Origin of the sequence: Rhizobium giardinii bv. giardinii H152 (genome assembly GCF_000379605.1) — a bacterium.
In the GTDB taxonomy this organism is placed as follows: domain Bacteria; phylum Pseudomonadota; class Alphaproteobacteria; order Rhizobiales; family Rhizobiaceae; genus Pararhizobium; species Pararhizobium giardinii.
On record NZ_KB902580.1, the window covers coordinates 1 to 56,974 of the forward strand.

Sequence of the window (56,974 nt, forward strand, 5' to 3'; positions counted from 1 at the left end):
GTCCCAGCACGGAGAATTTGCCGGAAAGGAGCAAGCCGATGAGCACCGGTTCGGACTGAAATGGCAAAATCGTCGCCGCGCCGAAGGCGACCAGGAAAAGCCCGATATAGGCCGTTAAGCTACTCACTGAATATAACCCGCATATCTCCCATAAATTCCACACTCCCTCTTAGGACCCTGTTGACCNTGCCATCGTTGGAAGCTCTACAAGGTTTCTTCATGATCCATCGGTGGCATGGTTCCTTGTGCAGCGCCACATAAACGACGCGAATCATCGGCTAGATGAAGCTCGCAATTGACAACTTCCGGGCTGATGGTAGTCCTCGGGACATGGGTATGTATCGAATCACATTGGCAAAAATGCTGGTTCTGCTTCGGTTGGTGATCATCGCATCACTGGCTGGATACTCATTGCCCGCTGCTTCGGCAGCAATGCATGGGCCGATGTCGACATCAACGACCGTCCAATCTGACGGCCACCACGAAATGACAAACGGCGAGCACGTCCATGGCGACGAAAGCGTCTCGCCGGATGACATGCAGAAAAATGCGAAGCAGGAGTGCTGTAAGGACTTCTGCGTGAGTTTTGCGATTATCGCCGCGGCCGGTGTGGTCGGCGGACCCGTCGTGTCCTCCATCCGCGAATTCATCGACGACAACCATGTCGTCGGCGAACTCGTGCCGCTGCATCGCCCCCCGAATATCTGAACAGGACACGCCCGTCCTTGCGGGTCTGAACGTGCGTAGGGGGGTGTCATTGCCCACTGCGCCGCTGCCTTCTCCTATTCGGATTACACCATGAAACCTTTATTTCTGGTGGTTGCCCTGCCGCTTTTCGCAAGCGGTTGCGCTGCCACGTTGCCTCCTGAAGTCATTGCTTCCGGCGATCTTGCCGACCTGCCGGTCGATGTTCGCCCCGTCCGCTACCAAAGCCCCGTTTCGGGCTACACGCACCGCGTCCCGGTCGATCCCAAGCCGTGGCGAAACCAGAACGACGCGCAGGCGCCAGACGGAGGCGCGTCATGACGATCAGTAAAATGAAAGTCGTGGCGACTGTTGCGCTCCCGCTTATTCTCGGTGGATGCGTCTCGGCGGCGGAGTATTCCCAGAAGAACTCCGGATTCTCGTCCGTATCCAGCAAAACCGCAGAAGCGACCGGAAAAGACGCGATCTGGATTCAGAACCGCCGCGATGCCCAGGCCGTCTCGGGCAGGGTCAAGACGTTGCTGGCGAGGAAGAGCGTCGACGTCGAGACAGCGGTGCAGGTCGCCCTCCTCAACAACAAGGGCCTCCAGGCAGCCTATGCCGACCTTGGCGACTCGGCTGCAAATGCCTGGCAGTCCACCATGTTGGTGAACCCGACGGTCGAGGTGGGGTTGATCGGCATTGGTACGCCAGGGCTTGAAGCATTCAAGACCGTCGAAGGCGTGATCGCCACCAACCTCCTGGCGCTGGCCACCCATGAACGGAACGTCGAGATCGCCGATACCGAGTTTCGCAAGGCCCAGCTCAACGCGACCCTGGGCACCTTGCAACTGGCCGCTGACACCCGGCGTGCGTGGATCAACGCCGTGGCCGCATGGGAGACGGTTTCCCAACTCAACCAGGCGCAGGCGGCGGCAGACGCGGCCTCGGACCTTGCACAAAAACTCGGCGAAACGGGTGCGCTGACCAAGGGCGGCCAGGCCCGTGAGCACGTCTTCTATGCCGAATTGGCGGGTCAGACGGCAAAGGCCCGGCTAGAGGCCCGCCTCGCGAAAGAAGAGCTGACACGGCTCATGGGACTTTGGGGATCGGACATCGATTACCAGATTCCCAATCGCCTGGCACAGCTTCCGAAGGGTTTGATCAAGCGAGACCTAATCGAGGCGGAGGCCCTGCAACGGCGCGTTGACCTGCAGATGGCCAAGCTCGATCTCGAAGCCAAGGCCAAGTCCTACAACCTAACGGAAGCGACGCGGTATGTGACCGACCTCGAAATCCTGACGGGGTTCGAGACTGAACGTGAATTGGAGGACGGCGAGAAGAACGTCGACACGACCGGCAACGTCGCGCTGGAGTTCGTCATCCCGATCTTCGACAGCGGCAAGGCCCGAATGCGGAAAGGCGAGCTGGCCTACATGCGCGCTGCCAATCTGCTCGCAGAGAAAGCGGTGAACGTCCGCTCGGAGGCGCGGTCCGCCTACCAGGCCTATCGCTCGAACTACGATATCGCCCGACACTACCGTAACAGCGTTGTACCGCTGCGGACGAAGATCGAGGAAGAGTCCCTCCTCACCTACAATGGCATGATCACCAACACGTTCGAACTGCTCGCCGACAGCCGAGAGAAGGTCAACTCGATCCTCCTCGCCGTCAATGCAAAACGCGATTTCTGGCTGGCCGAAGCCAATCTCGCGCCTGCCATTTATGGCGGCGGCGCGGGAGCAGCCGGTGGCGAAACGGAAGTCGCGGCGGCTGCCGAAAGCGGCGGCGGTGGTCACTAGGAAAGGACACAGACATGTTCAACAGAAGACAGATACTCGGTGCGAGCGCTGCCCTGGTTTCGACCGCCGCCTGGGCGAAGACCTCCAACATGGGTCTGCCTGAGGCTGCCATCATGGAAACCGCCGAGACGCAGACACCTGTCCGGCCCTCATCGGGGCCGGATTACACCCCGGTCGTAACTCTGAACGGCTGGACGCTACCGCATCGGATGAACAACGGCGTCAAGGAATTCCACCTTGTTGCGGAGCCCGTTGAGCGTGAAATGGCTGAAGGCATGACAGCCCACCTCTGGGGCTACAACGGCCAGTCGCCGGGACCGACCATCGAGGCGGTCGAAGGCGACCGGGTCCGCATCTTCGTCACCAACAAGCTGCCGGAACACACCACCATCCACTGGCACGGCATGATCCTGCCGTCCGGGATGGATGGCGTCGGGGGGCTGTCGCAACCGCACATCCCCGTCGGCAAGACCTTCGTCTACGAGTTCGATCTCGTGAAATCGGGCACCTTCATGTACCACCCGCATTCGGACGAAATGGTTCAGATGGCCATGGGCATGATGGGGATGTTCATCATCCACCCGAAGGACGAGAAGTTCATGCCGGTCGACCGGGACTTCGTATTCCTGCTGAGCGCCTACGACATCGATCCCGGCACATACGTTCCGCGCATCATGGAAATGACGGACTTCAACCTCTGGGCCTGGAACAGCCGCATCTTCCCAGACATCAGCCCGCTTGTGGTCTCCAAGGATGACAGGGTGAGGGTCCGGGTGGGCAATCTCACCATGACCAACCATCCGATCCACATGCACGGCTACGACTTCGAGGTCACCTGCACGGACGGCGGCTGGGTGCGGCCGGAAGCCCGCTGGCCGGAAGTCAGCATCGACATTCCGGTCGGCGCGATGCGGGCCTACGAGTTCGACGCCAAATACGTCGGTGACTGGGCGATCCATTGCCACAAGTCGCACCATACGATGAACGCCATGGGGCACGACATCCCGACATTTATCGGCGTCGACAAGAAACAGGTCACGGAAAAGATCAGGAAACTACGGCCTGAATACATGCCGATGGGGACCGCCGGTATGGCCGACATGGGCGAGATGGAAATGGAAATTCCGGAGAACACCGTTGCGATGATGACTGGATGGGGACCGCATGGTCCCATCGAGATGGGCGGCATGTTCTCTGTCGTCAAGGTCCGAGAGGGGATCGCGGCCGACGACTACACCGATCCCGGCTGGTACGAAAACCCACCCGGCACGCAAGCCTGGGAGTGGACGGGTGAACTTCCCGACACGACCAAGGCCAAGGATGCCAAAACCCAGATCACGCCCAAGCCCATGAAGCACGGCTGATCTCATCTTCCAACCAACCAAAGGACTGAATCATGAAGACTGCAATTATCGCATTATTCCTCGCGGCGCTCGCTTCCCCTGCCCTTGCCTCCGGTTCACACGCTGGTGGTCACGGCGAGGCCATGGCTGTCGGTGAGCCCGGCAAGAAGGCTCAGGCCACCCAGACCGTCCGCGTGTCCATGAAGGAGACGGACGACGGCAAGATGATCTTCACGCCGAACACCTTCAAGGTCCGCAAAGGTCAGACCATCGTCTTCTCCATCAAGAACGCGGGCGAACTGGACCACGAGTTCGTGCTCGACCAGGAAGACAAGATCATGGAGCACAAGGCCGTGATGGAGAAGTTCCCGGAAATGGAACACGACGATCCGAACGCGATCCGTCTGGCTGCCGGAAAGTCGGGCGAGATAGTCTGGAAGTTCACCAACGACGGGACGTTCAAGATCGCCTGCCTCGTTCCCGGCCACTACGACGCCGGAATGCATGGCGACGTCACCGTGGCCAAGAAGTGATCCCAACAAGGAGATAAGACAATGAGATCAGTTTTCGCACTTGCAGCGACCACCTTGGTTGCAACCGCCCTCGCCTCCGGCGCTTTCGCGGCGGAATTCACCAAGGGCACCGTCAAGAAAGTCGACGCCAAGGCAAAGAAAGTCACACTCATTCATGAGGAACTGAAGGACCTTGAAATGCCTGCCATGACGATGGTGTTCCGCGTTAAAGACGACGCGATGCTTCAAAAGCTCAAGGAAGGCGCGAGCATCGAGTTCGTCGCAGAGCGCGTCGAGGGCAAGCTGACCGTCACGGAAATCAAGTAGTCCGATATCGTCGGATAATGCACGCGGCGTCTAACGGCCGCGTGCGACACCCCCATTTACCGAGAGAAAGCGGCCTCGGTCGACCGCCAGATCTCGGAACCCAACTCCCCTTTAAGCGACGAGCATGACATCTTCACTCAGCGCCCATTGGACGCCGCGCGGGAAATCCGTTCAGTTCTTTCGCGATTTGTCGCTTTCGCATCCACTCGCCAATCTCCTGTTTGGTGGCAGCGGGGGGCAAAAATCGGACTACAGACTGCTATCATACGAAGATTAAGCATCCCACAGGGTGACGAAATTCACCTGAGAATCGGTCTTTCATCGACTTAAACAGCTTCGAACTAGCGGCCCGTTGGTGGTCAATGGAGCCTGTTGAAAAGCAGGCCCGTTGGGCGCAGGAATATCCCTTTTCAAAACAAGTCTTTCATTCGATTTCCGAGATAAATACTAGGATCTGTTGCCCGGAGAATTTCGAAAACGAGGCGGATTCTTGGCGGCAGCGCTTGATACGGAGGGCAATACAATGTCAACCATAAATCCGGCGTTATCCAGGACATGCTTAGTGTAGCGTGGCTCGCGGTCGGTCGGATAGCTCCTTCGATATCAGGCCGCTAAGGGCAACTAGAATTTCTTCAGTTGACCAGCCACAGCTGACTGCTTGGTCGACGATCTGGTGAAACGTGTCTTCCAGAGACTCCTGGCATTCCGCCAGGCGCTCTGCCGAGAGTACAATTTGGCGCGGTTCGGATCTCATCACGTCAGTTCCTCGCGTTCCCAGCCTAACCCCTTCGGTCAGCAATTGTTCCTATGCTCAAACCACGAATAACATGGATAATCGTCGGGCTTTATTGGCGATGCTGAGCTGGAGCATTTCCCGATCAATTTCGAAAGTATCACCGGCAGCGATCATGCCGACAGACTGACGGGCGACAGCGGTAACAGCATGCTCTTCGGCGGGGCCGGCAGCGACTTGATCCAGGGAGGCACGGGTGCCGACACGCTGATCGGTGGTGAGGGCACGGACCGACTACAGCGGGTCTTTGGCTGCGGTCCAGCTTGTTCTTGGTGGCGCGTCTTCCGGTGGAGACGCTGCAGGCGACCAACTGTCGCAGTTCGAGAACCCGAACGGCTCCGCGTTCGACGACATCTTGCTCGGTGACGCCGCCGTCAACGCGTTGAACGGTGGGAGGGGCAACGACATCTTGGTCGGCGGTGCCGGCGCCGACGTTGTCGACGGCGGCACAGGCTTGGATGTCGCCTCCTACTCCAACGCCACTGCCGGGCCAAGCGTCCATCTGACCAATACGGCAGCCAACACAGGTGATGCCCGAGGCGACGCCTTTATCTCGATTGACCAGTTGAGGGGCTCCGCCTTCGCCGACGCCTTGACCGCGGATGCCGAACGGCGGCGAGGGCATGGGGCGGCTGCAATGCACGAACGAATACAAGCTCAAGCCGATCGACAGCGGCGGCAACGCCATCTCGGGCTAGTGCGGGCGACGACCTACTTCTGGGTGGCGCGGGTGCTAACGCGCTGAACGGTAGGGTATTCCCCAGCTTCAGTGGCGGTAGGGAGGGACTGCTAGAAATCCTTGTACCCGTTTAGCGCCCGCCCTGGAAGACTTGGCGAACGCCGTCAACCAGTGGGTTGACCGATGGTCCCTCGCTGGTGAGTATGGCCGCGACGTTATGCTCGCACACTTCAGGAGAACTCATGTTTGACCACGTCGCATTCGGAGTTAGCGACTATGCAGCGAGCAAAACGTTTTTTCTCAAGGCACTCGAACCGCTCGGCGTAGCTGTTGTTCTGGAGGGGCCTCTCGGTGTCGAGCTTAGCCCAAAGGGTGGTGAGGCGTCATTGTGCATGTGCCAGACCGAGGAGAAGCCGGCGCATCTTCACTTAGCGTTCACCGCGCAGAACCGCCAGCAAGTCGAAGCTTTCTATCGCGCGGCTCTGGAGGCGGGTGGCAGAGACAATGGAGCGCCTGGTCTGCGCCCGCACTACCATGCGAACTACTATGCGGCTTTCGTTATTGGTCCGGACGGGCACAACATCGAAGTGGTTTGCCACAAACCCGAGGCCTAACTCTTCCAAAAAGGCTCATAAAATGGTTCGCCACTACAGCGAGCGTCAGGCGTGCCCTAATCAAAGCCAGCGCATGCGGGGCGGCATTTTTCTCGCGTTCCGTCGCGAGGCAAGGATCGTCATCGACCTGTCACAAACAAGGTTCACGTGCGAGATTTAGGAATAAAGTCGCTAGGCACGTGTTAGGCCTCGAATTTGGCTGGGTCCGCTGCTTGGTAAGCGCCGTCAGCGCGCTCACGTTTGCATCGGAAGACGTAGACCCTGATCGGGTCACTCAAAAGCTCAGAGATTTCGCGTGGCGCCAGATTTCCCCATGCGTCTTCGGGCGCCCCGCCCGATGAACCGGGCGCGGTGCATGGAACATTCGACAGCATTGGAAGTTCAACATTCGAAGGAGAATGCTGCGATGATTGAAGGGGTCGAACATTCCGCCAGTGGGCCGGATCGGGAAGTCGAGTGCCAAGCAGACATGGAGCGGCTGATGCGGCAAATCATCACCGAGGCGAACATGCAGGGATGGGGTTCGATTGAAGCATTGAACGCCATGGAGGTTGTGCTGAGAAAGCTCCATTTAACCTACGCCGAGGATCCAGGGCCAGGAAGCGCACCGCTCGTAAGCGAGCTGGATCCCTCCAGTGACGCGAACAATGGAGCTCCCTAGCGCTCCTTTCCTCCAACAGGGCTGCTGCGGTCTCTGCGCCGTTAAAGGGCCTGCGGAAATTCGAGACGTCGACGAGAACCATCCGACCGAACCGCCAATACGCGACCATCCCCGATTTCCAACGGTTTCCGGCTAACCTCGGCTAGAAAGTACGGATACCAAGCACTTCCGAAGTCGGCCGACGCGCCCGAAACTCCGTTGGAAGGCGCGCACTGCGGGCGTTGCTAACTAGGATCAGCAGTTCTATAGCTGGGATTTAGCCGGCCAACATGAATACGGCCGCCCAGAATAGGCAGGACAGTTCACCTGCGACCAAAAATCCAATGATGGGGTCGTTCATGAGATCCTCCTCGGGCAACCTCCATTGCCCTGTGGCGACTTTAAGGCACGTCAGCAGTCTGCGCTACCCCTGATTTTAAGCGCCGACCGCCTTCGACGGACACTCGAAGCCTGTCACGTTGCGCACACGAGCATTTCCACTCCATTTGATTTTTGACAGTTCACAACGGTTCCGGCCCGCGTCTCCCAGTCCGATCACGGTAGCCAAGCGCCCTGGACAGCGGCGTGAAGCCGGAAACCATCAAATGCTGGGACTGAACACCTAGCCCCAGACTGTTGTGCGCAGGAATTTGCAACTGAGCCTTCGGGCAAATGAGTGGGGTGAGAGTGAAGTCCATCACGGCGCTTTTCACGCGCCAGACGATGGTGAATGGACTTTTGTATAAGCACACACTAAATTTTGATCCGCTGTTACCTAGGCTGAAACCGGAACGGCACTCATAGCGATTGTATTTTTGCATCCATTATTGAGCGGATTTTTAGGCTTCTTGCTTAGAGGCTGAGCTGAACCCGTCACTCTACTGTGACGGGTTTTCTTTCCTTCGTTGTTTCCGGATGCGCCTGCTCGAGATTATTGCGGCCAAGAAGGAGACATTGAAGCCGCAGAAGGGCAAGGGCAAGACAGTGTTTTCGTCGTCGCCGAGCAATGTCGTCAACATCATGGATACCTTGTGCTCGAGCGCATTGAGCCGTGCCTGGCGCTTCTGAAGCCGGTCTCGCCAAACGGCCCGGAATGGGCGTAAGAACGGAAATGGTTCTCAGTATGACGCTACCGTGTTTTGTAAAAACCCGGCCCGATAAAGGAACAGGGCGCTCGACCCTTGCGGGGAGCGCCCTGTCTGGACCCGGACGACCGCGCGGCAGACAAGCTGCTCGGCAGGCGATCATCGATACGGGTGATGACCGATAGATGATGACCGGCTGCTCGGATTTCAAGGACTCTCGACGTGCTCGAGTTCGAAGAAATAAATCCGCCCGTCGCCTTGATGGTCATCGCACCCATGATTCACTCCTCATCAATCCGTCGGAATGATCGACAATGGATTGATCGTCATATCCAGGGCCGCGCTCTCGACGCCGCCGAACACGGTTGTCTACACGGACGCGACCGAACTCTCGCGCAAAGACGACGCTGGAGAAAACAGGTTTCGGGCGACTCGCATCCTGCCGCCTTCGTGAAAACGCAACGCAAGCCGAAGCGGGATCCCGACGGCAGCCAACCTCCGGTCTCCCGATCGAAACAGTAAGACACCGGCGCGTATGTCCGACGTGAACCGTTTGCCGAACGAGCCGAGATTTTCCAGCACACGGTCGAATGGATGCCCCGCCGGGATGCCGCGTCCGTTCCAAAGTCCGACCACCTCGCGCGGCGCGACGGGCGGCAGGCTTCGGAACTCCTCAAGCGCTGCCTGCTGGTCTTTCACCGGAAGCATCTTTCTTGTCCCTACGCTCTCTGGCCCGTTGCCTGGATTTGGCAACGCGCCGCGCGATCCGCAGTTCCTCCAGCGTCGGCATCCACCAGCCCCTTTTGAGCTCGCGCTCGTTCGGCGACGTTCGTGCGGGCCAGGTCGTTACCAGTTCTTCGAGTGAACCAGATCGCCAGGAGGCCCAGACATATTCCTCACCATATGCGGTAGGGAAGTAGAACGCGCTGACTGTCGCTGGGTCGGCCAGCTCACCATCCGTGCCCATGAAGAAGACGATGCCGACATGCGTGCCGACCGCGCGCTCGAAGGGCGGAGCATCATCGGCAGGGACAGGATATCGCTTCCGCCGGCGCTCCCTTATCCTCGCCTTGGATGCGTCGTCTTCTTGCGTTCCCTTGATCGCTTCGCGCCGGGCCTGCCGTGCTTCCGGCTCACTACGGCCCGCCGCCGCCTCGATCGTTGGCCATCGCTTCCGGAGTTCATCGAACGAGCGGTAAGGGACGGTCCATAGCCGGCGATCGGCGTCCCAGCGTGCATACGGAATTTCCCGGACCTCGTTGACGACCGTGCGTGAATAGGGTGTCTGGATCTGCAACGTGGCGGGCGTCGCCTCGAGATAGCGACTTTCAATCGGATCAAAGGCGAACGCGTCCCTGCCCTTCTCATCAGCGAATCTATCGGCTTCTGCCTCCACCTCGGCCAGCCAACGGCTGATGCGCTTCTCGGCAGTGCGGCCCGGCACGAACCACGCATTCAGCCGGTCGCTCCAGCGGGCACGCGGGAACGCCTCCCGAAACCGTGCGACTGTTGTTCGGTCATGCGGCAGGTCGGTCGTGGCGCCGATACGCGCGGGTGAGCCAGACTCGTGTTTCGCTTCTTCATCCATCGGTCATGGTCCGGGCAAGTACCCCCGGTTCTCACGCGGCCCGTTTTGATTTCCCGAGGCGCTTGATCGCCTGTTCGAGGGGACGCTCGCCGTCCCAATAGTCCTGCCAGGCAGTGATTTTTGCAAGCAGCGCCGGCACGGTCCGGACGGTGAACCGCCTCGGGTCGAGATCGGACTTTACCTGCGTCCAGTTGAGCGGCATCGACACTGTGGCGCCGGGCCGCGCCCGCGGCGAGAGCGGCGCCACGGCGGTTGCCATACGGTCATTGCGCAGATAGTCGAGGAAGATTCTGCCGCTGCGAAGGCTCTTGCTCATCTTGATGAGATAGCGGTCGGGATTGTCGCGTGCCATCTCAAGGCAGACATCATGCGCGAATCCCTTGGCCTCCGCCCATGACAGAGGCTTGCGCTTGTTGAGGGCGAACGGCGTGACAACATGCAGCCCTTTGCCACCCGTGGTCTTGCAGAAGCTGACGAGGCCGAGTGCGTCGAGGCGATCGCGCATCTCGCGCGCGGCCGCGACTACAGCAACAAACGGCACGTCGGGACCAGGATCGAGATCGAACACCAGACGGCCGGGCACTTCCGGCTTGCCTGGTTCGCAGTTCCACGGATGCAATTCGATACCGCCGATCTGGGCGATCGCAGCCAGTCCCTCGATCCGGTCGATCTGAAGGTAGGGCTTCTTGTCACCGAAGACTTTTACCAGTTCGAGCAGGTTGGACGTGCCGGGCATCGCATGCCGCTGGAAAAACTGCTCGCCGCCAATACCATCAGGCGCTCGAATGATCGAGCATGGGCGCCCTCTGATGTGATCGATGAGCCAGGTGCCAACGGCCTCATGATAGCGGGCAAGGTCTTCCTTTGTGACCGGTTCGCCATCACCGGCGTCCGGCCAGAGTGGCTTGTCGGGACTGGAGATGAGGACGCCCATGACCTCTGCCTTGCCCCCTTTGCGGCGGGCAGCTTTGTGTTTGGCGGTCGCGACCGGTTCAGCGGTATCGGTCTTGGCGGGCGACGCCGGTTTCCCGGCTTCAACCTCTTTCGCCAGTTTGTCCCCACGCAGTCCTTTGAAGGACGCCTGACGGACAAGGCCGTCAGCGGTCCAACCTTCGAATTCGATCTCGGCGACAAGCTCGGGCTTCACCCAGGCCACTTCCGCCTGCTTCTTCGGAGCACCTATGCCAGTGAAGGGCGATCTCGTCGTCTCGAGCGCCTTGAGTTTCGGAAGCAACATCTCGACTTTCTTGGCGGCGTAGCCGGTTCCGACACGGCCGACATAGACAAAGTGATCGCCGCGGGGAACGCCGACCAGGAGAGATCGAAACTTGCCGTTGTTCCTTGCATAGCCACCGATCACGACCTCATGGCCGGCCCGGCATTTGGCCTTCGCCCAGGTGTCGGTGCGGCCCGACCGGTAGAGCGCATCCATCTGCTTGGAGACAATACCTTCAAGCGACAGCTTGCAGGCGGAGCGCAGCACCGCGTCACCGCCGGATTCAAAGTGATCGACGTAGCGAATACGCGGATCGTCGCTCCCGGCAGCGAGGAAGTCTTCGAGCCGCTTCTTCCGCTCGACTAGTCGCATCGACCGCAGGTCCTCGCCGCCATCGAAGAGCAGGTCGAAGGCGAAGTAGACAAGGTTACCGGTCTTCCCTTCCGAGAGCGCGGCTTGAAGTGCTGCGAAATCGGGTGCGCCATTGTTGTCGAGGGCGCAGATTTCGCCATCGATGATGCAATCGGGCAATTCGGATGCAACATCGGCGATCTCTGGATATCTCGCGGTCCAGTCGAGACCCCTGCGCGTCTTCAGCGTCACCTTGTGCCCGGCAGCGCGCATCTGCATCCGATAGCCGTCGAACTTGATCTCGTGTAGCCAGTCGTCACCGGTCGGCGGCCGGGAAACCGTCTCGCAGAGCTGCGGCTCGATAAAATCCGGCAAGTCGACTGCGGTGGAGGTCGCGACATTCTTGCGAGGCCTCTTCTTGCGCTCGTCGGCCGCCAGACCATGCTTGCTGTCCCAGACGGCATCCGCCTCGACATCCGCATGCGCCATCATGAACGGTCGTGGCTTGCGGCCCTTGCCCTCGGCGATTTGCTCCATGCTGCGGCCGGAGGCGACGGAGGTCATATTTTCCTCCACGATCGCCGCGCCGTTCTCCTCGAGGGAATAATTGTCATGATGCTTGATGAGCAGCCAGTTGGTCCGCTTGCCGCCATCGCGATCATTGCGCATTCGGACCAGCACGAAGCTGCCATGCAGCCGCTTGCCATCGAGCGTGAACTTGAAGTCGCCTTTCCTCAAGGCCTCTTCTGGCGACTTGCTGCCTTCCGGCTTCCAATAGCCGCGATCCCACAACATCACCGTGCCGCCGCCATATTGGCCCTTTGGGATCGTTCCTTCGAAGTCGCCATACTCGAGAGGATGATCCTCGACTTCGACCGCCAGGCGTTTGTCATGCGGATCAAGCGAGGGGCCCTTGGTCACCGCCCAGGACTTGAACACGCCGTCGAGTTCAAGCCGCAGATCATAGTGAAGCCGTGTGGCGTCGTGCTTCTGGATCACGAACCGCCTTCGGTTCGACGGCTTGACCTGAGCCAGACCGCTCGGTTCGCTGGTTTTCTTGAAATCGCGCTTAGCGCGGTATTTTGAAAGATTGTCAGCCATTGGTTTCGCGGATCCTTTCCATGGTCCGAGGAGCGACGCCGGCATCTGCCTCCCGATCGTCGATGTTCACACGAGAGAACGCCTTCGGCGGCCCGTGGTTTCCTGGGCGCGGGCATGGGAACCGGTCGAACAGTTGATATCGCGGCAGAGGCTGATATGTTCTCTATTTGTTTCGGTACGGATTCTGCGGATGATCCGCCGATCCCATCGCCATCGCTGAAGTCGCCATGAAAGAAATGAGCCCGACCCCTATACGCAAGATCGTCCATGTGGATATGGACGCCTTCTATGCGTCGGTCGAGCAGCGCGATAACCCCGATTTGCGCGGCAAACCTATTGCCGTCGGCGGCTCCGCCGCGCGCGGCGTCGTGGCGGCCGCGAGCTACGAGGCGCGCGCCTATGGCGTTTATTCGGCAATGCCGTCGGTCACCGCCAAACGAAAGTGCCCGGACCTGATTTTCGTGCCTCCGCGCTTCGACGTCTACAAGGCAGTATCCCAGCAGATCCGCGAGATCTTTGCGGAATACACGCCGCTGATCGAGCCGCTATCGCTTGACGAAGCCTATCTCGATGTCACCGAGAACCTGAAAGGCATGGAGATCGCCACCGAGATCGCGCTGGAAATCCGTGCCAGGATCAAGGCCGTCACCGGCCTCAACGCATCGGCCGGTATTTCCTACAACAAGTTCCTCGCCAAGATGGCTAGCGACCTCAACAAACCCAACGGCCAGGCGGTCATCACGCCGAAGAACGGACCGGCCTTCGTCGAGGCCCTTCCCGTCAAGAAGTTCCATGGTGTCGGTCCGGCCACTGCCGAGCGCATGCGCAAATATGGGATCGAGACCGGGCTCGATCTGAAATCGAAGTCGCTCGCTTTTCTGCAGGAGCATTTCGGCAAGTCCGGTCCGTATTTCTATGGCATCGCCCGTGGCGTCGACGAGCGCCAAGTGAAACCCGATCGGATCCGCAAGTCGGTGGGGGCAGAGGACACCTTTGTCGAGGACATTGCCGATCTCGACCTGGCGATCGCGGAGCTCAAACTCCTTGCCGAAAAGGTCTGGCGCTACTGCGAAGGGCAAGGCATCAGCGGCAAGACGGTAACCGTGAAAATCAAATACTCGGATTTCACTCAGGCGACGCGGAGCCGGACCGGGTCAGTAGCATTTGCGGGTATTCGTGACGTCCTTGCTGCAGCGTCGGACCTCTTGGCGACCGTCTATCCGTTCAAGCGGCCAGTGCGGCTGCTCGGCGTCACGCTTTCAACGCTGACGGCTTCCAAAACCGGCGATCCACAACCACAGTCTCAACTTGATCTCGGGCTCTGACCGGCCATCTCCCTGAAATAGGAAAGCCTGCCGCGGGAGGAGGTGCGGCAGGCTTTCCTAAAAGAACCGAACAGCGGGGAGGAGGAGTGCCGCTGTTCAACAGACGTCCCTTCGGGAGGAGGAACGGGCCGTCTGAAACTCGAAGCGTTGCGGGAGGAGGAGCATCGCTTCGATAAAAGTAGTCATACTCGGACCGGCGCCATCCCGCCAGCGTCTATGTTGCACTGCAGCTATGCATTTCCCGCAACAATCCGCGGGACACGTGGGTATTCATGCCTGATGTTGTCGGCGGCTCGGTCCTTCCAATGGAATTCCAGGGACGGTAACGCCTCAGAAGAATGCGCACCTGCGAATTAATCAGCGGAATTCCATTGTGCGGCGCAGCAATCATCACCACATCAACAGTTCAGGCCCAATTGGCGGCCAAGGAGACGGCAGTGCTCGACAAGTCCCCACAAAATCACCGCCTGGTCGAGGTCGCCGGGTTTGGCTCCAATCCGGGATCATTGAGGGCGTGGCTGTATCTGCCTTCCATCATGGCCCCAGGCACCCCGCTTGTGGTTGCGCTGCATGGCTGCACGCAGACGGCGCGGGGCTACGCAACGGGATCCGGCTGGTCTCAACTCGCGGAGCGACGCGGATTCGCGGTGCTTTATCCGGAGCAGCAGCGATCGAATAATGCCAACCTCTGCTTCAACTGGTTCGAGCCCGGCGATATCAGGCGAGATGCGGGAGAGGCATTGTCCATCCGGCAGATGACCAGCCATCTCGTTCAGTCGCAGGGCATCGATCCCAACCGCATCTTTGTCACGGGCCTTTCAGCAGGCGGTGCGATGGCGAATGTCATGCTGGCGACCTATCCCGACATATTTGCGGGCGGCGCAATCATCAGTGGGCTACCCTATGGCGTGGCAGGCACAATCCCGGAGGCGTTCGAGCGTATGCAAGGCCGCAATCCGCCGGCTATCTCCAGGCTCCAATCCGTTCTCAAGAGCGCATCAAACCACCGCGGGCCCTGGCCTTCGGTTTCGATCTGGCACGGCACGCATGACCAGACAGTCCGACCCAGGAATGCGGACCAGATCATCAAGCAATGGAGTGGTGTTCACGCCCTAGCTACCGAGCCGACTCGGAGCGAGTTGATACACGGCCATACCCGGAAAGTTTGGCTAGACGCGGAAGGCAGGCAGGTCGTCGAAACCTACTTCGTCAAAGGCATGGGCCACGGCGTGCCTTTGTCGACGAACAGCGATGTTCCGATCGGGAGAGCCGGACCGCATATGCTTGAGACAGGGATTTCCTCAACCGTGCGTATCGCACGTTCATGGGGTCTGACCACGGAGGCGGACGTCGAGGAGGCCGAGGCATGCGACAATTCTCTCCGCCGAGAAGAACCCGATTTGCCGTCATCCACGATAGAAAGGACGTTGCGCTACGCTAGGTCGCGATCGAATACCGCTGGCACCGCTTCGGACGGTAAGATCGCGAAGGTCATAAACGATGCGCTTCGGGCCGCGGGTCTAATGCGGTAAGTAGATAGGCGCAAGGAGCATGATGAACTTTTTGCGAACACAATCTGCCTCTATATGCCTGCACATCGGCCTTGCTGTGAGCGTCTGAGGATGTTCGCGGGGCCGCAAGTCGCTTGAGACTTTTGACCACGGATGTACTGGCACTGGAATTGAAGTGATGTGAGGAAGGTCGGCCCGGCCTTTTTTGTTGCCTGCCGATCTGCTGCAAGACGGGAACCACCATTTCGGACCCCGCACTTGGAAGCGTTGGTTTGGTGTCCAGCATCGCTGCCTTGATGCTGCCCAACAGAGTTCTCAGCGTCGGCTGGGCCGCCGTGCACTAATTCGGCATGACGTCAGGGAGTGTGCTGCAGCAGCTTAGTCTGCAAGTCTGTCCAGTGCTCTTGGAATGCAGCTCTTGCTTTCTCGTAGTGGCGATTGCGCAAACTATTGATGAGCCGCTCGTGTTCTTCCGCCATCTCCCCTGGCTCGCTATAAAAATCCTGCCGCTGCACAAGAAGTAACTCGATCTCACTTTCAAGGGTTGCGTACATCCTTCTCAGACGAACGCTTCCGCTTGCATCTATGATAGATCGATGGAAGTCGCGATCAGCGGCAACAAGTGTGGATTTGTCGGAGGAAAGTTTCGAACTACGCATCACCTTCACGGCATCGAGCGCTTGTTGGGGAATCAACCCTGTGAACACGATCATGCGTACCGCCTCCCCCTCAATTGCTCCGCGCATCCGAGTGATGTCGACGATGTCGTCGGGACCAAAATCGGGAAGAACAAATCCACGATTTGGTATCTGTCTCAGCAGTCCTTCGTTGACCAACGCTTGTGCAGCGGCGCGAAAAGTATGCCTTGATGTGGAATGCTCCTCACACATCTTCGCATCGCGAAGAAACTCTCCAGGACGGAATTCGCCGGAAAGTATGCGTTTCCTCACAGCTGACGAAAGCGCTTCTACAGCGGTCAGGGTGTGGGACCCGCTTAAAGCGTCTGTCTCATGTTGCTCGACTGTTATGTCTCTTCGTGACGACATGGGGACCCTGAGTATCTTCCTGACTACCTTTTGTTCAACACCGCCGTCATATACACGACAAGCGCAGTGTGGAAGCATTTCGACTGTCCGACGAGCACGCGTTACGATCGGCAGCGCGACTTAGACGGCGGCGAGGGCTTGGTCGATGCCTTCGAGCAGCCGTCCGGCGTGCTCGCTTGTGAAAACCAGCGGTGGTCTAATCTTGAGGATGTGTGCATCCGCACCTGTGGCCGAAATAAGAATTCTTCGATCTCTGAGCCCGTTTACAACTGCGAGCGCGCGATCCATATCAGGTATCTTAAGATCTCGATCCTTGACTAGTTCAACACCGAAATAAAGACCGGTGCCTCGAACATCACCGACGAACTCGTACTTCTTTTGAAGGTCGTTCAGCCCCTCCAGAATTTGGCTTCCTATCTTAGAAGCATTCTGCATCAGATGTTCTTCGATGATAGTGTCCAGCACCGCCTTTGCTGCGGCAATGGCTACGCTATTTCCACCAAAGGTGTTGAAATAGCGCATGCTCGCTCCGAATTCTGAGACAAGTTCGGGGCGCAGTACCACGCCCGCTACAGGATAGCCGTTGCCCATAGGTTTGCCCATGGTGACAATATCGGGTTGGACGGAATGTCGGGCATGCCCCCAAAGGTGCGTCCCTGTCCGCCCAAATCCAGATTGGACCTCGTCGGCTATGAAGAGCCCACCCGCCCTGCGAACGACTTCGGCAACTGGAGCGAGAACGTCTACAGGGTCAACATACAGTCCATCCGAAGAGAAAGCCGAGTCTGCGATAAAGGCAGCGAAACCACCCCCGTGGCGTTCGATATCGGCGATCTGGCGTGTAACATCTTCCGCCATCCTCCTGCCGATCTCTGCGACAGGCAGACGGTACGAGTCCGGCGCGGCAACTGTTCGGACATACGGATCAAGCGTGGATTTCTTTCCCAGCGACGGAGAGATCGCCGCGACCGCTCCGCTATTGCCATGGTACGCTTCGGCGGTGACAATGATGCCTGTTTTTCCCGTGAAGAAGCGAGCTACCCGCAATGCGAGGTCATTTGCCTCGGACCCCGTGCATGTAAACATGGCGCAACCAGTTCTTCCGAGCTCTCCGCCGAATGTGCGGATTAACATTTCCGCATAATCGAGAAGTTGATTCTGCATATAGCGGGTGTGGGTGCACAGCGTTCCAAGCTGATCCTGGATTGCGTGGACAACGCGCGGATGCGAATGCCCCAAGGAAGCAACGTTGTTATAGGCATCGAGATATTCGTTGCCGTGTTTGTCATAGAGAAATACGCCTTTAGCCCGGGAGATCTCGACCGGGGATCTGTAAAATAGCCGGTACGCCGGGCCCAAAAGGCGCTGGCGACGTGCGATATGGTCGAGATCGTCCGCAGTCAGGTGGGACGTGTCGTTTGGATTAAAGCCGTTCGCCATATCACCGCGGAAGCCTGTCGGGACAGTTTTGTTGTGCTGACGCATGTTAAATCCTACCTGTGAGCAGATCAGCGATCTGATTGGTTGACAGAGAATTGAACCAACGGAGATGAGCCCACCCCGCTTCGGTATGGCGAAGTATGTAGCGGCTGTTCTCGGGAAAGAGCTGGGCGCGCCAACAGGTCAAAAGTGCCCGTACGGCAAGGCGCCCCATGGCAAGAAATGGGATGAGGAGCAGCTCTTCATGCTCCAAATCGGCATGGCGAAGGTAGCCGCGCAACACGTCTTTAGGCTCGACAAACAAGTCCTGTCGATTGGTATTGTCAAGTTGCTTTGGCATTTGGTTCATGAGAGCCGTGGACACATCTACAGCGATGGCGGTGCGAACAGCATCACCGAAGTCTATGATCCCGTTGACAAACTGTGGATTGCCGTGATCGACGACGAGGTTCGACGTGTTAAAATCGTTGTGCAGTACTTGTCGCCGGCAACAATCGAGTCGAGGTTTGATTTCGGCAAACCTGTCTAGTGCCGTCTTGACCCAAGCCCGTCGTCCATCGTTCGGCACATAATCCAACAGGTAGGACAGATTAAGAAGATGCGTCACATCCCAGGCCAGCTCGCGACCATCAGATGGGTGCGAAAAGTCTGCCATTGCATTCCGAAGCTTGGCGAGTAGTTCTCCGACACAAACGCGCTGGGCGGCCGTCGAATTCGTTTTGTCCAAGGGAGTACCACGGATAAACGAAATGAGCCTCACCACACGACGCTCAGCGTCACTCGTCGTCACCACCGGCAAAAACTGACCTTGCAGGTCCCCAAAGATGCGAGGTGTCGGAAGTGCTGGCGCTCGCAGCTCAACGTGGCGCATCAGCGCGACTTGAAAATCCAGTTCGTCGAAGCTTTCAGAGGGATGAGCGACCTTTAGCACGAACTGCCCGTTTTCTGCGCAATCCAAGAAGAACGTGTCGTCCTTCTCGGTTTCAAAGCGCTTTGCCGAGCCTCTCCTTCCATAAAGTTGCTCAGCAATTGTCTCCGCTTCGGCCTCGCTGATGGGCCGGCAAGCTTCGGAAAGTTCCGAAGCCGGGGGGCGGCGTGACAGATGGATGTCTTTATCTAGCATGGCAAACCTAGTTTGTTTCCTCCTTGGAAGCGACGGAGGTGAGAATGACCTGGGCCCTTTAGGATGAGGTTTTTTTGTACAACAATCTATCAAACCGTCAAGTCATTCCTTCTATTCGTGCTGATAAAATGTGTATTCCATCCTGCTCCAACCAGTCAGGAAGTCGCCAAAATTTCGAATAAATGCTGCGTTTTCAGATACTACGCTGTCCGCCCTAGGCTGATCCAACCGCCACCCCTGGCCCATCGTGGAAAGTAACACCCGGGCCGACTTTTATAATTGTTGTACAATTCCGTTGCAATGGTAATTCGATTGTGCTTTCTTAAGAGCGCCAGGCCGCCGAGATTTGTGGCCGTCTACTCTGAACAAGGATACTCCCATGACTCTCCCGCGCCCGAAATTCATAACCTTCGATTGCTATGGCACCCTGACCAATTTCGACATGGCCGGTGCGGCGCGGCGTGTCTACGGCGAGCGTCTCTCCCCAAAGGCGATGGCCTGCTTAGTCGAGGCTTTTAGGGGCTATCGCCTTGACGAGGTGCTGGGGCCATGGAAGCCTTTACGCGAGGTAGTGCACAATTCCGTCGAACGCAGTTGCAAGCGCATCGGTATCCAGTTCAAACCTGAAGACGCGCAACGTATCTATGACGAAGTGCCGACCTGGGGTCCCCACCCGGACGTTCCGGCCGGCCTGTCCAGGGTGGCCAAGGAAATCCCACTGGTGATCCTGTCCAACTCGATGAATGACCTGATCATGTCAAATGTGGAAAAGCTCGGCGCGCCCTTTCATACCGTCATCACCGCCGAAGAGGTTGGCGCCTACAAACCGCTGATGAAGGGCTTTGAATACATGCTCGACAAGCTCGGCTGCGGCCCCGAGGACATCACTCATGTCTCCTCCTCCTTCCGCTATGACCTGATGACGGCCTATGATCTGGGGATCAAGAGTAAGGTCTGGGTGAACCGCGGCCACGAGCCCGCCAACCCGTTCTATGGTTATGCCGAAATCCCGGATATCTCCGGCCTGCCGGGCGTCTTCGGGCTCTGATGGAGAAAGGTACTGCGGGCGGTTTCCGCCCGCACGTCTTCTTGGGCTTGCCGCAACATTTTCGCAGGCTGCGATTAAGTCTGAAGCTGCTTGGCAAAACCGACAAGGTCTCGTTGTCGGCAAATTTCTGCTGCAGGACATTCTGGGCCAAAATCTACCAATGTGAGTGACGACAATGTCTAGTTTGAAAGCGCCCTTCTTCACCGATGATGCCGTCGCCAGCCCTTTTTGGTGGGATGAGGCCCGTCCGAACGGAGCCAATGCCGACGATATCCCCTCCTCCACCGAAGTCGCAATCATCGGCGGTGGCTTCACGGGCCTCAACGCGGCTCTAGTTCTTGCAAGGGCCGGCAAGCAAGTCAGCGTCTATGACGCTGACGCACCGGGTTGGGGCGCTTCGTCGCGCAATGGCGGGTTTCTAGGGCCTGGCTGGGCGTTTTTCGATACCGCGATGACCTCCTATGGCGCAGACATGGCTCGACGCGTCGTGGAGGAGAGTTTTCAATCGCTGCAATACGTCAAAGATGTTGTCGCAAAGGAACAGATCGACTGCGACCTGAAGGTGGTTGGATACTTCAAGGGAGCAATGACCCCCCGCATCTATGACAGCCTTAGCGCCAACATAGAGCGCATTCGCAAAGTACTCCCGTGCGACGCCTACATGGTTCCGCGGTCCGAACAGCATAAGGAGGTTGGTTCCGGTCTTTACCACGGCGGGGTCGCGATGCCTGGTTATGCAGGGCTACATCCAGCAAAATACGTCAAAGGCCTCGCAGAAGCGGCCCAGCGCCTCGGGGTGCGCGTGTTCAGCAACGCCCGAGTAACCGATCTTCAGAAAAGTGCTGGTGCGTTCGCGTTCAAAGTTCAGGGTCGAGATGTCTCAGCACGCCAGGTTCTGATAGCGACCAATGGATACAGCGGCGCGCTGCTGCCCTATCTAAGGCGGCGCATTATTCCCGTTGGCAGCGGCCTGGTCGCAACCGAACAGCTGCCGCCGGAGCTTATGAGCAAGCTGATGCCGAAGCAACAGATGCTTGCCGGCAGCCAGCGCGTGGTGACTTATTTTCGCCCTTCGCCCGATGGAACACGCATCATCCTGGGTGGACGCGTTCTCGATATGAGCGGCACGGTAAAAAGCAACTCCGCGAACGCAAGCTATCTTCGCAGCCTGCTGGTCAAGATCTTTCCGGAATTGAACGCACACAAGATCAGCCACTACTGGCACGGCCAATTGGGTTTCACCTTCGACCATTTCCCGCACGTTGACACCATCGAAGGGATGTTTTTCGCCGGCGGCTACAACGGCACAGGCGTCGCGCGCGCCAGTTGGCTCGGCGGTAAAGTCGCCAACGAAATGCTCGGTAATGACCAGGGCAAGACAGTCTACAGCGAACTCAGCTTTGAGACGCGCTCGTATTTCAACGGCAAGCCCTGGTTTCTTCCGTTGGCGGTTTGGTACTATGGAATGCTTGATAAATGGGATCAGCGGTGAACCGTCCATTGAAAGCCGGGCCTTATCTGCGCACGGGCGCGGCACTCTGGATCCTTCTATTGCAGCCGCTGCAGAAAATCTGGTAGTTTATTGTTGGCGTTGTCAGAGACGATTTAGCTTCCTTCGAAGGAAATCCCGCATGGATTCCTCAGCGGTGCTGCCATGTTCCTAAGTCGATCATTGGATGTTCTTCTATCGGGGATAGGAGCCAGCACGGTCTCCCGCTGCCATTTCCAAATGTGTCCGTCCGGGTTAGCGAAGCTTTGCTCCAGGTCGATTTATCCCAGATCATAATGCATGAAGCTGACGAGCCAAATACCGTCGTCGTCTTGTTTTCGGACGGGCACGCAAAATCGGTTGCGTTAGACCCCATGGACAACCTTCCAGTGCTGTGCGACATTGAGCTAAAATAAGCCAGTACGCATATTAGGGGGCCAATATGCCAATGGATGATTATCTTTTCGGCTCCGATTTTTGATAAGGCTGGGGGGGTTGGGATGGATGACTGGCTAAAAGCCTTAGTGGCTGCCGCATGCCTCGTGGTGATCGCAGGCGGCGGATATTTCGCGTGGGATGAGAGTGGCGCGGCTAACGCGGTCGCGTTTGCCGACAAAGAGAAAACTATGCCGGCTGTGTGCGCCCTGGCTGAGCCAGAAGATAGTGGCCTGTCAGCGATGCGCGAGTACTGCAAAGAACAAGGCTATTACTAGCCGCAGCGGCGCACGCTACTAGCCGCAAAAACAAGCATGTCCCAGCATAGATGACGAGGTGTTTCAAGCGACTAGCCGCGGAATCCTCAACTCATTACGCTTCCTGCACCGTTTGACACCGAGGGAAGAGACCGCAGATGCTGTGGCCTCAATAGCTGGCGCGTAGCGGGCGATTGCCCTCGAGACGTCAGGCCACCGGGCGCACTATCCATTTGGAAATGCCGGCGGTCACGGCCCAGCGAAAAGAACCGAGCCGTTGCGGCGGGTCGGGGTTTTCATCGGGGTTCGGCAACGGCTCTTCGTCGGGAAGGCGATCCGGATCGGGTTCCACCACCGGCCGGTCAGGCTCGTGAATAGGCGGGACAGGCTCTTCAATCGGCGGCACTGGCGGAAGTGGCCCCGGATCATCCGGGCCGGGATTTACAGGTGTGCTCATAGGACGTTCTCCTTTAGCGAGACATCCGGCCATCTGAGGCGGATTTCTCGTAGGCCAAATCGCGGTTGTGTTTCTGGACCATCGGTTCCATGTCGGGCGATGGCACCAGTCGTCAACGTCGGCACAGACGGAATCCTTTTCGATGCCGCATTGAACCAGCGTCACCAGCTTGTCCCGATGGCGACGCATTGCAAGAACAGCGTGTCGACTGGTGAGGCTTTGTTGGGGAGACAGGCCTCAACCTCTTAGAAGACGCCGAGACCAATTAGGTTCCACCGAATGATACCCAATGGCTTCTTACCGAACTCATAAGCCACGCTCAAGGATTGCTCCTCGCTTCCATTGCACCGCTCCCCGAGGTGGCTATAGCCTGAGGAATCGCCGACCGGCCATTTGCAGATGAACGCAGCAGATCGCTTCGGCAGGTCGCTTTATGCTTTGCGCACCTCTGCGGTCTTGACGAGTGTCGAACCGGCGGCACCCACTCAACGCGCAAATATCCGCGCCGGGAACAGCGCTATACGCGTGCGGCGGCGGAAGCGGTCCGCTTGTTTATAATGCTGCGGGCCTGCATCTTGATTTGCGGCGGCAATTGCTGGTCTACCCGCGCGGAAATTTCCCGACTTCGAGCGCCGTCTGGAGACATGACCCGCGTGTGCCGAGCTTGCCCACAGACATCGTCCTCGATGGTGACACGGCACCGCGCGCGGCGACGGCGAGCCACTCGGGAAGGCGCATCTCGCTTGTCGTCGGTACATTGTAATGCGACTTCGAAAACTTGTTCTAGCAGGAAATTATCGTGCAGTTCATATCAAAAATGAACAGAGCCGAGCGCCAGAAGCAGGACGCCCATGTTATAGTGGGTGCCCTTAGTACGGGGAGAAAGGTACGAGGCCGTGGGCCAGCCCCAGGTGGAACGCAGACTGGCGGCTATTCTGGCTGCCGACGTCGTGGGCTTCAGTCGGCTGATGGGAGTCGATGAAGCCGGAACGGCGCGTGCGCTGCGGGGCCACCGGGAAGCCATCTCGCCGATTATCACGGAACACGGCGGTCGGATTGTAAAGACCATTGGCGACGGCGTGCTGCTGGAGTTCCTCTCGATCGTCGCTGCCGTCGCGTGCGCAGCGGCCATTCAGAAGTATGGCGGAGCGAAATGCAGTGGCACCCTCCGATCAACGGATGCTGTTCCGCATCGGAATCAATCTCGGCGACGTCCTGATCGAGGGCGACGACATTCTGGGAGATGGTGTCAACGTAGCGACTCGGCTTGAGGAGATTTCCGAGGCCGGCGGAATCTGCATCTCTGAAGACGTATACCGACAGATCGATGGCAAGGTGGATATTAGTTTTGCCGATATGGGCTTGCACCACCTGAAAAATATCGCGCGGCCGTTGAGAACCTTCCGGGCGCACCTCGAGCAGATCAAGCCCTTACGGGCGCCTGGACTTGCGTTGCCCGACCGGCCATCGATCGCAGTACTGCCGTTTGGGAACATGAGCAGCGATCCAGCACAGGACTATTTTGGCGACGGCATCGTCGAAGAGATCATCATCGGGCTGTCACGCATTCGCTGGCTCTTCGTTATCGCCCGCAATTCCAGCTTCACGTACAAGGGGCGCGCTGTCGACGTGAAGCAGGTCGGGCGCGAATTAGGCGTGCGCTATGTGCTGGAAGGCAGCGTGCGCAGGGCGGCCAATCGAGTGCGTATATCTGCCGAGCTTGTTGAGGCCGCGACGGGCGTGCATATTTGGGCGGATCGCTTTGAAGGGGGACTGGAAGACATTTTCGAACTGCAGGACCGAGTAACCTCGAGCGTGGTCGGCGCCATTGGACCGAAGCTCGAGCAGGCTGAGATCAAGCGGGCCAAGCACAAGCCTACCGAGAACCTCGACGCCTACGATTACTTCCTGCGGGGCTTGGCAGCCTTGCATTGCTGGAGTCGAGAAGCCAACGCCGAGGCGCTGCGGCTTTTTTATCGCGCCATCGAACTCGATCCGGAATTTGCAGCGGCTTACGGCATGGCGGCCCGATGCTATTCTCAGCGCAAGGCAAGTGGCTGGATGGTCGACCACGCGCAAGAGGCTGCCGAAACCGAGCGGCTGGCCCGGCGTGCCGCAACCTTGGGCAAGGATGACGCCGTGGCGCTGTGTACCGCCGGAATCGCCTTCGCGTATGTTCTCGGTGCACTCGACCATGGCGCTGATTTGCTGGAGCGTGCTCTTGCGCTCAATCCCAATTGGGCTTCGGCATGGCTGTTCAGCGGGTGGGCCAAGGTTTGGCTTGGCGAACCGGAGGAAGCAATCGATCATCTCACGCGGGCCATGCGGCTGAACCCACAAGACCCCCAGATTTGTAATGCGCGAGCCGCAATGGCCGCCGCCTACTTCTTTGCTGGCCAATACCTGGATGCGTCGTCATGGGCGCACGCGGCCATTCGTGAGCAGCCCGTCCACTTCATCGCAACCTGCGTCGCTGCAGCAAGCCACGCACTGGCTGGACAAGCTCCAGAGGCCATGGAGGCGATGAAGCGATTGCATCAGCTTGATCCCGACTTCCGCCTCTCCAGCCTCAACAATTTTTTCCCGATCCGGCGCCCGGATGACGCCGCACGATGGGCTGATGGTTTGCGAAACGCAGGCCTGCCACCCTGAGATGCGAGAAACCCGACCGAGTTTCAGCGAATCGCTGAGGCGCCCGCATCTGTCGCGGTCATGCCGGCGGACAGGGCCGCGCGTGCGGCCGCGAGCCTGAGAAGGTTGCGGTCGTCGCCCGCTCTTGCACGGCCGATCGGGATTACGCACCCGGCCTCGCCGCGGCCTGGCACCAAACTTTGACCGGAAATCGATCCGCCAAGCCGTCGGCATTCATTTAAAGATGCTGAGAGCCAAGCCCGCCGCGACTTCGCAGCGGACAACGATCCATGTTCGCAGTGGCGGGCCTTTTTAAAAACGGGCCGCTTCGGCGACTCAATCCACTCCCGTATCGTGTCGTGAGCAATTGGCTCGAAATTCCATAGTACGCCGCAACCTCCTGTCGCATGGCCCGCCCCGTGCTCGTCCTTCCTCTCACGAGACGTCCAAATCGGTCGTCGCGATGGCGCCTGACCGTTATTCCTCCTATTTGTTCGGGCACTTTCAGGAGGGAAGTTATCCCCATGCGCGCTCGCTTGGACACTGACATCCCCCTTCAACCGCATTTGGCCGAGCGAAAAAGCTGTTCATCGCGGCTCGATCGATATGTCAGCTTTACAACCAAAGTTGGTGGCGGTACCCTCGATCCAATGGCGCTGAGGGAGGAGCCCGTCCGTCATTTGACTAACCCATCGACATGCATCGCCGGACCGGCGAACGACTGAAGATGCAAGTCCGAGGCCGACGTCGATATTTTTCCGGATACTCATTTCGATGCCAGTCACAGCATGGCAACAAATGGGAGGAAACAATGTTCAAGACCTATGTCGGCGGCATTCTCGCGGCCGCTGCCGTTACCCTTGCCTATAGCACCGTTCTTGCAGAGCCGGAAATCGTCAGCGGGCCGGCTGCCGAGCCTGAGTGCTTCGCGCCGTGGTCGGCGGACACCAAATTCTTCAAGTTTCCGAAGAAGGACGGTCCTTATCGCATAGCACTTGCCAATGGGTACATCGCCAATACCTGGCGCATCCAGATGATCCAGACCGCCAAGGCATACGCGGCTCAACCCGACGTCGCCGCTAAACTTAAGGAATTCAAGGTCGTTTCGACTGGCGAGGATGTGCCCGCCCAAATCTCCGCGATCAATAACTTCATCGACTCCGGCTATGATGCCATCGTCGTCAACGCGCAGAACCCTACGGCGTTCGGACCGGTGATCAAGCGAGCCAAGGAAGCCGGTATCGTTCTGGTCGCCTTCGATAACATCCTCGACACTCAGGACGCCATCAACGTCAACGTCGACCAGAAGGGCTTAGGCGTGTTGTGGGCGAACTGGCTGGCAAAGCACCTGCCAGACGGCGGCAAGGTTTTGGAAGTACGCGGCGTTCCCGGTACCTCGGTCGATACCGATCGCCACAACGGGATCCACGAAACCTTTGCCGCTACAGGCAAGAAATGGGATGTTGTCGAGGTTCTCGGCAAGTGGGATGATCCTACGGCCCAGAAGGCAACCGCCGATGCCATCGCGGTGCACAAGAAGTTCGACGGCATTACTGCACAGGGCGGTGACACGGGCGTCGTGCAGGCGATGATAGATGCCGGTCATCCCTTTGTGCCTTTCGGTGGAGAGACCGAGAACGGCTTTCGCAAATTCTGCGCCAAGCATGCTGCGGACGGCCTGAAATGTTCGTCGGCCGGCACTGGGCCCGCCCAGGTGGCGGTTGCCATCAAAACGGCCATTGCAGCCCTTGAAGGACAAGTCGTTCCACAATCTATCAAGCTGCCACTGGCGATTGTCGAGGACCCGAACTTCAAGGAAGGTCAGGATTTTTATCCCGATCAGTCCGATAATTTCTTCGTCGGCAACTCCTTCCCGACCTGCGGCATCAACTTCACGGCCCAAGAGATTATGGGGCAGTCGAAGGAAAACCAATAAAGGGGTGGGAAAGGATTGTATGAACGTCGTGTCGCGGGCGGATGCCTGCGACACGCGCTAACTCGCCCGGGGACCTTCATGATCACATCAGCAATACCTGCGGCGGCGCCGCTTTTCCAAATGGACGGCGTATCGAAGCGCTTTGGCGGCGTCCGCGCGCTCGAGAATGCCGCCCTAGCCGTAGAACCGGGCCGCATTCACGCCATCCTGGGTGAGAACGGCGCGGGCAAGTCGACGCTGATCAAGATCATGGCTGGCGTGGTCGCTCCGGATGAAGGACGCATGCTGATGGATGGACGGGAAGTGACTTTTCGTTCCCCTGCCGAAGCTTCCGCCGCCGGCGTGACCTGCGTTTTCCAGGAGCTATCGTTGATCCCCGATCTCAGCGTCGCCGACAACATATGCATTGTCCATCCGCCGCGGCGCTTCGGCTTGATCGATCGGCAAGCGCAGCGCGTGATTGCAGAGGAAGCCCTGGTACGCGCAGGTGCCGAAGACATTCATCCGCGCATGCTGGTCAAGGATCTTCCGCTTTCTCGCAGGCAATTGGTGGAGATCGCCAAGGCCCTGGCGTGGAAACCGCGCATCCTTATTCTCGATGAGGCGACGTCGGCGCTGACCGCAGCAGACGTTGCAAAGGTCTTCTCCGTCCTGATGCGGTTGCGGTCGGAAGGCTTGGCGTTACTCTATATTTCCCATCGCATGCACGAGATCGCCGAACTTTCCGACGAGTGCACAGTGTTCCGCAACGGCCACAATGTCATGAGCTTTGCCGCCGGCACTCATTCCAACGGCGAGATTGTGGAAATGATGATCGGCCGCGAATACAGCAACGCCTTTCCGCCAAAACCCGAGCGAGCAACCGATACCGCCACTCCCGCTCTCGAATGCCGCAAGCTCGGCTGGACGGATAGACTGCGCGACATCTCGTTCACGCTCGGCAAGGGCGAGGTTTTGGGCCTGGGTGGCCTGGACGGCCAAGGGCAGCGCGAACTGCTGCTCGCGCTGTTCGGAGTGCTGCGCGGTACGACCGGCTCCGTCCTTGTTGATGGCAAGTCCATCACGCTCGCTAGTCCGGCAGAGGCAAGTTCAGAGCAAATCGGCATCGCGCTTATTCCGGAGGACCGCAAGACCGAAGGGCTGATGCTGCCGATGACTGTGCGGGAAAATCTCTCCTTTTCCGTTCTTGATCAGGTTTCGCGGGGCGGCGTGATAAACCGAGAGGACGAAGAGCAGCTGATCGACGAGATGATAAAGTTGCTAACCATCAAGACGGCAGGTCTGGACCTGCCGGTCGCGGCGCTGTCGGGCGGCAACCAGCAGAAGGTCGTCATTGCCAAATGGCTTATGCGCAAGCCAAAAATTATTCTGCTCAACGATCCGACGCGCGGTATCGATGTCGGCACCAAGCACGAAATATATCTGCTGCTGCGGCGTCTTGCCGACAGGGGGACAGCGATTCTGTTCTATTCGACGGACTATGACGAACTAATCGGCTGCTGCGATCGTGTGCTCGTGTTCTACGACGGGAGCGTCGCGCGAGAACTTAAGGGCAGCGGCATGACTGAGCGTGCATTGATCGCCAGCGCGCTCAATGTCGAAGATGGACACGTGGGGACGGCAGCATGAGCGAGTGGCGGTTCTGGCTGAAAGAGCAGCGCGGCACCCTGGCGGCTGTGGGCATTTTTCTCCTCATGTTCACGATCTACGTCTCCAACCACCCGGCCGGGCTGACCGCCAACGTGGTTCAAACAGCGTCCAATAAGGGCGTGCTGCTCGCCTTCGTTGCCATGGCGCAGACGCTGGTGGTAATTACGGCGGGTATCGACCTGTCGGTCGGGATGATCTTCATCCTCACCAATGCGTTGGCTTCCTGGCTGGTTATCGGATCACCTCTCGAGACAAGTTTCGGCGTTGTTGCCGTTCTTGCCGCGGGTCTTGCCTGCGGAGCGCTGAATGGTCTGATCGTCATCTACGGGAGGCTACAGCCGATCGTCGCCACCATCGCGACGGGTGCGGTGTTTTTTGGCATCGCTTTGCTACTCAGGCCCTTTCCTGGCGGCTCGGTAAACGAGGATCTGGCGGACATGATGACTGGCAAGATTTTTGGCGTCGTGCCGTCGAGCTTGGTCGCGCTTGTCGCTATCATCCTCGTCGTCTGGGTCCCATTCAGCCGGTCAGTCATCGGGCGGGCGGCGTATGCAACCGGATCGTCAGAAATCGCGGCCTACATGTCGAGCCTACCAATACGCCGCGCGAAATTTACGGCCTATCTGCTCTCAGGCCTTCTCGCTGCGACCGGCGGCCTGTTTCTCACCTTCTTCACCTATACCGGCGAAGCGGCCCTTGCGAGTGGCAACGCCTACACCCTGTTCTCCATAGCCTCGGTCGTGCTTGGCGGCGTCTCTCTTTTCGGCGGGAGGGGAACCGCCATCGGTGCGGTCTTCGGGGCGCTCGCTTTTCGGACCATCGGCGATCTTCTCTTCGTCTTCGATTTCGATCCACTCTGGCAACCACTGTTTCAGGGTGTGGTCTTGCTTGTCGCGGTCAGTCTGGGTGCGTTCGGATTGTTTCGCGTCCGCAATCGGCTGGAGTGGTTCGGATGAAGGATGCCACACCAGAGCAGCCCCTATCTCGACTCCCTAAATTTCCCCGTCAACTGGACCCGGCGATATCAACTGCTTTTGCCTGTATTATCGTGCTTCTGATCCTCGGCAGTTTATATTCTGCGAGTTTCCTGTCTCCGGAATATCTCTTACAGCAGTTGAAGGTAGCATCATTCCTTGGCGTCATCGCAACCGGTATGATGATGGTCATTCTGCTTGGGCAGATCGATTTGTCCATTCCTTGGTCGGTGGCCGTTGGCGGGATGATGGCGTGCGCCGCCGCCGCTTATGGACCTGTAGGTGAAACTCTCGCTATACCCTTCGGCGTAGCCTGTGGCATGGTGATAGGCTTCGCCAATGGGATTGGCGTCGCCTATCTACGCATCCCCTCCATGATCATCACCCTGGCAACGAATGCCGTAGCCCAAGGTTTGATGGTTGTCTACACCGGCGGCTTCTCCCCACAGGACTCAGCCACGGTCACCATGCGCTATCTGGCAACCGGCTTTCTTGTACCAGGCGTTCCGAACGCGGTGCTAATCTGGGCCATCGTCGGTGCGATAGCGATCTTCGTGCTGACCCGCACCACATTCGGGCGTTCCTTATACGGCATCGGCAACCAGGAGCGTGCCGCCTACCTTTCGGGCATCAATACGCGCCGGATCGTCCTGATCGCCTTCGTCTCATGCGGCGCGCTAAGTGCCTTCGGAGGCACGCTTCTTGCGGGCTATGCTTCGAAGGCGGCCCAATCGATGGGCGACAGCTACCTGTTACCTTCGATCGCGGCCGTCGTACTCGGCGGCACATCGATCCTGGGCGGTCGAGGCTCTTACCTCGGCACGATCGCAGGGGTAATCCTCATCACCCTGCTGCAGTCCATTCTATCCGTCATGCAGATGCCGGAGGCCGGGCGGCAGATCACCTACGGTCTGGTGATCATCGTCATGCTGTTGTTATATGGCCGCGGTCCCGCCAATCGATAGTTCCGGGCGATCGAACGACCAAAGTGAAGGTCTCTAGGCGGATGCTTGTCCGAGCGTTTCGACGTCGGTAACCGGGACGTCGATTCATGGAACCTCGAACGTTCCGCTTAAGTCCGCTTAGCGAGGCGGCGACACGTGCTCTCTGACCTCGATGAGCCGGAATGACTGGCTGCTCCAACCGTCAAGCCCAAGCCGAAGGGAAGCGTCTCACCCGCCCCCTCCCTTCCCTTGCAACCCGGCCCAGCCGGTCCGGTCGGGGGCTTGCCTCAGCGCAAGTGGAGGGGTCGATGTTGCATTCTAAATGGCTGACGACACCCCAGAGTGACATTTTAACTTTGCGCAAACGGTGGACAGTTCAACCTTGCCCTGTCCTGAGTGTCGTCGACCATATCCTCGCGCAACGCGCCTGAAGCCCTGAAAGTATCGTGAATGGAATGGGAAGCACTCGGTTATTGCGGGAAAGACATCGGTCGCCCGAACGGCTCGCTTGCGGCATTGTCGCTTTCGTAGCCGACGGGCAGCTTTCAAAACGACAAACCAGACGCCTTAACGACCTTCTGTACGGCGAACACCGGTCGAGCTAGTCGTGAGCGCCGATCTTCCACGCCGCTAATCGAGATTGTTGTTGTCGGTCATCGGCGATCGTATGGTGCTTCCTCGCCCGAACGAGTAAGCACCGCCATGTCACGGAACTAGCCTCACCCGGCACTCCGGGCACTTGAGATCTCGCCTCTTGCCGGAGCTCCAAGAGTCAGCTGCGGGGCTGAAGCGAGGCTAGAACGATAGTCGATGCCGCCAAGACGGCTGTAAACGTCAATGGCGCTGAGGCACCATAGTGATCGACCACATAGCCGCCGAACAGCGCACCTATGCTTATGGCTACCTGGAACGAAACGACCATCAGGCTGCCAGCAGCCTCCAAGGCGTCCGCTGCGCCCCGGGACAAGTTGGTAGGCAGTACCACCGGCGCCATCCCAAAAGCGAAACCCCAAAGTGTAACTAGGGGAAACGCGATGCCGCTATGTGCACCCCAGAGTACGAGAGCAAGCGCCGAAGACGCCATCAATAAGCCAGTGACAGCGAGCGCCATGCGGATATTTGCGTCTGCCAGTCGGCCGCCGGCGACATTGCCGATCACAGCGGCGATGCCAAACCCGAGGAGCGCCAAGGCAATCGGCCCGGTACCAAGGAGCGTCACTTGTTCGAGGAAGGGTCGCACGTACACCGAGCCGGCAAAATGTCCCGTCATCAGCAAGAGGATGGCAAGCATTCCCAGTTGAACCGTGCGCCGTTTCGTCAGCAGGAAGACGTCGGAAAGACTATTGCTTGTGCTTGCGGGTAGCGTCGGCAAGCTGAGTATCTGCAGCAGCATCGCAATCGCTGCGAGCCCTGCAGTTATGGCCGTGGCGGCACGCCAGCCGAGCCAGTCGCTAATCAAAGCCCCTAGAGATGGCGCAGCTATGGTGGCAAGAGAGACGCCAAGGGTGACTATGGCCATACCGCGACCTGTCGCATTGGTGCCAACCAATCTCGCAACGACGGCAACTGAAAGCGCCCAGAAAGCACTGAGCGCGATGCCCAACCCGGCTCGGCCCAACAACAATAGCCAAAAATCCATCGCGAGCGCGGCCACGAGATTGGAGCCGATAGCCAAGGCACTTAGGCCAACCAGGACAGTCTTCCGGTTCAGTTTGCCGATCAGAACATTGCTCAACAAGGCCGTCACCGCGCCAACAGACGCGGTGGCGGTGACAACCTGACCGGCGGTTCCCTCGCTGACGCCTAGGTCACGCGCCATTGGCGTTAACAGACCTGCCGGCAGGAATTCAGCTGACACCAGCGCAAAGCTTGTGGCTGCCATTGAGACAACGGCAAACCAGATCCTGGGGCTCCATGTACCAGGAACGGTAGAATCGAAGCCAATCGCGGGGCCGTCAAGCTGTGATGTTGTGTCCGTCATTGCAGTACCTCCAAGTCATGGAGGTCTTAATAGCGGAGTCTTTCAGGATGATATGTGTTCTAGAGTCCGAATTCTATGTCCGTTCGTCCGGAAATGGTGCGGCGCACAACTCCGGGTGAAACACTGGTGATGCGCTTGAAGGCGCGAGAGAAAGACGCTTCAGATTCATAACCCAGTTGAGAAGCGACCTCGGCAACCGACATGTTTTGACCGAGCAACTCACGCGCAAGCTGCATGCGCAGACGGGCGAGATACCGTGCGGCGCCTTCCCCTAAGATGGCGCTGAAGCGTTCCGCGAAGATCGAACGCGATTGACCTGCCACGCCAGCAAGAGTCTCAAGCGTCCAGTGATGGCCGGGATCTCGGTGCATTGCTGCCAGCGCACGACCGATATGAGGATCACGGATCGCGGCAAGCCAGCCGCTGGTCGAGGCTCCGCTGCAATTGACCCAGCAGCGAATAAGCCGCGCGACCAGTAGGTCCGCCATGCGTGACAAGACCGTGGCGCTGCCTATCTGGAGCTGCGACGCCTCTGCCGTCATAGCGGCGAGGAGGGGGCCGACGATCGGATCATTGCCAGCAACATCACATCCCTTGATGATCGGCGGCATCAGAGCGATCAACGGGTTGAGGGCATTCGCACCCAAAGCCATGGAACCGCAGAACAAGGTGCTCGTCGCTCCTGTTCCTTCCTGCACCACTTCGCAGACATTACCTCCCAACTTGGTGACCTGACAGCTCTTAAGCGAGTCCCCGACCACATCAGGCTTACTGGCTAGTCTGTGTTCGACACCTTGTGGCAACAACACCAGATCGCCGTTTTGCAACTCTTGCCATCCTTGGGCTTCAGTATGGATCCAGAATGGCCCCTCACTGACGAAATGAAAGCGAAGCAGCTGTTGCTGCGGAAAGGCGATGCTCCATGGATGACGTAGCTCGCAGCGGCCGTAGTTGACTCCACTCAGGCGGAAGTCCTGTAGAACTTCGCTTAGTGCGTCCGTAGGAATTTGCGTCGGAGACTGGGCTGAACGGTCAAGCATTGGGATAATTTATATGCCGACCGCCCGAACGGCAAGTAAGGCATCTGTCTCATGGCTGGCTCATCAAAGGGAAGTGGAGAGCAACTGACCCTCTCGTTGTTGAATTCCAATGTCTCAGCCTAGCTGACACTGCGACCCCGTCTCACCAATGGAACAAAAAGCCGACCAGAGCTTCATACAAAACGCCGTCTGACGGGCGCAGCTTCGCGTCGGCTTTGTCCGAATTGAAGTCGATGACCCGTATTGCCGCACGGATGTCGTCACGAGCCATGGCCGCTTTCGGGCACCAGCAACCACTGCCTCTATGACCGAGGTGCGGGCGCGAAGAGCCTAAACTTCGAGGTGAGCCGCTGGGCGTAGAAGCGCTTTATACTCCTGTTCTTCTTGATGGGGTACGAGCCGGCGTTGGTTAGTTCGTCTTTTGTGCAGGCACGTGATAGAGCGATAGACTGAGAAGCATGACATCGGGACATCATCTTCAGAGTTTGGAAAACACTGGACCGATACTGGAGAGCATTTATGGGTTGGAAAACGCCAAAGTTCGAATACGTGAATGGGTATAGGATCGTCGAAGTTGATGGACCCGTTTTCAAAGTTTATGACGGTGACCGTCAGTTAGGGGACCATTTCCCCTACTCCGGCGAGGCTGCTGCTTACGCAAATTCTTTGCCAAAGCGAGATCATCAGCGCAACCAGGCAGGAAGCCTGCGAAAATCATAGGCAAACCCGATCAAGGATTGCGAAGCAAAAATTTGTCGAACTCCTGTCTCCACTCAGCGTTGGAATTGCTTGGTTGGTCTGGCTTTTTTGCCGATCAGGTAAAGCTGACCGAAGCAGACCTCGTACCCAGGCGCGTAGCGTCGGTTCACCGTGCACGCATCGAGGCGATCGGCGTCATGGGGCCTGCAAGGCTAGAGCTACCAGCCCATGCCAATACGGCTGACTTCGCGGTGGGGGATTGGGTGCTTGCCGATCCCGGGTCCGACACGCTTGTCAGCCTGCTTGACCGGAAAACCGTGTTTAGGCGACGCCCGGAGGTCGGACGTGGCCAACAACTTGTTGCCTCCAACGTCGACACACTGTTGATCGTGACGTCGTGCAACGCCGATTTCAATATTGGCCGTAGAACGTTACCTAATCATGGCCAACCAGGCGGGGAGCAAACCGGTAATCGTGTTGACCAAGGCTGACACGGCGGACGACGGCGGCTTATTTCAGGCCCAAGCCGAGACGTTGCAGCGTGACCTACCTGTCGTTGCCTTGAATGGGCGCTCTGCCGATGCAAGCTCCTTTTTGAATGCCTGGTGCGCCATTGGCCAAACGATCGCGCTGGTGGGATCGTCGGGAGTAGGAAAGTCGACGTTGGTGAACACGCTTACCAGGGCGGCATTTGGCCCAAAGCAGAAAACCGGGACAATTCGCGAATATGACGCGCAAGGCCGCCACACCACGACCGCACGATCGCTGCATGCAATTCCGGGCGGTGGCTGGGTCATAGATACGCCTGGGATAAGAACACTCTACGTCAGCGATGCCACCGATGGGATCGACACGCTTTTTTCCGACATAACGGAACTGGCACCGCTCTGCCGATTTCGCGATTGCACCCATTTGCATGAACCGGGCTGCGCAGTTCAGGCAGCCGTCAAAAGCGGCGCTTTGCCCTACCACCGCATTGAACGCTGGCGAAGCCTTGTTTCTGAAAACCGCGACAGAACACCTGTCATCAGCGGACCACGCGGCAACAAGATCGTTCGCAAAAAGAAATATTGAATATCTGCCGCCTTGAATACGTACGGACCGGTGCCCGGCTGTTATCCAACGTAAAATGAGGAGACCGACCTTTCCGTTTCGATTCAACTCATGCCGAATGTCTCACGACAATCTCAAAGCCGATCTTGATCATCGGCTCGACCTCCTCGCCGGACAGCTTTCGCAGAATTGATCGCGCTGCCTGCGTGCCAATCATGCGGCGGTCGATGCGGACCGTCGTCAGGGACGGATAGGTATGGGGTGCGAAGTCGAAATCGCCGAAGCCGATGATCGCGACATCCTCCGGCATCCGGCAACCCCTGGCGATCGCCTCGGTCAGGGCTCCATGGGCCACGACGTCTGAACTGCCGAAGACGGCGAGCGAGCCGCCGCCACGGTCGAGCAGTTGTGCTAAGGCCTGCCGTCCGTCGCTGAAGGTCGAGGGAGAGTTCATCTCGATATCGGGCAGTTCGACCGGGGCGACGCCCGCCAGCCGGTTGATGAAGCCGTCGCGGCGCTGGAGCGCGCGCGGGTCGTTTGCGCCGATCTGAGCGTAACGGTCATATCCCTTGGCCATCAGGTATTCCGCGACCAGCGCGCCGACGTCATAATGCGAGAACCCGACCGCCGTATCGAGCGGCGACGGCGTAGAATCCCAGATCTCCACAATCGGCAGTCCGGCCCCAGTCAGCATCGACCGCGTTTCTTTCAGGTGCGTGATGCCGGTCAGAATTATGCCGTCTGGTCGCCGCGCGAGAATAGCACGGGTCAGTTCCAGCTCCCGCTGATGATCATAGCCCGACAGGCCTAGCAGCAGCTGATAGCCTTCTGCCACGAGCTCGGCGTTCAGGCCTTCGATCGCCTCGGCAAAGATGGTGCTCGATACCGACGGAACAATGGCCGCCACCAGCCGGGTGCGGCGCGACGCGAGCCCGCCGGCGAGCAGGTTCGGTACATAACCGGTCCGGGCGATGACGCGCTCGATGGCCTCAAGCGTATTGGGCTTCACTAGGCTCGGCGTATTGATAGCGCGCGACACGGTCACGGGAGAGACGCCGGCGAGCTTGGCGATGTCCGCCAGCGTAACCGGGCTGGATCGCTCTGGCTTTCCGTCTCTATCTTGTCTCGCCATGACTATCTCCCATCTCAAAAATGATTTACGCTTTCATTTTGAGGTTTAGCAAGTCCTTCCCTAAATAAAATTCTGCATTTCGCTATACGTCGTTGAAATCACTTGGTTCAGTGTCCAGCATCCAGATCTTGCAGAGCGAGAATTTGGTGATAAAATGGAAGCGCTTTCATTTTTCGGTTGAGGATCCGGAATTTGATTTTCAAAAGGGCGCACTGGTGTCCAAACGGGAGGAGGAATTTATGCATTTGAAGCGTTTCATCATATTGGCGGCGATGGCCGCATCGATCTGTGCGGTGACTGCGACTGCGGGTCGCGGCCAGGACTACCCCTCGAAGACGGTAACGGTCATCGTTCCATTTGCCGCCGGCGGCAATACCGACGCATTTGGCCGTCTCGTGGCCGAGCAACTAGACAAGCGGCTGGGTCAGCGCTTCATCGTGGAGAACAAGCCCGGCGCCGGCGGCAATGTCGGTCTTGGCGAACTCGCCCGCGCCGAACCCGATGGCTACACAATTGGCATGGGAACGGTCAGTTCCAACGCGATTAATCAGAACCTGTTCAAGACGCTGCCCTATGACAAAGCAAAGGGTTTTGCGCCGCTGTCGCTGATCGCCCGAATGCCGAACGTGCTCGTCGTCAATCCGGAAAAGATGCCGGTCAATTCCGTGCAGGAACTGATCGAGCTGCTGAAGAAGGAGCCGGGCAAGCACACCTATGCTTCCTCGGGCGTCGGCACCTCGATCCATCTCGCCGGCGAACTGCTCGCAACCAAGACCGGCGTCAAGATCACCCACGTGCCCTACAAGGGCAGCAGCCAGGCGATCATGGACGTGGTAGCCGGTCATATCGACTTCATGTTCGACAACATTCCGACAGCTGCTCAGCAGGTAAAGGCGGGCAAACTCCGCGCGCTGGCGGTCACCAGCCTCGACAAGGCATCGCTGCTGCCTGACGTGCCGACGATGGACAGCGTCATTCCCGGCTTCGAGGCGACTTCCTGGCACGGCATCTTCGCGCCGCCCGGCACCCCGCCGGAAATCGTGGAGAAGCTCAGCCAAGCGGTTCAAGCGATCCTTCACGAGCCTGCGATGAAGGAGAAGATCGAAGGCATGGGCGCGACTCCGGTCGGTAGCACGTCGGAGGAATTCGCCACATTCATCAAGGGCGAAACCGAGAAATGGGCCGAAGTCATCAAAGCGGCCAACGTTCCGCTGCAATGACCTTTTCGTCTGCCGGCCGGCGTATCACGCCGGCCGGTGCATCCTGACCTGTGGACCTTGAAGCCATGTTGAAGATTAAAAACGGCCGCGACTTCGTCGGCGGCGTAGCGATGATCGTCGTCAGCCTCCTTTTCATCTGGTTCGGCCGGGAACTCGACGTCGGAAACTCGTCCCAGATGGGACCCGGCTATTTTCCCAGGATGCTGAGCCTGCTCCTGATCGGCATCGGAGTGTTGATTATCGTTCAGGCATTGGTCGTTGCTTCCGAAGGCGAGCCGGACGAAACAGCCAACTGGAAGGCTTACGCACTGGTCATCCTCGCCCCGATTGTCTTTGGGCTCGCGCTCTCTCGCCTGGGGCTCGCCCCAACGATGTTCCTGATGATCGTCGCCGTCAGCTTCGCCAGCAAATATGCGGGCTGGCGCCAATCGGTCGCGCTCGCCCTGTTCATGGCGATCTGTTCGGTCGTGCTCTTCACGCGGCTTTTGTCGCTTCCCGTCAACGCCTTCGGGCCATGGATACCGTTCCTCGGCAACTGACCGACGCCGTCCACGAGGAGTTTCGTGATGGATATCTTTTCCGACCTGTGGCTCGGCGCCGCCACCGCCTTTCAACCTGTGAACCTAGCCTATGGCTTCATCGGCTGTCTTCTGGGCACGGCCATCGGAGTTCTGCCGGGGCTCGGACCAACAGCAACAATCGCCATGCTCTTGCCGATCACGTTCGGCCTGCAGCCGGAGGCTGCGCTGATCATGCTGGCAGGTATCTTTTATGGCGCCCAGTATGGTGGCTCCACTACGGCGATCCTCATCAACCTTCCCGGCGAAAGCTCGTCTGTGGTCACAGCAATCGACGGATACCAGATGGCACGCAGGGGTAGAGCGGGTGCGGCGCTGGCAACGGCCGCGCTCGGGTCCTTCTTCGCCGGGAGCGTGGCCACCCTCCTGCTCGCAGTGGCAGCCCCGCCGCTCGCCGCGGTCGCACTAGAGTTCGGGCCTGCCGAATACTTCTCACTGATGGTGCTGGGTCTCGTGGCGTCCGTGGCGCTGGCCAGCGGCTCGCTCCTCAAGGCCTTCGCGATGATCGTCTTCGGCCTGCTGCTGGGCTCGGTCGGTACCGATGTCGAGAGTGGTGTGCCTCGCTATGTCTTTGGCATCTCGCAGCTTTATGACGGTCTCAATTTCGTGGCCGTCAGCATGGGCATATTTGGCCTATGCGAGATCCTGCGCAATCTCGAAAATGAGCACGAGCGCTCGGTCGGCGTCAGGAAGGTCACGGGTCTAATGCTGACGCGCGACGATTTGAGGCGCATCCGCGGCCCCGTTCTGCGCGGCACAGCACTTGGCTCGTTGCTCGGCGTGCTGCCGGGCGGAGGCGCCATGCTGTCCTCCTTTGCGGCCTATGCGCTGGAAAAGCGCGTCTCGCCAAACCGCGCAGAGTTTGGCAAAGGCGCAATCGAAGGGGTCGCCGCCCCGGAAGCGGCCAACAATGCCGGCGCGCAGACCTCCTTCATTCCGATGCTGACACTTGGAATCCCTGGCAATCCCGTCATGGCGCTGATGGTCGGCGCGATGATCATCCAGGGGATCACGCCCGGCCCCAACGTCATTTCCGAGGAGCCCGCGCTGTTCTGGGGCATGATCGTATCTATGTGGTCGGGGAACCTGATGCTCGTCATCCTCAACCTGCCGCTGATCGGGTTGTGGGTGCGCATGCTGACCATTCCCTACCACCTTCTGTTTCCGGCGATCATCGGCTTCTGCTGCATCGGCGCCTACAGCATCAACAACAGCGTTTTTGACGTCTTCATCATGTCGGGCTTTAGCGTTGTAGGCTTTGCACTTTTCAAGCTTCGCTTCGAGCCGGCACCCTTGCTCCTGGGCTTCATCCTGGGGCCAATGCTGGAGGAAAACCTGCGGCGCGCCATGCTGATCAGCCAAGGCGATCCGACCATCTTCGTACGCAGCCCGCTCAGCCTGTCGCTGCTGGTGGTCGCTGTGCTCGTGCTGGGCCTCGTTCTTGCACCTTCGATCAACCGCAAGCGTAACGAAGCCTTCACGGAGTGACCCGATGCAAACCTCACTGACACAAGAAAGAACTAGCCGATGACTGAAGAACTAAGCAATGCCCTCACGGGCATCTCCGGCATCCTCGTCACCCCCTATGACAACGCCGGTGAGATCGAGCCGCGGCGACAGAAGCCGATCGTCGACAAGGCGATTGCCGCGGGCGTGCACATTCTTGTCGCCAACGGCAATACGGGCGAATTCTATGCCCTGACTGTTGAGGAGGCAGAGGCCATGGTCCGCGCCTCGGCGCAACATGTCGATGGCCGCATACCTCTGCTGGCGGGTGTGGGACGGGGAGTGCGCGATGCTTGTCAGTTGGCACGCGCCTCAAAAGCGGCAGGCGCTGCAGCCCTGATGATCCACCAGCCGCCGGATCCGTTCTCGGCGCCGCGCGGCCTTGTCGACTATGTGAAGACGATTGCCGACGCGGCCGATGGTCTGCCGATCATGCTCTACCTGCGCAACGATGCCATCGGCATCAAGGCGATCCGCGATCTTTGCGCGCTCGCCTCGGTCATCGGGGTCAAGTGGGCGACGCCCAATCCGCTGAAGCTTGCCGAGGCGATCGCCGCCACCGATCCCGACATCGTATGGGTCGGGGGGCTGGCCGAAGTCTGGGCGCCCGCCTTCTATGCGGTCGGCGCGCGCGGCTTCACCTCTGGTCTCATCAATGTCTGGCCTGAGCGATCGGTCGCCATCCATTCGGCCCTGGAAGCGGGGGACTACCACGAGGCCAATCGCCTGATAGCGGGCGTGAGAGCATTCGAGGACATCCGCGCCGAGGAACTGAACGGAACCAATGTCACGGGCGTCAAGGCGGCCTTGGCAGAGATCGGCCATGACTGCGGCGCCACGCGGCCACCATCAGCTTGGCCGCTCACTTCATCCCAGCATTTGGCGTTACAGGCATTCATCACAACAAACGAAATCCGCTTCTGATTGAAGCCAATGCTGCCGAAGACCGGCCGGAGAAGTCCATGACACCAAAAAAGACCTACGAGCAAATGCGATCCGCCCGCTGGATGGTGCCGGACGACCAGCGTTCCTTTGGCCACCGTTCCAGGACCATGCAAATGGGCTACGATCCGGAGGACTGGGAGGGACGGCCTATCGTCGCGATCCTAAATACCTGGTCGGATGCCCAGCCCTGCCACGTGCATTTCAAGGACCGCGTGGAATGGGTGAGACGCGGCATTTTGCAGGCAGGTGGTTTTCCCATGGAGTTGCCAGCGCTGTCGCTATCGGAGAACTTCGTCAAACCGACGACCATGCTCTATCGCAACTTGCTGGCGATGGAGGCGGAAGAGCTGCTGCGCTCGCATCCCGTCGATGGCGCCGTGCTGATGGGTGGCTGCGACAAGACGACGCCGGCCCTGATCATGGGCGCGCTCAGCATGGGCCTCCCCTTCGTCTTCCTGCCCGCGGGACCGATGCTGCGCGGCAATTATGCCGGCAAGTATCTGGGATCGGGCACAGACGGATTCAAATACTGGGACGAGCGCCGCGCCGGCACGATCTCGAAGGAGGAATGGCAGGGCATCGAGGGCGGCATTGCCCGCTCCTACGGCCATTGCATGACCATGGGTACGGCCTCGACCATGACGGCGATCGCCGAAGCCATGGGGCTTTCCCTGCCCGGCGCCTCATCCATCCCGGCCGCGGATGCCGGCCACCAGCGCATGTCGACGCAGTGCGGCCGCCGCGTCGTCGAAATGATCTGGGAAGACCTGACGCCGGAAAAGATCGTGACGCCAGCCGCGGTCGAAAATGCCGTAACGGTGGCCATGGCGACGGGCTGTTCCACCAACGCCATCATCCATGTGATAGCCATGGCGCGCCGCGCCGGCATTCCGCTGGAGCTCGACGACCTCGACCGTATCGGCCGCACCACGCCGGTGATCGCCAATATCAGGCCTTCAGGCAGCAATTACCTGATGGAGGACTTCTACTATGCCGGCGGCCTACGCGCGCTGATGAAGCAGTTGGGCGACAAGCTTGACAGTTCGGCGATTACGGTTACCGGCAGGTCGCTGACCGATGGGCTGGAAGCGGTGAAAATCTGGAACGAGGATGTGATCCGACCCCTCACCAACCCCGTCTATCACGAGGGATCGCTCGCCGTTCTGAAGGGTAATCTCTGCCCTGACGGCGCCGTCATCAAGCCAGCGGCCTGCGATCCGAAATTCCACCGGCACAAGGGGCCAGCGCTGGTGGCCGACAGCTATGCGGAGCTAAAGAAGATTATAGACGATCCCGATTATCCGCTGACGCCGGATACCGTGTTGGTGCTCCGCAATGCCGGCCCGCAGGGCGGACCGGGAATGCCGGAATGGGGCATGATCCCCATGCCGAAGGCGCTCTTGAAGCTCGGCCTGCGCGACATGATGCGCATCTCAGATGCCCGTATGTCCGGTACGTCCTTCGGTGCCTGCGTGCTGCATGCCGCCCCGGAAGCCTATGTCGGCGGGCCGCTCGCCCTGCTTCGCACCGGCGATACAGTCGAGGTGGATATTCCCGCACGCAGCCTCAACATGTTGGTGCCGGACGACGAACTGGCCGCCCGCCGCGCAGCCTGGACGCCGCCACCGCAACGGTATGGGCGCGGCTACGGCCTGATGTTCTCAAAACATGTCGAGCAGGCCGACAAGGGTTGCGACTTTGATTTCCTCAAGACGGATTTCGGCCCCCCGGTCGATGAGCCAGCGATCAACTGACCAAACCAGGAGCATTCGATGTCCGACTACGTATTGTCCGAAGCCACCTTCGCCAAGCTCATGAAGATCTCGACGGCCTCGGTGGCGACAGCCCTCTATAAGCGCGGCCTACGCAACCAGTTCATCCAGAATGTCCAGCCCATCTCGTGGAAGGGTGTCAACATGGTCGGTCAGGCCTTCACGCTCCGCTACATCCCGGCGCGCGAGGATCGCAATGCGATCACCGTGTTCCGCAATGCGGACCATCCCCAGCGGGTGGCAGTGGAGACCTGCCCAGCGGGGCATGTGTTGGTCATGGACAGCCGCAAGGACCCACGCGCGGCGTCCGCAGGCTCAATCCTTGTCACCCGGCTTGCCGTTCGCGGCTGCGCCGGTGTCGTCTCCGACGGCGGCTTTCGCGATGCCGAGGGAATTGGGCGGCTCGACATGCCGGCCTATCACCAGCGGCCATCGGCGCCGACCAACCTGACGCTGCACGAAGCACTCGACATCAACGTGCCGATCTCCTGCGGCGACGCGCCAGTGTTTCCGGGCGACGTGATGCTGGGCGATGGCGATGGCGTTATGGTCATCCCCGCGCATCTCGCTGACGAGATCGCCGAGGAATGCACCGGCATGGAAAGCTTCGAGGAATTCGTGCTGGAACAGGTCCTCGACGGCGCCGCCGTCATTGGCCTTTATCCGCCGACGTCTGACAAGGCCCAGGCCGACTACGCAGACTGGCGAACGAAGACGGGGCGATAAGACAAAAATAGCTCTTAAAGGGGGGTCGAACCAACGACCTGTTGTTCCAATTCCCCATTTAAGCCAGATTCTGTAGGCGTCGCTTGAACCAGGCTTGTTGGAATAACCGCTGTGGGGCCGATGAACGAACCCGCTGCGCGGGAGGGCGCCCGCGGCTAAGGTAGAGATCAACAACCGGTCGTCGCGCATGCATTGAGCGTCGTTCGTTGTGGCAGATTTGATTAATTTAAGCTGGAGAACCTGATTATCGCCCTGCTGCGCATGGCCTTGGGTGCGGCGAGCGAGTCGTAGCCGCGAGGAAGGAGCAAGGAACCCGTAGGTAAGTATAGCTTATCGTAAGTGAGCCATCTCAGACGATTTTGTTGCCATCTCCGGCCGCATGCCCTGTACGAGCCGGGGGCCGAACGGTTCCGGGGCGCTTGTCGGTCGCGAAGCGGCTGTGATCGGCTGGCCAGCCCCTTTTTGAAACCCGCATGGTACTGACAGGCATGGATGGCGGGAGCCGTACTGTTCGCTATCTGCGTCGGACTGGGTTCCGGTCTGACAAGTATCGTCGGCGGCAAAGATCGAAATAATAGCTTGAGTCCGACGGGGCACCAGAGATTGGAAGCACACACACGCCCGGCTGCAAGGCACTCCGGAAGCGGAGCCACTATATTTGACTCAGCCGGGGCGTCGATGCTTCGCTGGCGGATGTCAATGCTTCGGCTGCGCGCCGAAGGAGCGGCGTGGCCTCACCCGGCTCAAAGATCTGCGAGCTGACGAAGGCGCCGTTGATGAGAACAGCAAGCTGTCCTGCAAGTTCATCGGGTGCACGCACGCCCAGCCGCTCCGAGATCACTTTCAGCCGCCGTCGCATTTCGCGTTTGTGGGTTTCGGCGATCTTGCGGGCGGGATGATCTGCTTCGGGGAACTCGGCCGCCACGTTGATTTGCGGGCAGCCCCGGTAGTGCGGGCGCCCGACGCGTTCACCGATCCAACCGAGATGAGCATCCAATTCCGCCTTGGCGTTGTCTCGATGTTGCGCTGTCACGCTCTCCCACTGGCTCCAGAAGTCATGATCCTCGCGCTCCAAAAATGCGGCGATGAGATCATCCTTCGTACCGAAGTGCCGGTAGAGGCTTGTCTTGGCGACGCCGGCTTTCTGGACCACAAGATCGACACCCACGGCACGGACCCCCTGCTTGTAGAAGAGCTCCGACGCTGTTTCCAAAATCCTGTTGCGAACATCGGTGCCTTGCCCGGCTTGAAGGGATGCGGTTTTCGGCATGCTTTGTCTCCACTGTATTTCCGCAAGCGTAGCACATAGGGACTTGACACGCTACAGACCTGTAGGTACTTCTTCGCAACAGACAGGTCTGTAGCGCAGGAGGAACGAATGTCGGATCGGGTTGCGGTAACTTCCAGAGTGGTGGCGGTATTTGGTGCGGCCGGACATACCGGCCGCTTCGTCGTGGCGGAATTGCTGCGCCGCGGGATTAGGCCTATCGCCATAGCACGCAGTGCAGACGCGCTTGCAGCAGCAAACTTTCGCGAGCCGGAGGTGCTCTGCCGTCCAGCGACCGTGGATGATGAGGGGTCGCTCCTGCAGGCATTGGCCGGCGCGGGGGCCGTGATCAATTGCGCAGGACCTTTCCTCGATACCGCCGATGCCCTGGCGGCCGCAGCGGTGAAGTTGAGGATCCACTATCTTGATGTCAGCGCTGAGCAACCGAGCGTGACAACAACGCTCGAGAAGTTCGACAAGCCCGCCCGCGAGGCCGGCATCGCGGTCATTCCCGGCACCGGATTCTACGGTGGATTGGCCGACCTCCTGGTCACCGCAGTGCTGGGCGACTGGATATCTGCGGATACGATCGACATCTTGATTGGCCTCGACAGCTGGCACCCGACGCGCGGGACCCGCGTCACCGGTGAGCGCAACAAGGCGACGCGCATGGTTGTGGCTGACGGCAGCCTTACTCCCTTGCCGCTTCCGTCCGCACAGAAGCATTGGAACTTCGGAGCCGCGCTGGGCGAACAACTCGTCAGTGAAATGCCATTTTCGGAGATCGTTCTAATTTCTCGACACGTGAAGACATCCGAGCTCCACACCTATCTGAGCACGGCCGCTCTGACCGACATACGCGACAAGACGACGCCCGCCCCGCAGGCCGTGGACTCGACGGGCAGATCAGCGCAACGGTTCGTGGTCGATGTCATCGCGCGGCGGGAAGGTGCGACCCGCCGGATTATCGCCAGGGGGCAGGATATATATGCTTTCACCGCACCGCTCGTCTGTGAGGTTGTCGAGCGTCTCGTCCGCCAGCAATTCAGCCAGGCGGGAGCCCACGCCCCCGGCGAAATCCTGAACGCCCGCGAGGTTCTCACCGTGCTCCACCCTGATCACTTGGAGTTCGAAATTGCCGCATCGTGAGAAAATGGCCGCTCCGTGAAGCTCTGTGTAGGCCGCAAGGCCGTCGCTGCAATGAGAAGTTGGGGTCGTCCCTTGCCGGCTTCGGATCGTTGGCGCTTGCCGCCTGTTGCGATGCCAATCTCGTCCACGTCGGTAGCGTCGGCGCGGGTTTCAAGGAAGCCGAGGCCATCAGGTTGCGGAAGATGTTGGACAAGCTGCGCTGGAAGCGAAAGATCTGGGAGGTGTGTTCTATCTAGCGGCGGATGATTGCTCCTGGACCTCTTTGGAGGTTGGCTCTTCGAATTTCCTGTGCTGGTGTTTGACGGGCGACCTGATGGCGATCTACCAGCCGCTCGCTGCCCTCCAGGTTCGACTGCTTAATCCCGGATAAACACGCCCTCCTCTTTCGCCGCCTTCACAAACGCCTTCCGCGCCGCGGCGACGGTGTTGACCCATGACAGACGCGCTGTGCCGCGGCGCGAACTCGTCGATAAGGGGTGCTTCCACACCGCCAGTGCCGATCCGATCCAGCAGACGCACCTGCCGCGTACTCAGAGCACGCGCATGCGCCGCCGACACCAGCGTCGTCCCGCCGCGGTCGCTCATCGCAATCAGTCCTATCCGCAATCTCCCAGGTGATCAAAATGCAGGGGGAGTGACATTCTTGCTTTGCAGCTTGAGGACACCATCGGGGTCCTGCCGGAAAACACCGATGCCAACGGTGTTCAAGAAGACCGGCCTGCGCCTAAGTACCAAGCGAGGGCGCGGGGGGGGGGTGCATGTCACGCTCCACCTGTCCTGAATGATATAGGGTGGCCTGCGGCCTCGAAGGTCGTGCCAATGCTGGCGCGGGCGGCGTTCGTAGGTCCCCAGCCCCCTCGCATGTCCCCCCAATCGGTGCGCAGCCGTTCGAGCTGCCCGAAAAACGATCTAACCACAATCGGACTGAACATCGAGACTGTCGGTAACAGTATCGCCGTGTTCGACAGGCCGGGGATCGTCCGGCTTTACAACCGCCCGCTGGTCGATTGAAGCCGGTTCCGCAACGATCGAATACGCGAACCACGTGAGTGCAGTTCCGCTCAGGGCGCCGACCCGAGGATCGTTGGACTGCTGACCATATGGTCCATTGGTAAGCGTAGCCACTGAATTATTTATTTCTGTTGTCGCAAATGAAAATTGTGATTTACTGCGTATTGCTGCTTGGCTTGTGGGGGGGATATTGCCGATGGTGGGGACACGCAGGGATATTGTATTTGGCGGCTTGGCGTTACTTGGCGCCGGCGCGGTCAGCAAACCGGCATTCGCAGCAGCGGCGTCCTATTTCGACGGCACGGCCGTCGACAATGGCGTGACGTTCAAGAAGACCAATTTTAGCAAGATTGATAAGCAGTGGCGCCGCCAGGTTGTCAAATATTTCAGCAGCGAGCCAATCGGCACCGTCGTGGTCGATACGCGGAACCATTTTCTCTACCTGATCATGGAGAACAAGACGGCCATCCGCTACGGCGTCGGCGTCGGAAAGGAAGGCTTCAAATGGTTCGGCCGTGCGACGATCGACGCTAAATCGCTGTGGCCGCGCTGGACGCCGCCGCCGGAGATGCGCAAGCGCCATCCCGAACTGCCTGAGTTCGTCGACGGCGGATCACCAAAGAATCCGCTTGGCCCGCGCGCCATGTATCTGCATCGCGACGGCGTCGATACCGGCTATCGCTTCCACGGCACGCTGGAGCCGGGCAGTATCGGCAAGGACGCCTCGAGCGGGTGTATCCGCATGTTCAACGAAGATGCCATCGATCTCTATCAGCGTTGCCCTATCGGCACCGCCGTGCAGGTCCTGCCGCATATTGCCGACCAGGCTGAAAAAGCCACTCAGGTTAGCCAAGCAAGCCCGGTCGAATGAGGAATATCCCCCTGATGCCTGTCACGATCGGATACGCGGCGCGCCTGGTAGCCGCGGCCATGCTCTTGGCGCTCACCGCCTGCACCACTCCGGATATCGCCTCCGTGGAAGAACCTGCTGCTGTGCCGATGACCGGTCAGACCAACGATCCCGCGCCCGGTTTCGAGAACGTCAAGGTTGGCAGCGAAGAGGACTTTATTCTCAATGTCGGCCGGCGCATCTACTTCGCGCAGGATTCGGCCGCGCTCGATTCCGTCGCCAAAGCGACGCTGGATAGCCAGGCCGCTTGGCTCAACAGCAACCCCAATTGGCTGCTCAAACTGCAGGGGTTTGCCGACGATTCCGGTTCTGCGTCCAAAATGGAGACGCTGTCGCAGAAGCGCGCCGATGCGGCGATGGTGTATCTCGCGTCGAAGGGCGTAGATGCCGGGCGCATGTGGGCTAAGGGTTACGGCATGGACCGTGAAGTCCGCGACTGCGAAGATCGTTCGTGCAAGGTGCAGAACCGGCGTGTTGTCGTCAATCTGCGCACCCAGCGAGACGGGGTCTGATCGCCGTCCGCCCCCTACCGAGACATTGCACATTCAACGTCAAATCGAGTAGCATCGCTCACCGTTGGCTTTGAACGGTCAGATTTGGGATCACCTAATTGGTATCTGCCTGGCGCCTCGCATTTTCGGTTGGAGTTGAGTCATGCCTCTTGCAGATATGACCGGCTCATCCCGAACCGCGCACCGGGGCTTGGCGGCCAAGCTGTTTGCAATCCTCGTCCTGGTGGGAGCGATCACGGTTCTTGCAACGGGCGTCCTGGGGTACTTCCGCGCGCGTGACGCTCTCGAAAAGGCAGTATTTAACCAGCTCACGATCGCGCGCCAGACAAAGGCACGTCAAGTTGAAACCTACTTCCGTACGATCGTTTCTGAGCTGCGCCTTCTTTCCACCTCCCAGATGGTGATCGATGCGACGCGTGAGTTCCGAATTGCGATCGACCAGCTTGACCGGGGCGGCGCTTCGCCTGAACTGCGTCGGAAAGTTGGCGATTGGTACGCCGCGAACTACATTCCCCAGATGAGGAGCGTTCTGGGCAGGGAACCGCCGCTATCGGACTACCTTCCGGTTGGTGGCGCGCCCTACTATCTGCAGTATCACTACATTGTGGAAAATCCCAATCCGCCGGAGCGGCGCAAGCTCCTCGACGACGCCGGTGACGGAAGCGAGTACTCCAGGCTGCACGCCATCTATCATCCATTGATGCGGGCTGCGGCTACGACGGTCGGCTTTTTCGATTTGATGATCGGCGATCCCAAATCAGGCCGCCTGATCTACACGGTCCAGAAGGAGGTGGATTTCACCACGTCCCTCCAGTTTGGTCCCTATCGCCGTTCCAACGTCGCAGCCGCTGTGGCTCGTTGCGCGGAGACCGCCGACCGATCAGCTATCTGCCTTGAGGATTTCGCTCCTTACGCGCCGTCTGGCGGCGCACCGATTGCCTTTATGGGAGCTCCGGTGATCGATCAGGGTGTCGTCACCGGAGTGTTGATCGCGCAGTTGTCAAATGATGAGATCGACAACGTCGTCACCAGTGTTCGCCGCTGGCGCCAGGATGGCTTCGGAGAAACGGGTGAGGCATATCTCGTCGGGCCGGACTATTTGGTTCGCTCCAGCCCGCGCGCATTCTACGAGAACCGGCAAGGTTATTTCGCTGAACTCAAATCTGTTGGCGCCTCGGGCGACGAAGTCGCCGCCATTCAGCGGTTTGGGACGCCGGTGATGCATCAGCGCATCGACACCTATGCCACTCGAGCCGCGCTCGCCGGCGTCGAGGGTATCGGTGAGATTATTGGATACCGTGGCGCGCCGACACTTGCCTCGTGGGGACCGCTTGCAATTCCGGGCGTCAAGTGGGCGCTCGTCGCCAAGATCGACACCGCGGAGGCCTTCGCACCGATCGCCCGGCTCCGCCAGGACCTACTGATAGTCGGGGGATTGGTGCTGCTGGCGGTAACGGCAACCGCAGCCTGGCTTTCGCGCGTGCTTCTCGGACCGCTGCGCGAACTCACTTCTGGTGTGAAACGCTTCGCTGCCGGCGACTATGGAGCTAGCGTGCCGGTCCGCACGCGTGACGAGATTGGCCAGCTCTGCCTAGCCTTCAATGGCATGGTTGAGGATCTGCGCCAAAAGAATACCGTGATCGAAAACAAAAATCGTGAAAATGAAGAGTTGCTGCTGAACGTGCTCCCAGCCCCGATTGCCAATCGGCTGCGTGCCGGTGAGGCGGGGATCGCGGACGGTTTCGCGGAAGTCACTGTCGCCTTTGCGGATCTGGTGGGCTTCACGGCTCTGACATCGGAAATGCCACCGCACGAAGTTGTGACATTACTCAATGGGCTTTTCACACGCTTTGATGTCGCTGCCACCGATCTCGGAATCGAGAAGATCAAGACGGTGGGCGACGCGTACATGGCGGTGTGCGGTCTGCCTGAACCCGTCGCCAACCACACCGAGCGCATGGTACGTATGGCTATCCGCATGGTTCACATTACCCGTGAGCACGCGATGGAGCACAACATTTCAATGAAGCTCAGGGTCGGCGTCAACTGCGGCCCGGTGGTTGCAGGCATCATTGGCAAGAGCAAGTATATTTACGATCTGTGGGGCGACACGGTGAATCTCGCGAGCCGGATGGAATCAGGTAGCGTCCCTGACGCGGTTCAAGTGACGCGCGCCGTATACGAGCAACTCAAGCACCAGTTCGTCTTCGAGCCGCGCGGACCTGTCGAAGTCAAGGGAAAGGGTAAGGTGGAGGCCTGGCTGCTAAGATTGTAGCGCGTGTGAAATCCAGGGAAAAAGCCCGCCTTAGCGCGATCGGGGCGATGATTAGACACGGTGCTAGCGGAAGGCCGTAACTATCGGCAGCGTGCCTCGAAGACGTAGGGATCACGGAAATCCAAATCCAGACCCTCCAACCTGCTCTCTTGTAAGGCTATTTTTGAACCGGAATACGCCCAGCCCAGCCCATCGGCCCGGACTGAGCTTTCGCCTAATGAGGACGAGACGTCGGACGTACCGAGCTTGGGCGTTCGCTATCGAACTAAAGCCGTACTCCGGCTATTGTAAAACCGCCGTCTCCTGGTGCCCTTGGTCGCGCTGAAGCGTATCCATTGTATGAGGGGACGGCTCCGCATCGTTGAGCAGGTTTAAAAAGTTGCCTGGCTGATCCGCGCAGCACCCTCGGAAGCATGGACGGTGGAGCGCATCGCCGAACGTCTCGGCCTGGGCGCCTCCACGCTGCGCCGTCGGCTCACGTCGGAAGCTATCGTTTCCGTAAGATTCTACGCGCTGAACGACTGAAGGCCAGTCAAAGCGCGCTCGCTTCAGGTGCATCGAGCCTGTTGCTGCGCAGGCCGGCTACAATTCCCGCCCGCACTTCGCCCGCCGGCATCGCGAGCGCCATGGGCAGATCACCGGCGGGAGGTGGTTCTGACTTAAGCACCCGAACGACAGCTGAGACCGGCGAGGTGTTGCGTATCGCGCAGTCCGATGCGGGACGAGGTGCAGCAAAAGGCGGCAAGGATGGTAAGTACCCCGGCTACGCAACAACGAAATCGTAGCGACCGAATTTTCCGTCGCTCGTCGTCCTGACATCGAGCACTAAGGTCGAGTTGAATATCCTATCCCGATCGTTGTCCGGCTCGCCTGGAAAATAGAGCTGCGTCGTCAGTACGTTTCCGCCTGGCCGCTGGATGTTTAGGTGGAAGTGGCGGGTGCGACCAGACCCTGGCACGATCGTCTCAAACCACCATCTGCCTTGAGCATCGGTGAATTGATGTCCACGTAGTTTGTACCCACTGTTGTCATAGATTCCGCTCTCATTGGCATGCCACAACTCGATCAGTGCTTTTGCCACCGGCTGACAGCCCCGGCTCAACACGTAACCAGCAAGCGTCATTCTTTCAGGCTTTCCGGCGTGAAATATGGGCCTTCGGTCTGCGCTGGCGTCAGATCGTCGTCATCGTTGCAAGTTGCTGTAAGCGACAGCTGCGTGGGAGCGCCGGCTGCATGGCCGAGTCTCGGCAGTACAATCGGCGTGGCAACGAAGCCGATAAGGAAATTGGCGCTGAATCTCCCCGACACGGAAACCACGATCCTTGCGGTTCCATTGGGCAGAAGTAGGGCGGGACGCCGGCAGAGCCCCGCTGTGGCCGAGCAAGATGTATGGGATGCGTTATTCGAAACGCTGGTCGAACTGGGGCTAACTGAACGCTGGCAGCACATCATCGACAGCACCGCAGTTCGCGGCCACTCGCAGGCTGCGGGCACAAAAATAAGGAGGCTTTTTGGTCGACCACGCGGCGGCTTTACGACGAAAATCCACGCCCGCGCAGACGGTCAGGGCGCCCTCTTGGTTTTGTCTTAACCGGCGTCGAAACCTTCGATTATGCCGGAGTACCCGATTTGATGGCGATGCCGGTCGGCAAGCCAAGACTGTCCTTGGCCGACAAAGGCCACGGTCATTCCACTTAAAGCGAGCTGCAAGAACCCGCCTTTCGTGTCACCTCAAAGCTTACAAGGATCGCAATCGAATCTTTGACGCAGTTTGAAGGCGCGCCGAATAAGCTCATGCTTCATCAGCTTATTCAGAGCCCGATTTTTGGTCTCGAGACCCTCGACTCACCACAGGTGGCAAGCCTTCGTCGAGAGTTACGATCGCTCAAGGGCGTTGCGGAAGAGGCTCCGGCAGATGGAGGGCGAACAGTGGCTTCTGAAAGCGCAGCAAGTCCTCAGCTGGCAACGCAAGCCGCACGATCAGAAAGAATGAAAGAGATCGAGACCGAGCTCGCCTCTGTTCCAACACGGAGCGAGGTCCCAGAGCATCTGCAGTCGACTAACAATCTGTTGCGTCAAATATCGGAAGAATTGTCGGCGGGTTCCGGGTCCGCGCGTAGATCTAAAAGGGAAATCCGGCGGTCAGGAAGGGCGGCCGCGTCCTTTATCGCGAACGTATGCCGGTTCCCGGTTCGATGGGCAACCTGAATCGGGGGCGGCCGGGTTCTTGACTAAAAGCAGCGGTTGGCGCCGCTAATGCGTGGCGCTATCTATAAGTGCGTCTATGAGTTTGATCTGCGAACGAGTGCCGCGCTTGTACTCGTTGATCAATATCTTCGCTTCTTCAGTCGCATCCTTGCGCGGAATGCGATGCTGTGTGCACCAAGCGTCAAGAACCGTCTGGAGCATATTAAGGTCTTTTGGCGGTATAGCGATATCGGATTTTTGCATCATTTTCCTCCCAGGGATTGACATCTTTTTGTGGGAAACCGCCTCCCCGCAGTCTCCAGCGCTTGCAACTTTAGTCTAAAGTAGTAGGCGCACAAGATCCGAATGTGACCTTTTGGTTGAGGTACGTACCCGTTTTTCCACCAGCGCAATTCGGTTCTCTCTTGATGCAAACTCGGAAAACAAGCAGATGGTAACCCGTCAGGGCCGGCCTGTTACCAGCCCTGTTCAGGCAGGACAAACAGCTCTGCGACGTCCACCTGAGCAGGGGCCTGGGCTGCGAAGATATCTGGCTGGCCAGCTCGTCCATTTGCTTGCGGTAGCCCGGATCGGTGATGTGATCGTAGAGCTCGGTGGCAACCGCGCCTGGCTGGATGCAGGTCACGCGAATGCCGTGCTTTTGGCCGACTTCCATGCGCAAGCCGTCGGAGAAGGCCGTAACCGCAACGACAAGCTTGATGGCTTGATACGCGACAATGACGTCATCAACCTCGCTTTCGTTGCACCACCGCGCGTGCTCGGCATCCTGCGGAAGTGCGCGCGCCCTTCTGCTGGCGGGGCCGTTACCGCCGAGCCGAAGTGGCAAAGGATGTGGTAAAGTTTCCAATTCCGGAGATCGAGCATTATCTCTCGGAATGACGGTTCTCGCGATCAAAGTGACGCCTCGCAAATCAAGGAGCGACCGGTGGAGAAGGACGCATCTGCCACGGCCCTGCAGGCGCGAGACCTCATCAAGATCTATCGGATGGGTACGGTCGAAGTTCACGCCCTGCGCGGCGTCGACGTCGATCTGCGCGATGGCGAACTCGTCGTCCTGTTGGGTCCGTCGGGAAGCGGCAAATCGACCTTGCTCAACATCCTTGGTGGTCTCGATAGGCCGACTAGCGGCAGTGTCGTGTTTCGCGATCGCGAACTCGATATGAACAACGCCCGCACGCTCAATCTCTACCGCCGCAACCACGTTGGCTTCGTATTCCAATTCTACAATCTCATTCCCAGCCTGACCGCGCGCGAAAACGTCGCCCTCGTAACAGAGATCGCCAGGGATCCCATGCCTCCGTCCGAGGCGCTGGCGATGGTCGGTCTCGGCGACAGGCTGGATCGCTTCCCCGCGCAGCTTTCCGGCGGCGAGCAGCAACGGGTCGCCATCGCCCGCGCGATCGCGAAGCGCCCCGACCTTCTGCTTTGCGACGAGCCGACGGGCGCGCTCGACAGCAAGACAGGAATTCTTGTCCTCGACGCGATCCTGCGGATCAACCGGGAACTTGGCACGACGACCGCGCTCATCACGCATAACGCAGTCATTGCCGAAATTGCCAATCGCGTGCTCTACTTCGCCGACGGGCGCATCGTCGAAACACGGCGCAATTCCGGTCAGCGCGCGCCCTCCGAACTGGCTTGGTGACCGTGATGACCAGCCTGGACCGAAAGCTTCTTCGCGAACTTTGGCGGCTGAGAGCTCAGGTGCTTGCGATCGCGCTCGTCATCGCTTCCGGCACGGCGTTACTCATCATGGCATTGACCACAATCGAGGCGCTCGAAAAGACGACCGCCGCCTACTACGAACGAACCCGTTTTGCCGATATGTTCGCCGAGGCCAGGCGCGCGCCCGAATATCTCCGACGCGATATCGCGGATATTCCCGGCGTGAGGATTGCCGAAACGCGTATCGTCGAAGGCGCCATTCTCGACATGGCCGGTTTTTCCGAGCCCGTCGTTGCCCGGTTGATTTCGCTGCCCGAACGGGCCCTGAGCTTCTGAACGCATTGGTGATCCGGTCGGGGCGCTTGGCCGACCCAATGCGGCCCGACGAGGTGGTAGTCAGCGAACCCTTCGCCGAGGCGCACCGATTGAAACCCGGCGACAGTTTCGATGCCATATTAAGGGGCCGCAAGCGCAACCTGCAGGTCGTGGGCGCCGCACTTAGCCCCGAATACGTCTATGCCATTGCCCCGGGAGGCCTTATGCCCGACGACGAGCGTTTCGGAGTGCTGTGGATGGGCCGGGATGCGCTGGCGGCGGCCTTCGACCTCAAGGCCTCCTTCAACAGTGTGACACTCAGCCTCCTGCCCGATGCGAACGCAAAGGATGTTATCCGTAGGCTCGATGGTCTGCTTTCCCCCTTCGGCGGCATAGGCGCCTATCTCCGTGCGGACCAAACGTCGAACTGGTTTCTGGAAAGCGAGATCGCGCAGCAGAAAAACATGTCACGGATCATGCCTGCCATCTTCCTTGCGGTCGCTGCCTTCCTGACCAACATGGTGATGGCTCGGCTGATCCAGACCGAGCGCCGCGAGATCGGGCTCCTCAAGGCTTTCGGTTACGGCAATTGGGCGATCGGCTGGCACTACGCGAAAATGGTTCTTGTCATCGGCACGATCGGCATCCTCATGGGCTCGGTGATCGGCGCCTGGCTCGGCCATTGGAATACCGAGCTCTACACGCAATTTTATCGCTTCCCGTTCCTGCTCTATCGTCCCGGCCCGGCGGGCTTCGTGGTTGCCGGGGCGATCAGTCTGGGAGCAGCACTGGCTGGCAGCCTGGCGGCGGTGCGGCGTGCCGTCCGGCTTCCGCCCGCGGAGGCCATGCAGCCCCCTTCTCCGCCGATCTACCGGCGCACCTTCGCGGCGCGGACGGTGCTGGCCGGCGCTCTAGACGAGCCGTCGCGGATGATCTTGCGGCGCATCATCCGATGGCCGGTGCGGGCGTTTCTCGCCAGCCTCGGCCTGGCCATGTCGGTCGCCGTTCTCATCATGGCGCTCCAATGGGTCGACGCCATCGATTCCCTCGCCGAATCCGTCTTTGAGCGCGCGCAGCATCAGGACGCGACTGTCGCGTTCAGCGACCTTCAACCGATCGGCGCGATCAGGGAATTCGAGCATATGCCGGGCGTCCTGGCGGCGGAACCCTATCGCTTTGTCTCGGCGCGCATCAATCACGGACATCTCGTCGAGCGGCAGGGTATTATTGGCGTGCCGACCGGAGCCATCCTGAGCCCCGTCTTTGACGTCGAGCGCGGACGCTTGGAGGTGCCGCCCGGCGGGCTGATGCTCTCTGTCAAACTGGCCGAATTGCTTGAGGTCAAGGCGGGCGACACCGTCGCCGTCGAACTCCTGGAAGGGCGCCAGCCGCGGGTGAGCCTGCCGGTGTTACGGATCTTCGAAACCTATATCGGCAAGCCCGCCTATATGGACATGGCCGCGCTCAACAGGATCGCGGGCGACGGACGCGTCATAAGCGGCCTCCACATCCGCGTCGATGCATCAAGCCGCACTACCCTGCTCACAAGGCTCAAGGATACGCCCCATATTGCCGCCGTCCTGTTCCGCCACGCCGCCATCGATACTTTCTACAAGACCATGGGTGAAACGATCTTGATTTTCATCGGCTTCTTCGTCGCCTTTTCGATGACGCTCTCCGTTGGCGTCACCTACAATTCAATCCGCATAGCGCTCTCCGAACGGGCGCGCGAACTCGCGACCCTTCGCGTCCTTGGTTTCAGCCGATGGGAAATCTCCTACATTTTGCTTGGCGAGGTCGGCCTCCTCACATGGGTCGCCATTCCGCTCGGCGCAGTCATCGGCTTTGGCCTTGCGTGGTACATGACCAGCGCCTTTGAGACGGAATTGTACCGGGTGCCGCTGGTGCTGCGGGATGCGACCTACGGCGAGGCCGCGCTGATCGCTCTCGCGGCGACGCTGGCCTGCGCCGCGATCGTGCGCCGGCGGCTGGACAGACTGGATCTGATC

General features: G+C 59.2%; 52 protein-coding genes and 7 pseudogenes (1 of these 59 cut by a window edge). 41 read left to right on the forward strand and 18 right to left on the reverse strand.

The genetic code is table 11. From position 1 onward, the window contains the following. Positions 1–127 (reverse strand): annotated as a pseudogene (locus tag A3AY_RS40305) (YqaA family protein); the annotation flags it as partial. A 203-nt stretch (positions 128–330) separates the two neighbouring features. Here A3AY_RS40305 and A3AY_RS0106395 point away from each other — a divergent pair. From A3AY_RS0106395 to A3AY_RS0106420, 6 genes are all read left to right on the forward strand, one after another. Then, positions 331–708 carry a hypothetical protein gene (locus A3AY_RS0106395; protein WP_026203172.1) on the forward strand — a complete coding sequence of 126 codons (378 nt, stop codon included), beginning with the start codon at positions 331–333 and terminating at the stop codon, positions 706–708. A 90-nt stretch (positions 709–798) separates the two neighbouring features. Beyond that, entirely contained in the window at positions 799–1,026 is a 228-nt protein-coding gene (locus A3AY_RS0106400) for a hypothetical protein (protein WP_018324860.1), read from the forward strand. Next, positions 1,023–2,486, forward strand: a complete 1,464-nt coding sequence (locus A3AY_RS0106405; RefSeq protein WP_018324861.1) for a TolC family protein — start codon at positions 1,023–1,025, stop codon at positions 2,484–2,486. The genes A3AY_RS0106400 and A3AY_RS0106405 overlap by 4 nt, the downstream gene beginning before the upstream one ends. 14 nt (positions 2,487–2,500) lie before the next feature. After that, entirely contained in the window at positions 2,501–3,850 is a 1,350-nt protein-coding gene (locus A3AY_RS0106410) for a multicopper oxidase family protein (protein ID WP_018324862.1), read from the forward strand. A 32-nt stretch (positions 3,851–3,882) separates the two neighbouring features. After that, entirely contained in the window at positions 3,883–4,362 is a 480-nt protein-coding gene (locus tag A3AY_RS0106415) for a cupredoxin domain-containing protein (RefSeq protein ID WP_026203173.1), read from the forward strand. A 21-nt stretch (positions 4,363–4,383) separates the two neighbouring features. Next, positions 4,384–4,668 carry a copper-binding protein gene (locus A3AY_RS0106420; RefSeq protein WP_018324864.1) on the forward strand — a complete coding sequence of 95 codons (285 nt, stop codon included), beginning with the start codon at positions 4,384–4,386 and terminating at the stop codon, positions 4,666–4,668. A gap of 424 nt (positions 4,669–5,092) precedes the next feature. Here A3AY_RS0106420 and A3AY_RS38925 read toward each other — a convergent pair. Beyond that, positions 5,093–5,219: pseudogene (locus tag A3AY_RS38925) on the reverse strand (LysR family transcriptional regulator); the annotation flags it as partial. 392 nt (positions 5,220–5,611) lie between these two features. Here A3AY_RS38925 and A3AY_RS41345 point away from each other — a divergent pair. The 5 genes and pseudogenes from A3AY_RS41345 to A3AY_RS38935 all read left to right on the forward strand — a co-directional run. Continuing rightward, positions 5,612–5,662 (forward strand): annotated as a pseudogene (locus A3AY_RS41345) (hypothetical protein); the annotation flags it as partial. A 16-nt stretch (positions 5,663–5,678) separates the two neighbouring features. After that, positions 5,679–6,206, forward strand: a complete 528-nt coding sequence (locus tag A3AY_RS39620) for a calcium-binding protein (protein WP_026203174.1) — start codon at positions 5,679–5,681, stop codon at positions 6,204–6,206. 176 nt (positions 6,207–6,382) lie between these two features. Beyond that, a complete protein-coding gene (locus tag A3AY_RS0106430; RefSeq protein ID WP_018324865.1) occupies positions 6,383–6,754 on the forward strand; it encodes a VOC family protein in 372 nt (123 codons plus the stop codon). A gap of 355 nt (positions 6,755–7,109) precedes the next feature. Then, positions 7,110–7,415 carry a hypothetical protein gene (locus tag A3AY_RS0106435; protein WP_154663252.1) on the forward strand — a complete coding sequence of 102 codons (306 nt, stop codon included), beginning with the start codon at positions 7,110–7,112 and terminating at the stop codon, positions 7,413–7,415. An 894-nt stretch (positions 7,416–8,309) separates the two neighbouring features. Then, a complete protein-coding gene (locus A3AY_RS38935) occupies positions 8,310–8,462 on the forward strand; it encodes a hypothetical protein (RefSeq protein ID WP_018324867.1) in 153 nt (50 codons plus the stop codon). A gap of 386 nt (positions 8,463–8,848) precedes the next feature. Here A3AY_RS38935 and A3AY_RS37410 read toward each other — a convergent pair whose 3' ends face one another. Genes A3AY_RS37410 through ligD form a run of 3 tightly spaced genes read right to left on the reverse strand, consistent with a single transcriptional unit; the run spans position 8,849 to position 12,735 of the window. Next, positions 8,849–9,187 carry a GXWXG domain-containing protein gene (locus A3AY_RS37410; protein WP_420830245.1) on the reverse strand — a complete coding sequence of 113 codons (339 nt, stop codon included), beginning with the start codon at positions 9,185–9,187 and terminating at the stop codon, positions 8,849–8,851. Then, positions 9,153–10,067: a hypothetical protein gene (locus A3AY_RS0106455; RefSeq protein WP_018324869.1), complete on the reverse strand. Its 915-nt coding sequence runs from the start codon at positions 10,065–10,067 to the stop codon at positions 9,153–9,155. The genes A3AY_RS37410 and A3AY_RS0106455 overlap by 35 nt, the downstream gene beginning before the upstream one ends. A 31-nt stretch (positions 10,068–10,098) precedes the next feature. Beyond that, positions 10,099–12,735, reverse strand: a complete 2,637-nt coding sequence (ligD, locus tag A3AY_RS0106460) for a DNA ligase D (protein WP_018324870.1) — start codon at positions 12,733–12,735, stop codon at positions 10,099–10,101. 236 nt (positions 12,736–12,971) lie between these two features. Between ligD and dinB the strand changes: the two genes are divergently transcribed. Together dinB and A3AY_RS0106470 are read left to right on the forward strand one after the other, a co-directional pair. Next, positions 12,972–14,060 carry a DNA polymerase IV gene (dinB, locus tag A3AY_RS0106465; protein WP_476705524.1) on the forward strand — a complete coding sequence of 363 codons (1,089 nt, stop codon included), beginning with the start codon at positions 12,972–12,974 and terminating at the stop codon, positions 14,058–14,060. Between the two features lie 338 nt (positions 14,061–14,398). Then, complete coding sequence (locus A3AY_RS0106470) at positions 14,399–15,592, forward strand: extracellular catalytic domain type 1 short-chain-length polyhydroxyalkanoate depolymerase (protein WP_018324872.1); 1,194 nt, start codon at positions 14,399–14,401, stop codon at positions 15,590–15,592. A gap of 335 nt (positions 15,593–15,927) precedes the next feature. Here A3AY_RS0106470 and A3AY_RS0106480 read toward each other — a convergent pair whose 3' ends face one another. The 3 genes from A3AY_RS0106480 to A3AY_RS0106490 form a co-directional block, all read right to left on the reverse strand. Then, complete coding sequence (locus A3AY_RS0106480; RefSeq protein ID WP_018324873.1) at positions 15,928–16,617, reverse strand: GntR family transcriptional regulator; 690 nt, start codon at positions 16,615–16,617, stop codon at positions 15,928–15,930. A gap of 120 nt (positions 16,618–16,737) precedes the next feature. Next, complete coding sequence (locus tag A3AY_RS0106485; RefSeq protein WP_018324874.1) at positions 16,738–18,102, reverse strand: aspartate aminotransferase family protein; 1,365 nt, start codon at positions 18,100–18,102, stop codon at positions 16,738–16,740. Between the two features lies 1 nt (position 18,103). Next, the gene (locus A3AY_RS0106490; protein ID WP_018324875.1) at positions 18,104–19,180 is read right to left on the reverse strand and encodes a phosphotransferase; all 1,077 of its coding nucleotides are present in this window, start codon (positions 19,178–19,180) and stop codon (positions 18,104–18,106) included. A gap of 379 nt (positions 19,181–19,559) precedes the next feature. On the opposite strand from A3AY_RS0106490, the gene A3AY_RS0106495 reads away from it, so the two are divergent. The 3 genes from A3AY_RS0106495 (at position 19,560) to A3AY_RS0106510 (ending at position 22,430) form a co-directional block, all read left to right on the forward strand. Next, on the forward strand, positions 19,560–20,228 hold the full coding sequence (locus tag A3AY_RS0106495) for a haloacid dehalogenase type II (RefSeq protein ID WP_018324876.1): 669 nt from the start codon (positions 19,560–19,562) through the stop codon (positions 20,226–20,228). A gap of 175 nt (positions 20,229–20,403) precedes the next feature. Then, positions 20,404–21,720, forward strand: a complete 1,317-nt coding sequence (locus A3AY_RS0106500; RefSeq protein ID WP_040668241.1) for an NAD(P)/FAD-dependent oxidoreductase — start codon at positions 20,404–20,406, stop codon at positions 21,718–21,720. 497 nt (positions 21,721–22,217) lie between these two features. Beyond that, positions 22,218–22,430 carry a hypothetical protein gene (locus tag A3AY_RS0106510; protein ID WP_154663253.1) on the forward strand — a complete coding sequence of 71 codons (213 nt, stop codon included), beginning with the start codon at positions 22,218–22,220 and terminating at the stop codon, positions 22,428–22,430. 187 nt (positions 22,431–22,617) lie between these two features. Here the strand turns inward: A3AY_RS0106510 and A3AY_RS38945 are convergent, their stop codons facing one another. After that, the gene (locus tag A3AY_RS38945) at positions 22,618–22,866 is read right to left on the reverse strand and encodes a hypothetical protein (RefSeq protein WP_018324881.1); all 249 of its coding nucleotides are present in this window, start codon (positions 22,864–22,866) and stop codon (positions 22,618–22,620) included. Between the two features lie 1,179 nt (positions 22,867–24,045). Here A3AY_RS38945 and A3AY_RS0106520 point away from each other — a divergent pair. The 5 genes from A3AY_RS0106520 to A3AY_RS0106545 all read left to right on the forward strand — a co-directional run bounded on the left by A3AY_RS0106520 (position 24,046) and on the right by A3AY_RS0106545 (position 31,022). Next, complete coding sequence (locus A3AY_RS0106520) at positions 24,046–25,518, forward strand: adenylate/guanylate cyclase domain-containing protein (protein ID WP_018324882.1); 1,473 nt, start codon at positions 24,046–24,048, stop codon at positions 25,516–25,518. A gap of 790 nt (positions 25,519–26,308) precedes the next feature. Then, positions 26,309–27,433 (forward strand): sugar ABC transporter substrate-binding protein, encoded by a 1,125-nt coding sequence (locus A3AY_RS0106530; RefSeq protein WP_018324884.1) that lies wholly within the window; start codon positions 26,309–26,311, stop codon positions 27,431–27,433. A 78-nt stretch (positions 27,434–27,511) separates the two neighbouring features. After that, positions 27,512–29,062, forward strand: coding sequence for a sugar ABC transporter ATP-binding protein (locus tag A3AY_RS0106535; RefSeq protein ID WP_040668244.1), 1,551 nt, complete (start codon positions 27,512–27,514; stop codon positions 29,060–29,062). Then, positions 29,059–30,039, forward strand: coding sequence for an ABC transporter permease (locus A3AY_RS0106540; RefSeq protein WP_018324886.1), 981 nt, complete (start codon positions 29,059–29,061; stop codon positions 30,037–30,039). Before A3AY_RS0106535 ends, A3AY_RS0106540 begins: the two co-directional genes overlap by 4 nt. After that, entirely contained in the window at positions 30,036–31,022 is a 987-nt protein-coding gene (locus A3AY_RS0106545; protein WP_026203178.1) for an ABC transporter permease, read from the forward strand. Before A3AY_RS0106540 ends, A3AY_RS0106545 begins: the two co-directional genes overlap by 4 nt. Positions 31,023–31,773: 751 nt before the next feature. On the opposite strand, the gene A3AY_RS0106550 is transcribed toward A3AY_RS0106545, so the two are convergent. The 3 genes from A3AY_RS0106550 to A3AY_RS41020 form a co-directional block, all read right to left on the reverse strand. Then, entirely contained in the window at positions 31,774–32,982 is a 1,209-nt protein-coding gene (locus tag A3AY_RS0106550; protein ID WP_018324888.1) for an MFS transporter, read from the reverse strand. Positions 32,983–33,041: 59 nt separating this feature from the next. Further along, entirely contained in the window at positions 33,042–34,022 is a 981-nt protein-coding gene (locus A3AY_RS0106555; protein ID WP_026203179.1) for an AraC family transcriptional regulator, read from the reverse strand. Between the two features lie 142 nt (positions 34,023–34,164). Beyond that, on the reverse strand, positions 34,165–34,293 hold the full coding sequence (locus tag A3AY_RS41020) for a hypothetical protein (RefSeq protein WP_018324891.1): 129 nt from the start codon (positions 34,291–34,293) through the stop codon (positions 34,165–34,167). A 248-nt stretch (positions 34,294–34,541) separates the two neighbouring features. Here A3AY_RS41020 and A3AY_RS40310 point away from each other — a divergent pair, with 248 nt between their 5' ends. Both A3AY_RS40310 and rsgA read left to right on the forward strand, forming a co-directional pair. Then, complete coding sequence (locus tag A3AY_RS40310; RefSeq protein ID WP_083925904.1) at positions 34,542–34,742, forward strand: hypothetical protein; 201 nt, start codon at positions 34,542–34,544, stop codon at positions 34,740–34,742. A 17-nt stretch (positions 34,743–34,759) separates the two neighbouring features. Next, positions 34,760–35,795: pseudogene (gene rsgA, locus A3AY_RS34570) on the forward strand (ribosome small subunit-dependent GTPase A). 88 nt (positions 35,796–35,883) lie between these two features. Here rsgA and A3AY_RS0106570 read toward each other — a convergent pair. Beyond that, the gene (locus A3AY_RS0106570) at positions 35,884–36,906 is read right to left on the reverse strand and encodes a LacI family DNA-binding transcriptional regulator (protein ID WP_018324892.1); all 1,023 of its coding nucleotides are present in this window, start codon (positions 36,904–36,906) and stop codon (positions 35,884–35,886) included. Positions 36,907–37,145: 239 nt separating this feature from the next. Here A3AY_RS0106570 and A3AY_RS0106575 point away from each other — a divergent pair, with 239 nt between their 5' ends. From A3AY_RS0106575 to A3AY_RS0106600, 6 genes are all read left to right on the forward strand, one after another. Then, positions 37,146–38,126 (forward strand): Bug family tripartite tricarboxylate transporter substrate binding protein, encoded by a 981-nt coding sequence (locus A3AY_RS0106575; protein WP_026203180.1) that lies wholly within the window; start codon positions 37,146–37,148, stop codon positions 38,124–38,126. Positions 38,127–38,191: 65 nt separating this feature from the next. Beyond that, the gene (locus tag A3AY_RS0106580; RefSeq protein ID WP_026203181.1) at positions 38,192–38,665 is read left to right on the forward strand and encodes a tripartite tricarboxylate transporter TctB family protein; all 474 of its coding nucleotides are present in this window, start codon (positions 38,192–38,194) and stop codon (positions 38,663–38,665) included. 27 nt (positions 38,666–38,692) lie between these two features. Then, complete coding sequence (locus tag A3AY_RS0106585; RefSeq protein ID WP_018324895.1) at positions 38,693–40,192, forward strand: tripartite tricarboxylate transporter permease; 1,500 nt, start codon at positions 38,693–38,695, stop codon at positions 40,190–40,192. A 39-nt stretch (positions 40,193–40,231) separates the two neighbouring features. Then, a complete protein-coding gene (locus A3AY_RS0106590; protein WP_018324896.1) occupies positions 40,232–41,134 on the forward strand; it encodes a dihydrodipicolinate synthase family protein in 903 nt (300 codons plus the stop codon). Between the two features lie 38 nt (positions 41,135–41,172). Continuing rightward, positions 41,173–42,909 (forward strand): L-arabinonate dehydratase, encoded by a 1,737-nt coding sequence (gene araD / locus A3AY_RS0106595; RefSeq protein WP_018324897.1) that lies wholly within the window; start codon positions 41,173–41,175, stop codon positions 42,907–42,909. Positions 42,910–42,927: 18 nt separating this feature from the next. Further along, complete coding sequence (locus A3AY_RS0106600) at positions 42,928–43,653, forward strand: ribonuclease activity regulator RraA (RefSeq protein WP_018324898.1); 726 nt, start codon at positions 42,928–42,930, stop codon at positions 43,651–43,653. A 652-nt stretch (positions 43,654–44,305) separates the two neighbouring features. Here the strand turns inward: A3AY_RS0106600 and A3AY_RS0106605 are convergent. Next, positions 44,306–44,923 (reverse strand): TetR/AcrR family transcriptional regulator, encoded by a 618-nt coding sequence (locus tag A3AY_RS0106605; RefSeq protein ID WP_018324899.1) that lies wholly within the window; start codon positions 44,921–44,923, stop codon positions 44,306–44,308. Positions 44,924–45,031: 108 nt separating this feature from the next. Between A3AY_RS0106605 and A3AY_RS0106610 the strand changes: the two genes are divergently transcribed. The 7 genes and pseudogenes from A3AY_RS0106610 (at position 45,032) to A3AY_RS40320 (ending at position 51,302) form a co-directional block, all read left to right on the forward strand. Further along, the gene (locus A3AY_RS0106610) at positions 45,032–46,069 is read left to right on the forward strand and encodes a saccharopine dehydrogenase NADP-binding domain-containing protein (protein WP_018324900.1); all 1,038 of its coding nucleotides are present in this window, start codon (positions 45,032–45,034) and stop codon (positions 46,067–46,069) included. A gap of 68 nt (positions 46,070–46,137) precedes the next feature. Further along, a pseudogene (locus A3AY_RS40315) lies at positions 46,138–46,281 on the forward strand (ATP dependent DNA ligase); the annotation flags it as partial. Between the two features lie 11 nt (positions 46,282–46,292). Next, entirely contained in the window at positions 46,293–46,439 is a 147-nt protein-coding gene (locus A3AY_RS41350) for a DUF2625 family protein (protein WP_162709248.1), read from the forward strand. An 837-nt stretch (positions 46,440–47,276) separates the two neighbouring features. After that, positions 47,277–47,951 (forward strand): L,D-transpeptidase, encoded by a 675-nt coding sequence (locus A3AY_RS0106625; protein ID WP_018324903.1) that lies wholly within the window; start codon positions 47,277–47,279, stop codon positions 47,949–47,951. 14 nt (positions 47,952–47,965) lie between these two features. Continuing rightward, the gene (locus tag A3AY_RS0106630; RefSeq protein ID WP_018324904.1) at positions 47,966–48,502 is read left to right on the forward strand and encodes an OmpA family protein; all 537 of its coding nucleotides are present in this window, start codon (positions 47,966–47,968) and stop codon (positions 48,500–48,502) included. Between the two features lie 142 nt (positions 48,503–48,644). Further along, positions 48,645–50,777: an adenylate/guanylate cyclase domain-containing protein gene (locus A3AY_RS0106635; RefSeq protein WP_018324905.1), complete on the forward strand. Its 2,133-nt coding sequence runs from the start codon at positions 48,645–48,647 to the stop codon at positions 50,775–50,777. Between the two features lie 420 nt (positions 50,778–51,197). Beyond that, a complete protein-coding gene (locus A3AY_RS40320) occupies positions 51,198–51,302 on the forward strand; it encodes a hypothetical protein (protein WP_018324906.1) in 105 nt (34 codons plus the stop codon). Positions 51,303–51,540: 238 nt separating this feature from the next. Here A3AY_RS40320 and A3AY_RS34575 read toward each other — a convergent pair whose 3' ends face one another. Next, on the reverse strand, positions 51,541–51,900 hold the full coding sequence (locus A3AY_RS34575) for a dioxygenase family protein (protein WP_018324907.1): 360 nt from the start codon (positions 51,898–51,900) through the stop codon (positions 51,541–51,543). Further along, positions 51,897–52,085: a hypothetical protein gene (locus A3AY_RS41150; RefSeq protein ID WP_338053383.1), complete on the reverse strand. Its 189-nt coding sequence runs from the start codon at positions 52,083–52,085 to the stop codon at positions 51,897–51,899. The genes A3AY_RS34575 and A3AY_RS41150 overlap by 4 nt, the downstream gene beginning before the upstream one ends. 67 nt (positions 52,086–52,152) lie before the next feature. On the opposite strand from A3AY_RS41150, the pseudogene A3AY_RS41355 reads away from it, so the two are divergent. Next, positions 52,153–52,460: pseudogene (locus tag A3AY_RS41355) on the forward strand (transposase family protein); the annotation flags it as partial. Positions 52,461–53,030: 570 nt separating this feature from the next. Here A3AY_RS41355 and A3AY_RS0106660 read toward each other — a convergent pair. After that, on the reverse strand, positions 53,031–53,228 hold the full coding sequence (locus tag A3AY_RS0106660; RefSeq protein WP_018324909.1) for a hypothetical protein: 198 nt from the start codon (positions 53,226–53,228) through the stop codon (positions 53,031–53,033). A gap of 212 nt (positions 53,229–53,440) precedes the next feature. Beyond that, positions 53,441–53,670 (reverse strand): annotated as a pseudogene (locus A3AY_RS37430) (oxidoreductase); the annotation flags it as partial. On the opposite strand from A3AY_RS37430, the gene A3AY_RS40080 reads away from it, so the two are divergent. From A3AY_RS40080 to A3AY_RS34585, 4 genes are all read left to right on the forward strand, one after another. Then, complete coding sequence (locus A3AY_RS40080) at positions 53,563–53,823, forward strand: hypothetical protein (protein ID WP_210163008.1); 261 nt, start codon at positions 53,563–53,565, stop codon at positions 53,821–53,823. The pseudogene A3AY_RS37430 and the gene A3AY_RS40080 overlap by 108 nt on opposite strands. Positions 53,824–53,910: 87 nt before the next feature. Then, positions 53,911–54,630 carry an ABC transporter ATP-binding protein gene (locus tag A3AY_RS0106670; protein ID WP_018324911.1) on the forward strand — a complete coding sequence of 240 codons (720 nt, stop codon included), beginning with the start codon at positions 53,911–53,913 and terminating at the stop codon, positions 54,628–54,630. Positions 54,631–54,635: 5 nt separating this feature from the next. Continuing rightward, positions 54,636–54,986 carry a hypothetical protein gene (locus tag A3AY_RS40325; protein ID WP_234913081.1) on the forward strand — a complete coding sequence of 117 codons (351 nt, stop codon included), beginning with the start codon at positions 54,636–54,638 and terminating at the stop codon, positions 54,984–54,986. 26 nt (positions 54,987–55,012) lie between these two features. After that, positions 55,013–56,974 carry the 5' portion of an ABC transporter permease gene (locus tag A3AY_RS34585; protein WP_234913080.1) on the forward strand. It continues 24 nt past the right edge of the window, so only the first 1,962 of its 1,986 coding nucleotides appear in the window; its start codon is at positions 55,013–55,015; the stop codon falls past the right edge of the window.

Coding starts and splice junctions, on each gene's coding strand:
- A3AY_RS0106395 (WP_026203172.1), top strand. CDS start 331: ATGGGTATGTATCGAATCACATTGGCAAAAATGCTGGTTCTGCTTCGG.
- A3AY_RS0106400 (WP_018324860.1), top strand. CDS start 799: ATGAAACCTTTATTTCTGGTGGTTGCCCTGCCGCTTTTCGCAAGCGGT.
- A3AY_RS0106405 (WP_018324861.1), top strand. CDS start 1,023: ATGACGATCAGTAAAATGAAAGTCGTGGCGACTGTTGCGCTCCCGCTT.
- A3AY_RS0106410 (WP_018324862.1), top strand. CDS start 2,501: ATGTTCAACAGAAGACAGATACTCGGTGCGAGCGCTGCCCTGGTTTCG.
- A3AY_RS0106415 (WP_026203173.1), top strand. CDS start 3,883: ATGAAGACTGCAATTATCGCATTATTCCTCGCGGCGCTCGCTTCCCCT.
- A3AY_RS0106420 (WP_018324864.1), top strand. CDS start 4,384: ATGAGATCAGTTTTCGCACTTGCAGCGACCACCTTGGTTGCAACCGCC.
- A3AY_RS0106430 (WP_018324865.1), top strand. CDS start 6,383: ATGTTTGACCACGTCGCATTCGGAGTTAGCGACTATGCAGCGAGCAAA.
- A3AY_RS0106435 (WP_154663252.1), top strand. CDS start 7,110: ATGGAACATTCGACAGCATTGGAAGTTCAACATTCGAAGGAGAATGCT.
- A3AY_RS38935 (WP_018324867.1), top strand. CDS start 8,310: ATGCGCCTGCTCGAGATTATTGCGGCCAAGAAGGAGACATTGAAGCCG.
- A3AY_RS37410 (WP_420830245.1), bottom strand. CDS start 9,187: ATGCTTCCGGTGAAAGACCAGCAGGCAGCGCTTGAGGAGTTCCGAAGC.
- A3AY_RS0106455 (WP_018324869.1), bottom strand. CDS start 10,067: ATGGATGAAGAAGCGAAACACGAGTCTGGCTCACCCGCGCGTATCGGC.
- ligD (WP_018324870.1), bottom strand. CDS start 12,735: ATGGCTGACAATCTTTCAAAATACCGCGCTAAGCGCGATTTCAAGAAA.
- dinB (WP_476705524.1), top strand. CDS start 12,972: ATGAGCCCGACCCCTATACGCAAGATCGTCCATGTGGATATGGACGCC.
- A3AY_RS0106470 (WP_018324872.1), top strand. CDS start 14,399: ATGCGCACCTGCGAATTAATCAGCGGAATTCCATTGTGCGGCGCAGCA.
- A3AY_RS0106480 (WP_018324873.1), bottom strand. CDS start 16,617: ATGTCGTCACGAAGAGACATAACAGTCGAGCAACATGAGACAGACGCT.
- A3AY_RS0106485 (WP_018324874.1), bottom strand. CDS start 18,102: ATGCGTCAGCACAACAAAACTGTCCCGACAGGCTTCCGCGGTGATATG.
- A3AY_RS0106490 (WP_018324875.1), bottom strand. CDS start 19,180: ATGCTAGATAAAGACATCCATCTGTCACGCCGCCCCCCGGCTTCGGAA.
- A3AY_RS0106495 (WP_018324876.1), top strand. CDS start 19,560: ATGACTCTCCCGCGCCCGAAATTCATAACCTTCGATTGCTATGGCACC.
- A3AY_RS0106500 (WP_040668241.1), top strand. CDS start 20,404: ATGTCTAGTTTGAAAGCGCCCTTCTTCACCGATGATGCCGTCGCCAGC.
- A3AY_RS0106510 (WP_154663253.1), top strand. CDS start 22,218: ATGGATGACTGGCTAAAAGCCTTAGTGGCTGCCGCATGCCTCGTGGTG.
- A3AY_RS38945 (WP_018324881.1), bottom strand. CDS start 22,866: ATGAGCACACCTGTAAATCCCGGCCCGGATGATCCGGGGCCACTTCCG.
- A3AY_RS0106520 (WP_018324882.1), top strand. CDS start 24,046: ATGCTGTTCCGCATCGGAATCAATCTCGGCGACGTCCTGATCGAGGGC.
- A3AY_RS0106530 (WP_018324884.1), top strand. CDS start 26,309: ATGTTCAAGACCTATGTCGGCGGCATTCTCGCGGCCGCTGCCGTTACC.
- A3AY_RS0106535 (WP_040668244.1), top strand. CDS start 27,512: ATGATCACATCAGCAATACCTGCGGCGGCGCCGCTTTTCCAAATGGAC.
- A3AY_RS0106540 (WP_018324886.1), top strand. CDS start 29,059: ATGAGCGAGTGGCGGTTCTGGCTGAAAGAGCAGCGCGGCACCCTGGCG.
- A3AY_RS0106545 (WP_026203178.1), top strand. CDS start 30,036: ATGAAGGATGCCACACCAGAGCAGCCCCTATCTCGACTCCCTAAATTT.
- A3AY_RS0106550 (WP_018324888.1), bottom strand. CDS start 32,982: ATGACGGACACAACATCACAGCTTGACGGCCCCGCGATTGGCTTCGAT.
- A3AY_RS0106555 (WP_026203179.1), bottom strand. CDS start 34,022: ATGCTTGACCGTTCAGCCCAGTCTCCGACGCAAATTCCTACGGACGCA.
- A3AY_RS41020 (WP_018324891.1), bottom strand. CDS start 34,293: ATGGCTCGTGACGACATCCGTGCGGCAATACGGGTCATCGACTTCAAT.
- A3AY_RS40310 (WP_083925904.1), top strand. CDS start 34,542: ATGGGTTGGAAAACGCCAAAGTTCGAATACGTGAATGGGTATAGGATC.
- A3AY_RS0106570 (WP_018324892.1), bottom strand. CDS start 36,906: ATGGCGAGACAAGATAGAGACGGAAAGCCAGAGCGATCCAGCCCGGTT.
- A3AY_RS0106575 (WP_026203180.1), top strand. CDS start 37,146: ATGCATTTGAAGCGTTTCATCATATTGGCGGCGATGGCCGCATCGATC.
- A3AY_RS0106580 (WP_026203181.1), top strand. CDS start 38,192: ATGTTGAAGATTAAAAACGGCCGCGACTTCGTCGGCGGCGTAGCGATG.
- A3AY_RS0106585 (WP_018324895.1), top strand. CDS start 38,693: ATGGATATCTTTTCCGACCTGTGGCTCGGCGCCGCCACCGCCTTTCAA.
- A3AY_RS0106590 (WP_018324896.1), top strand. CDS start 40,232: ATGACTGAAGAACTAAGCAATGCCCTCACGGGCATCTCCGGCATCCTC.
- araD (WP_018324897.1), top strand. CDS start 41,173: ATGACACCAAAAAAGACCTACGAGCAAATGCGATCCGCCCGCTGGATG.
- A3AY_RS0106600 (WP_018324898.1), top strand. CDS start 42,928: ATGTCCGACTACGTATTGTCCGAAGCCACCTTCGCCAAGCTCATGAAG.
- A3AY_RS0106605 (WP_018324899.1), bottom strand. CDS start 44,923: ATGCCGAAAACCGCATCCCTTCAAGCCGGGCAAGGCACCGATGTTCGC.
- A3AY_RS0106610 (WP_018324900.1), top strand. CDS start 45,032: ATGTCGGATCGGGTTGCGGTAACTTCCAGAGTGGTGGCGGTATTTGGT.
- A3AY_RS0106625 (WP_018324903.1), top strand. CDS start 47,277: ATGGTGGGGACACGCAGGGATATTGTATTTGGCGGCTTGGCGTTACTT.
- A3AY_RS0106630 (WP_018324904.1), top strand. CDS start 47,966: ATGCCTGTCACGATCGGATACGCGGCGCGCCTGGTAGCCGCGGCCATG.
- A3AY_RS0106635 (WP_018324905.1), top strand. CDS start 48,645: ATGCCTCTTGCAGATATGACCGGCTCATCCCGAACCGCGCACCGGGGC.
- A3AY_RS34575 (WP_018324907.1), bottom strand. CDS start 51,900: ATGACGCTTGCTGGTTACGTGTTGAGCCGGGGCTGTCAGCCGGTGGCA.
- A3AY_RS0106660 (WP_018324909.1), bottom strand. CDS start 53,228: ATGCAAAAATCCGATATCGCTATACCGCCAAAAGACCTTAATATGCTC.
- A3AY_RS40325 (WP_234913081.1), top strand. CDS start 54,636: ATGACCAGCCTGGACCGAAAGCTTCTTCGCGAACTTTGGCGGCTGAGA.